The organism is Pseudomonas guineae (assembly GCF_900113745.1).
Classification (GTDB): domain Bacteria; phylum Pseudomonadota; class Gammaproteobacteria; order Pseudomonadales; family Pseudomonadaceae; genus Aquipseudomonas; species Aquipseudomonas guineae.
The window spans coordinates 280595-335870 of record NZ_FOQL01000004.1 but is presented as its reverse complement, the minus strand read 5'-3'; the positions used below and the strand labels follow the sequence as shown (position 1 = coordinate 335870).

The 55276-nt window shown below is 59.6% G+C and carries 57 protein-coding genes and 1 other RNA gene (2 of these 58 cut by a window edge); 32 read left to right on the top strand and 26 right to left on the bottom strand.

Features of this window, described 5'->3' with window-relative positions; genetic code table 11:
* On the top strand, positions 1-17 hold the 3' portion of the coding sequence (locus tag BMZ32_RS15830) for a 1-acyl-sn-glycerol-3-phosphate acyltransferase (protein WP_090243696.1). Its footprint begins 1147 nt before the window's first position; only the last 17 of its 1164 coding nucleotides appear in the window; its start codon lies beyond the left edge, outside the window; the stop codon is at positions 15-17.
* Between the two features lie 63 nt (positions 18-80).
* Here the strand turns inward: BMZ32_RS15830 and BMZ32_RS15825 are convergent, their stop codons facing one another.
* Positions 81-368, bottom strand: coding sequence for a hypothetical protein (locus tag BMZ32_RS15825; RefSeq protein ID WP_090243694.1), 288 nt, complete (start codon positions 366-368; stop codon positions 81-83).
* 269 nt (positions 369-637) lie between these two features.
* On the opposite strand from BMZ32_RS15825, the gene BMZ32_RS15820 reads away from it, so the two are divergent.
* Entirely contained in the window at positions 638-838 is a 201-nt protein-coding gene (locus BMZ32_RS15820) for a hypothetical protein (RefSeq protein ID WP_090243692.1), read from the top strand.
* Positions 839-922: 84 nt separating this feature from the next.
* On the opposite strand, the gene BMZ32_RS15815 is transcribed toward BMZ32_RS15820, so the two are convergent.
* Positions 923-1507 carry a YajG family lipoprotein gene (locus BMZ32_RS15815; protein ID WP_090243690.1) on the bottom strand — a complete coding sequence of 195 codons (585 nt, stop codon included), beginning with the start codon at positions 1505-1507 and terminating at the stop codon, positions 923-925.
* Positions 1508-1679: 172 nt separating this feature from the next.
* Here BMZ32_RS15815 and BMZ32_RS15810 point away from each other — a divergent pair, with 172 nt between their 5' ends.
* Positions 1680-1913: a hypothetical protein gene (locus BMZ32_RS15810; protein ID WP_090243688.1), complete on the top strand. Its 234-nt coding sequence runs from the start codon at positions 1680-1682 to the stop codon at positions 1911-1913.
* 452 nt (positions 1914-2365) lie between these two features.
* On the top strand, positions 2366-3868 hold the full coding sequence (gene mqo, locus BMZ32_RS15805) for a malate dehydrogenase (quinone) (RefSeq protein ID WP_090243687.1): 1503 nt from the start codon (positions 2366-2368) through the stop codon (positions 3866-3868).
* A 70-nt stretch (positions 3869-3938) separates the two neighbouring features.
* Here the strand turns inward: mqo and BMZ32_RS15800 are convergent, their stop codons facing one another.
* The 3 genes from BMZ32_RS15800 to BMZ32_RS15790 form a co-directional block, all read right to left on the bottom strand.
* Positions 3939-4301, bottom strand: a complete 363-nt coding sequence (locus tag BMZ32_RS15800) for a PilZ domain-containing protein (protein WP_090243686.1) — start codon at positions 4299-4301, stop codon at positions 3939-3941.
* Positions 4302-4361: 60 nt separating this feature from the next.
* Positions 4362-4784: a DUF4124 domain-containing protein gene (locus tag BMZ32_RS15795; protein WP_090243684.1), complete on the bottom strand. Its 423-nt coding sequence runs from the start codon at positions 4782-4784 to the stop codon at positions 4362-4364.
* Between the two features lie 67 nt (positions 4785-4851).
* Positions 4852-5226, bottom strand: a complete 375-nt coding sequence (locus BMZ32_RS15790; protein ID WP_090243682.1) for a tetratricopeptide repeat protein — start codon at positions 5224-5226, stop codon at positions 4852-4854.
* Positions 5227-5398: 172 nt separating this feature from the next.
* On the opposite strand from BMZ32_RS15790, the gene pyk reads away from it, so the two are divergent.
* A complete protein-coding gene (gene pyk / locus BMZ32_RS15785; protein ID WP_090243680.1) occupies positions 5399-6850 on the top strand; it encodes a pyruvate kinase in 1452 nt (483 codons plus the stop codon).
* A gap of 60 nt (positions 6851-6910) precedes the next feature.
* Here the strand turns inward: pyk and BMZ32_RS15780 are convergent, their stop codons facing one another.
* Genes BMZ32_RS15780 through BMZ32_RS15770 form a run of 3 tightly spaced genes read right to left on the bottom strand, consistent with a single transcriptional unit; the run spans position 6911 to position 9792 of the window.
* Positions 6911-7684: an enoyl-CoA hydratase gene (locus BMZ32_RS15780; protein ID WP_090243678.1), complete on the bottom strand. Its 774-nt coding sequence runs from the start codon at positions 7682-7684 to the stop codon at positions 6911-6913.
* A 46-nt stretch (positions 7685-7730) separates the two neighbouring features.
* On the bottom strand, positions 7731-8672 hold the full coding sequence (locus tag BMZ32_RS15775) for an iron-sulfur-binding ferredoxin reductase (RefSeq protein ID WP_090243676.1): 942 nt from the start codon (positions 8670-8672) through the stop codon (positions 7731-7733).
* On the bottom strand, positions 8665-9792 hold the full coding sequence (locus BMZ32_RS15770) for a GGDEF domain-containing protein (RefSeq protein ID WP_090243673.1): 1128 nt from the start codon (positions 9790-9792) through the stop codon (positions 8665-8667). The genes BMZ32_RS15775 and BMZ32_RS15770 overlap by 8 nt, the downstream gene beginning before the upstream one ends.
* Before the next feature lie 262 nt (positions 9793-10054).
* Here BMZ32_RS15770 and BMZ32_RS15765 point away from each other — a divergent pair, with 262 nt between their 5' ends.
* Positions 10055-11578 (top strand): fumarate hydratase, encoded by a 1524-nt coding sequence (locus BMZ32_RS15765; RefSeq protein WP_090243671.1) that lies wholly within the window; start codon positions 10055-10057, stop codon positions 11576-11578.
* Positions 11579-11634: 56 nt separating this feature from the next.
* Here the strand turns inward: BMZ32_RS15765 and BMZ32_RS15760 are convergent, their stop codons facing one another.
* From BMZ32_RS15760 to BMZ32_RS15750, 4 genes are read right to left on the bottom strand one after another with little or no spacing between them, the layout of a single operon-like run.
* Positions 11635-12003 carry a hypothetical protein gene (locus tag BMZ32_RS15760; RefSeq protein WP_208598733.1) on the bottom strand — a complete coding sequence of 123 codons (369 nt, stop codon included), beginning with the start codon at positions 12001-12003 and terminating at the stop codon, positions 11635-11637.
* Positions 12004-12016: 13 nt separating this feature from the next.
* Positions 12017-12160 carry a hypothetical protein gene (locus BMZ32_RS19470; RefSeq protein WP_167376769.1) on the bottom strand — a complete coding sequence of 48 codons (144 nt, stop codon included), beginning with the start codon at positions 12158-12160 and terminating at the stop codon, positions 12017-12019.
* A 3-nt stretch (positions 12161-12163) separates the two neighbouring features.
* Positions 12164-12907 carry a phosphatase PAP2 family protein gene (locus tag BMZ32_RS15755; protein ID WP_090243668.1) on the bottom strand — a complete coding sequence of 248 codons (744 nt, stop codon included), beginning with the start codon at positions 12905-12907 and terminating at the stop codon, positions 12164-12166.
* Between the two features lie 51 nt (positions 12908-12958).
* Positions 12959-14917, bottom strand: a complete 1959-nt coding sequence (locus BMZ32_RS15750; RefSeq protein ID WP_090243665.1) for an LTA synthase family protein — start codon at positions 14915-14917, stop codon at positions 12959-12961.
* A 106-nt stretch (positions 14918-15023) separates the two neighbouring features.
* Between BMZ32_RS15750 and BMZ32_RS15745 the strand changes: the two genes are divergently transcribed.
* The 7 genes from BMZ32_RS15745 to BMZ32_RS15715 all read left to right on the top strand — a co-directional run bounded on the left by BMZ32_RS15745 (position 15024) and on the right by BMZ32_RS15715 (position 21502).
* Positions 15024-15707: a response regulator transcription factor gene (locus BMZ32_RS15745; protein ID WP_090243663.1), complete on the top strand. Its 684-nt coding sequence runs from the start codon at positions 15024-15026 to the stop codon at positions 15705-15707.
* Complete coding sequence (locus BMZ32_RS15740; RefSeq protein ID WP_090243661.1) at positions 15697-16989, top strand: sensor histidine kinase; 1293 nt, start codon at positions 15697-15699, stop codon at positions 16987-16989. Before BMZ32_RS15745 ends, BMZ32_RS15740 begins: the two co-directional genes overlap by 11 nt.
* Positions 16990-17137: 148 nt before the next feature.
* A complete protein-coding gene (locus tag BMZ32_RS15735) occupies positions 17138-17533 on the top strand; it encodes a diacylglycerol kinase (protein ID WP_090243658.1) in 396 nt (131 codons plus the stop codon).
* Between the two features lie 286 nt (positions 17534-17819).
* Positions 17820-18467, top strand: a complete 648-nt coding sequence (locus tag BMZ32_RS15730) for a TIGR04211 family SH3 domain-containing protein (RefSeq protein WP_090243655.1) — start codon at positions 17820-17822, stop codon at positions 18465-18467.
* A 337-nt stretch (positions 18468-18804) separates the two neighbouring features.
* Positions 18805-19791, top strand: a complete 987-nt coding sequence (locus BMZ32_RS15725) for a GGDEF domain-containing protein (protein WP_208598732.1) — start codon at positions 18805-18807, stop codon at positions 19789-19791.
* 397 nt (positions 19792-20188) lie between these two features.
* Positions 20189-20551, top strand: coding sequence for a PA2779 family protein (locus BMZ32_RS15720; RefSeq protein ID WP_423815448.1), 363 nt, complete (start codon positions 20189-20191; stop codon positions 20549-20551).
* Between the two features lie 81 nt (positions 20552-20632).
* Positions 20633-21502: a PA2778 family cysteine peptidase gene (locus BMZ32_RS15715; RefSeq protein ID WP_167376768.1), complete on the top strand. Its 870-nt coding sequence runs from the start codon at positions 20633-20635 to the stop codon at positions 21500-21502.
* A 36-nt stretch (positions 21503-21538) separates the two neighbouring features.
* On the opposite strand, the gene BMZ32_RS15710 is transcribed toward BMZ32_RS15715, so the two are convergent.
* A complete protein-coding gene (locus BMZ32_RS15710; protein WP_090243649.1) occupies positions 21539-21880 on the bottom strand; it encodes an FKBP-type peptidyl-prolyl cis-trans isomerase in 342 nt (113 codons plus the stop codon).
* 225 nt (positions 21881-22105) lie between these two features.
* Here BMZ32_RS15710 and BMZ32_RS15705 point away from each other — a divergent pair, with 225 nt between their 5' ends.
* A complete protein-coding gene (locus tag BMZ32_RS15705) occupies positions 22106-23122 on the top strand; it encodes a DUF4917 family protein (protein ID WP_090243648.1) in 1017 nt (338 codons plus the stop codon).
* A gap of 178 nt (positions 23123-23300) precedes the next feature.
* Positions 23301-24080, top strand: coding sequence for a substrate-binding periplasmic protein (locus tag BMZ32_RS15700; protein ID WP_090243645.1), 780 nt, complete (start codon positions 23301-23303; stop codon positions 24078-24080).
* Between the two features lie 81 nt (positions 24081-24161).
* Here BMZ32_RS15700 and BMZ32_RS15695 read toward each other — a convergent pair whose 3' ends face one another.
* The 3 genes from BMZ32_RS15695 to BMZ32_RS15685 form a co-directional block, all read right to left on the bottom strand.
* Positions 24162-24464: a ribbon-helix-helix domain-containing protein gene (locus tag BMZ32_RS15695; protein ID WP_090243644.1), complete on the bottom strand. Its 303-nt coding sequence runs from the start codon at positions 24462-24464 to the stop codon at positions 24162-24164.
* Between the two features lie 56 nt (positions 24465-24520).
* The gene (locus tag BMZ32_RS15690) at positions 24521-25102 is read right to left on the bottom strand and encodes a DJ-1/PfpI family protein (RefSeq protein ID WP_090243642.1); all 582 of its coding nucleotides are present in this window, start codon (positions 25100-25102) and stop codon (positions 24521-24523) included.
* Between the two features lie 152 nt (positions 25103-25254).
* A complete protein-coding gene (locus BMZ32_RS15685) occupies positions 25255-25668 on the bottom strand; it encodes a hypothetical protein (protein ID WP_090243640.1) in 414 nt (137 codons plus the stop codon).
* A 209-nt stretch (positions 25669-25877) separates the two neighbouring features.
* On the opposite strand from BMZ32_RS15685, the gene BMZ32_RS15680 reads away from it, so the two are divergent.
* The 7 genes from BMZ32_RS15680 (at position 25878) to BMZ32_RS15650 (ending at position 32553) form a co-directional block, all read left to right on the top strand.
* The gene (locus tag BMZ32_RS15680; RefSeq protein ID WP_090243638.1) at positions 25878-26567 is read left to right on the top strand and encodes a thermostable hemolysin; all 690 of its coding nucleotides are present in this window, start codon (positions 25878-25880) and stop codon (positions 26565-26567) included.
* Positions 26551-28035 carry an AMP-binding protein gene (locus BMZ32_RS15675; protein ID WP_090243637.1) on the top strand — a complete coding sequence of 495 codons (1485 nt, stop codon included), beginning with the start codon at positions 26551-26553 and terminating at the stop codon, positions 28033-28035. Before BMZ32_RS15680 ends, BMZ32_RS15675 begins: the two co-directional genes overlap by 17 nt.
* The gene (locus BMZ32_RS15670) at positions 28035-28688 is read left to right on the top strand and encodes an iron-containing redox enzyme family protein (protein ID WP_090243635.1); all 654 of its coding nucleotides are present in this window, start codon (positions 28035-28037) and stop codon (positions 28686-28688) included. The genes BMZ32_RS15675 and BMZ32_RS15670 overlap by 1 nt, the downstream gene beginning before the upstream one ends.
* 8 nt (positions 28689-28696) lie before the next feature.
* Positions 28697-29488, top strand: coding sequence for an SDR family oxidoreductase (locus tag BMZ32_RS15665; protein ID WP_090243633.1), 792 nt, complete (start codon positions 28697-28699; stop codon positions 29486-29488).
* A gap of 9 nt (positions 29489-29497) precedes the next feature.
* Positions 29498-30148, top strand: coding sequence for a TRAP transporter TatT component family protein (locus BMZ32_RS15660; protein WP_090243631.1), 651 nt, complete (start codon positions 29498-29500; stop codon positions 30146-30148).
* Positions 30149-30430: 282 nt separating this feature from the next.
* Positions 30431-31090 carry a response regulator gene (locus BMZ32_RS15655; protein ID WP_090243629.1) on the top strand — a complete coding sequence of 220 codons (660 nt, stop codon included), beginning with the start codon at positions 30431-30433 and terminating at the stop codon, positions 31088-31090.
* Positions 31090-32553, top strand: a complete 1464-nt coding sequence (locus BMZ32_RS15650) for an ATP-binding protein (RefSeq protein ID WP_090243627.1) — start codon at positions 31090-31092, stop codon at positions 32551-32553. Before BMZ32_RS15655 ends, BMZ32_RS15650 begins: the two co-directional genes overlap by 1 nt.
* Here the strand turns inward: BMZ32_RS15650 and BMZ32_RS15645 are convergent.
* The gene (locus tag BMZ32_RS15645; RefSeq protein WP_090243625.1) at positions 32550-33326 is read right to left on the bottom strand and encodes an FCD domain-containing protein; all 777 of its coding nucleotides are present in this window, start codon (positions 33324-33326) and stop codon (positions 32550-32552) included. The genes BMZ32_RS15650 and BMZ32_RS15645 overlap by 4 nt on opposite strands.
* Positions 33327-33650: 324 nt before the next feature.
* On the opposite strand from BMZ32_RS15645, the gene BMZ32_RS15640 reads away from it, so the two are divergent.
* The 5 genes from BMZ32_RS15640 to BMZ32_RS15620 all read left to right on the top strand — a co-directional run bounded on the left by BMZ32_RS15640 (position 33651) and on the right by BMZ32_RS15620 (position 40244).
* On the top strand, positions 33651-35345 hold the full coding sequence (locus tag BMZ32_RS15640) for an L-lactate permease (RefSeq protein WP_090243623.1): 1695 nt from the start codon (positions 33651-33653) through the stop codon (positions 35343-35345).
* A 66-nt stretch (positions 35346-35411) separates the two neighbouring features.
* Positions 35412-36566: an FMN-dependent L-lactate dehydrogenase LldD gene (gene lldD, locus BMZ32_RS15635; protein WP_090243621.1), complete on the top strand. Its 1155-nt coding sequence runs from the start codon at positions 35412-35414 to the stop codon at positions 36564-36566.
* Positions 36567-36579: 13 nt separating this feature from the next.
* Positions 36580-39387 (top strand): FAD-binding and (Fe-S)-binding domain-containing protein, encoded by a 2808-nt coding sequence (locus tag BMZ32_RS15630; RefSeq protein ID WP_090243619.1) that lies wholly within the window; start codon positions 36580-36582, stop codon positions 39385-39387.
* Positions 39388-39603: 216 nt separating this feature from the next.
* On the top strand, positions 39604-39867 hold the full coding sequence (locus BMZ32_RS15625) for a hypothetical protein (RefSeq protein WP_090243617.1): 264 nt from the start codon (positions 39604-39606) through the stop codon (positions 39865-39867).
* 131 nt (positions 39868-39998) lie between these two features.
* Positions 39999-40244: a hypothetical protein gene (locus BMZ32_RS15620; protein ID WP_090243615.1), complete on the top strand. Its 246-nt coding sequence runs from the start codon at positions 39999-40001 to the stop codon at positions 40242-40244.
* Positions 40245-40372: 128 nt separating this feature from the next.
* Here BMZ32_RS15620 and BMZ32_RS15615 read toward each other — a convergent pair whose 3' ends face one another.
* Complete coding sequence (locus tag BMZ32_RS15615) at positions 40373-42916, bottom strand: ATP-binding protein (RefSeq protein ID WP_090243613.1); 2544 nt, start codon at positions 42914-42916, stop codon at positions 40373-40375.
* A gap of 146 nt (positions 42917-43062) precedes the next feature.
* On the opposite strand from BMZ32_RS15615, the gene ssrA reads away from it, so the two are divergent.
* Positions 43063-43450, top strand: a transfer-messenger RNA (tmRNA) gene (gene ssrA, locus BMZ32_RS15610).
* Positions 43451-43509: 59 nt separating this feature from the next.
* On the opposite strand, the gene BMZ32_RS15605 is transcribed toward ssrA, so the two are convergent.
* Positions 43510-44340, bottom strand: coding sequence for a tyrosine-type recombinase/integrase (locus BMZ32_RS15605; protein ID WP_090243611.1), 831 nt, complete (start codon positions 44338-44340; stop codon positions 43510-43512).
* Between the two features lie 82 nt (positions 44341-44422).
* Here BMZ32_RS15605 and BMZ32_RS15600 point away from each other — a divergent pair, with 82 nt between their 5' ends.
* The 4 genes from BMZ32_RS15600 (at position 44423) to BMZ32_RS15585 (ending at position 48391) form a co-directional block, all read left to right on the top strand.
* Positions 44423-45580 carry an iron-containing alcohol dehydrogenase gene (locus BMZ32_RS15600; RefSeq protein WP_090243610.1) on the top strand — a complete coding sequence of 386 codons (1158 nt, stop codon included), beginning with the start codon at positions 44423-44425 and terminating at the stop codon, positions 45578-45580.
* Between the two features lie 76 nt (positions 45581-45656).
* On the top strand, positions 45657-46334 hold the full coding sequence (locus tag BMZ32_RS15595) for a type 1 glutamine amidotransferase domain-containing protein (RefSeq protein ID WP_090243608.1): 678 nt from the start codon (positions 45657-45659) through the stop codon (positions 46332-46334).
* A gap of 90 nt (positions 46335-46424) precedes the next feature.
* Entirely contained in the window at positions 46425-47549 is a 1125-nt protein-coding gene (locus BMZ32_RS15590) for an alkene reductase (protein ID WP_090243606.1), read from the top strand.
* Between the two features lie 242 nt (positions 47550-47791).
* A complete protein-coding gene (locus BMZ32_RS15585; protein ID WP_090243604.1) occupies positions 47792-48391 on the top strand; it encodes a nucleotidyltransferase family protein in 600 nt (199 codons plus the stop codon).
* On the opposite strand, the gene BMZ32_RS15580 is transcribed toward BMZ32_RS15585, so the two are convergent.
* The 7 genes from BMZ32_RS15580 to BMZ32_RS15545 form a co-directional block, all read right to left on the bottom strand.
* The gene (locus tag BMZ32_RS15580; RefSeq protein WP_090243602.1) at positions 48369-49337 is read right to left on the bottom strand and encodes a GTP 3',8-cyclase MoaA; all 969 of its coding nucleotides are present in this window, start codon (positions 49335-49337) and stop codon (positions 48369-48371) included. The genes BMZ32_RS15585 and BMZ32_RS15580 overlap by 23 nt on opposite strands.
* On the bottom strand, positions 49334-49672 hold the full coding sequence (locus BMZ32_RS15575; protein WP_004574290.1) for a putative quinol monooxygenase: 339 nt from the start codon (positions 49670-49672) through the stop codon (positions 49334-49336). The genes BMZ32_RS15580 and BMZ32_RS15575 overlap by 4 nt, the downstream gene beginning before the upstream one ends.
* A 28-nt stretch (positions 49673-49700) precedes the next feature.
* Complete coding sequence (locus tag BMZ32_RS15570) at positions 49701-50900, bottom strand: XdhC family protein (RefSeq protein ID WP_090243600.1); 1200 nt, start codon at positions 50898-50900, stop codon at positions 49701-49703.
* A gap of 13 nt (positions 50901-50913) precedes the next feature.
* Positions 50914-52134, bottom strand: coding sequence for a cytochrome c (locus tag BMZ32_RS15565; protein WP_090243598.1), 1221 nt, complete (start codon positions 52132-52134; stop codon positions 50914-50916).
* A gap of 10 nt (positions 52135-52144) precedes the next feature.
* The gene (locus tag BMZ32_RS15560) at positions 52145-54337 is read right to left on the bottom strand and encodes a xanthine dehydrogenase family protein molybdopterin-binding subunit (RefSeq protein ID WP_090243596.1); all 2193 of its coding nucleotides are present in this window, start codon (positions 54335-54337) and stop codon (positions 52145-52147) included.
* 1 nt (position 54338) lies between these two features.
* Positions 54339-54800, bottom strand: a complete 462-nt coding sequence (locus tag BMZ32_RS15555) for a (2Fe-2S)-binding protein (RefSeq protein WP_090243594.1) — start codon at positions 54798-54800, stop codon at positions 54339-54341.
* 459 nt (positions 54801-55259) lie between these two features.
* A protein-coding gene (locus tag BMZ32_RS15545; RefSeq protein ID WP_090243591.1) for an NADP-dependent oxidoreductase crosses the window boundary here: on the bottom strand, positions 55260-55276 show its end. The gene runs 1018 nt beyond the window's last position; the window shows 17 of its 1035 coding nt (coding positions 1019-1035); its start codon lies off the right edge, out of view; the stop codon is at positions 55260-55262.

Here is a 55276-nt window from a genome sequence, read left to right as displayed (position 1 = left end):
CCGGCCTGCCTCTTTGACGCGGTGACCCGCCATAAAAAACGGCAGCCAATGGCTGCCGTTTTTTATGGGCTGAACCTGAACTACAGCTGGGTACTGAGCCAGGACAGCAGCAATGCCGATGCCTGGCAGGCATAGCCAAACCGATAGAAGAAGCGGTTTAGGCGCAGTGTCGGCTCATCCTCGGTATAGGCCTGCTGCGCCAACTCGCTTAGCACGTTACCGGCCAACATCCGCCCCAGCGCGCGCTGCTCACGCAGGCGGGTAGCCAGCAACAACCAGGAGCCGGCCATGGCAAAAAACAGCGCCAACCCATTCAGCCACTGCCCAGGCTGACTTTCGATCAACCACCAAAGCGCTTGCAACGACATGTTCGACCTCAACTTCTTAATGGCATGCGAGCACTGTCGCGCCTGACCATCAGCACACCCAATACAGCATCAGGCAGTCCAAATACGGGCGCGGAGTCTACCGAAGGATGTCGCTCTCGCGGCTCGATTCCGACGAATCGCAGCTACCGTGAGCAACGGGTCGAAACACTGGCACATGCCTGATTTAGGGTTTAACGCTCGTCTCAACGCCTTGCTCAAAAGGTTTCGCGCGCGCAGACAGACCCTGATTAGCCATGGAGAATTGCACCATGCTGCATGCCCACCCCCAAGACCGCGACGACCTGATCGACTCGCTGGATGATGTTGAAGCCGTCACCGATGGATTGTCATTCAACGTGCACGACGAGCACTGGCTGATGTACTGCGCCATCGGCGGCCATGAACACTCCGCCCTACCTGATATCGACACACGCACAGGCCTGCCAGCGTTTTACAGCGAAGCCGCCTGAAGCGCGGCCGTTCGCTGCAGGCGAGAAATCGCAAACAGAAAAAAGCCCGGAAAAGTCCGGGCTTTTTTATTACGCCAACAGCGCTTACTGCGCGAGCACCTGACCGATGGTCGGATCCTTGAATGCGCGGGTGAGTGCATCGCTCAACACATCGCTAACCAGCTTGGTGTTGGTGGCCTGATTCGGCGCCATGCCGAAACGCTGATTCAACGACGCCCCGTAACGGCCGCTGTAGCGACGGCTACTGTTCTGCACATCAACCCGGAAAGTCGCGGTCATGTCCGCTTCAGTCACATACAAACCTTCCTTAGGCGACTGATACTTGAGCTCGGCTAGGGTCAGAGTCAGCTGCGGCGCGTTGTAGGCATTCGCGCTCGGGGTGAAACCAAGCAGGCGCACAGCCGCTTCAGCCTGAGCCTGCAGCTTGGGCAGTACATCCTGACCAGTCACGCTGATGGCGCTGGTTTCCGGATACAGGCCGCCGCGAGTCCCCAGCACAGGCGAAGGACGCCCATCAGCCACTCGCACCACAACCGGCTGGCCTTGGCCAACGGCGGTCAATGGGCTATTGAGCTTAGGTTGTGGGCTGAGTTGTTGCGGGCTGTGGGCACAACCCACCAGAGTAAGGCTGGCAACAGCCACCAGACCAAACAGCAGACGATGCAGCATGCTCAACTCTCCATAGAAATAAGGGGCAGACGTGGCGCAGTATACCCAGCGCGATAAAGGCCTGACAGCGCTGGTTGTTATGACGCACAAGCGTGTAACAGGTTCCCGTAACGCTCTTGTCATGCGCTTCAGGCATAAGACTTTAGTCTTCTCTGCTCGTGAGTGAATCGCCATGTTCGACCTGCGTAGCCTGCTCGCCCCGCGCCGTCCGATGCGCACGTTCGCGCTACTCAACGCGCAGGGCATTTGCACCGCACTGCGCCAGTCAGCCCAAGCCCCACAAGGCTCTGGCTGGGTTGAAGTGCAACACAGCTGCTTGAGCTGGCTTGGTCAGCAGCTGCCAAACGACGCCAGGACCATACAGTTCACGCCACACCCGCGCGCCCAGCAAACGCTGGCAGCCTGACCAGCGAAAGAAGAAAAGTCACACCAGGCGATCAATTTTCCTGCTTTGCCCTTATAATCGCGCCCCGAATATAAGGACGCCTCCTGTTCGGGCCTTGCCGTAACGCTGATGCATCATTCATCGGCCGCGCCCCAGAGAGTCGCCCACTTCACGCTGTCCTCTAGCTAGCGCTTTTCCCAACTGTGAAACGCCATGCAGCTTCTGCAAAGGTCGCTTTACGTCGGTGAAAAGCTGGCCAAAGCAGACGTGTTTTGAGGTTCACGACTCCAAAAGAGCGTGAAAAAACGGTTTGGAAAACTTCACAAGAGTGTGGCGAAAATGAATGATCTCGCGGTTGGCATCTGCACCCAGAAGCCTGCTTCCTTCAACCCTGAATGTCTCACAGACTGCTGATTACCTGTTTATTCTGGCTGATTAACGTCTATTGAGTGCTGGTTTGCGGAGAAGTGGTAATGGCGCAAAACGAATACGAAACAATGGATGTGGTGCTGGTTGGTGCAGGCATCATGAGTGCGACCCTGGCCGTCCTGCTTAAAGAACTCGACCCAGCAATCAAGCTGGAAGTGCTCGATATGATGAGCGCCGCGTCGAGCGAAAGCTCTTACCCATGGAATAACGCGGGCACTGGCCATGCGGCCCTGTGTGAGCTGAATTACACGCCGGAAGCTGAAGACGGTTCGATCGACATCAAAAAGTCGGTGTCCATCAATGCTCAGTTCGAGGAATCCAAGCAGTTCTGGGCTTACCTGGTCGAGAAAGGTCGCTTTGGCTCGCCCAAGTCGTTTATCAGCCCGGTCCCGCACTTAAGCTTCGTGCGTGGTCAGAAAGGCATCGACTTCCTGAAGAAGCGCTTTGCCGCACTGACCGCTCATCACGCCTTCAGCGAAATGGAATACAGCGAAGACCGCGCCACCATGGCCGAATGGATGCCGCTGATGCTGCCGGGCCGCGACCCGAACGAGCCCATCGCCGCCACCCGCGTGATGGCCGGTACCGACGTTAACTTCGGTGCATTGACCCTGCACCTGCTCGACCACCTCCGTCAGCAGAACGAAGCCAAAGTCACCTGTAGCCAAAAAGTCGTTGGCCTCAAGCGCAGCGGTCAAGGCTGGCGCGTCAGCGTCAAGGACCTGCAAAACGGCAGCACCCGGGAAATCCAAGCCAAGTTCGTCTTCCTCGGTGCCGGCGGCGCGGCGCTGCCGCTGCTGCAGATGTCCGACATACCCGAAGGCAAAGGCTTTGGCGGCTTCCCCGTCAGCGGTCAGTGGTTGCGCTGCGACAATCCGGAAATCGTCAAACAGCACCAGGCCAAGGTCTACAGCCAGGCGGCCGTCGGTTCGCCACCGATGTCGGTCCCGCACCTGGATACCCGCGTAGTCGAGGGCAAGACCTCGCTGCTGTTCGGCCCTTACGCCGGCTTCACCACCAAGTTCCTTAAGCGTGGTTCGTTCCTCGACCTGCCGCTGTCGATCCGTTTCAACAACATCGGCCCCATGTTGGCCGTGGCGCGCGACAACTTCGACCTGACCCGCTACCTGATCAAGGAAGTGCTGCAGTCCGAAGAGAAGCGCCTGGAAACTCTGCGCGGCTTCTACCCAGAAGCCAAAGCCGAAGACTGGCGCATTGAGATCGCCGGCCAACGCGTGCAGATCATCAAGAAGCATGCGAAAAACGGTGGCATCCTGCAGTTCGGTACCGAACTGGTGGCCGCACAAGACGGTTCTCTGGCCGCCCTGCTGGGCGCATCGCCAGGTGCTTCGGTAACCGTCTCGATCATGCTTGACCTGATCCAGCGCTGCTTCGGCGAGCAGGTGAAATCAGAGCAATGGCGCACCAAGCTGAACGAGATATTCCCGGCCATGGCTGACGTTTTGGCCAGCGATGCCGAGCGCTACCGCGAAGTGCAGTCGCGTTCCGATGCCTTGCTGCAACTGGAACAAAGCGTTAGCGCTTGAGCTGCCTGGGCATAAAAAACCGCCTCTAGGGGCGGTTTTTTATGCCTCGGATAAACAGTGTCCACGTCATTCAGGCTGATGTAGCCAGCGGTCTGAAACTAAAATAATGGCGCAGCGCATCGACCATCTCAACATAGTCGGCGGGCGGCGCCACCAGCGCAAAACCCGAATCATAGTAGCCAGGGGTGACATCCTCACGGGACCATTGGCAGGTGGCCGAGAAATCAATGTGGTGCGGAGCATCATGCCCTGGAATTTTCAAACGCATATCAAAGCGCGCGCCCACCAGCAGGGGCAACTGACTGATCAGCAGCAGGCCGTCCAATGAGACGTTACCGATATAGCCCATGGGCTTGTCGGTGATGCGGTTGAACACCTTCAGGTAATACGGCAACTGATGGCGTTCGATACTGCGCTGAGCAGGTGCTGACATAGTGGCACATCGCTATAAATGGCCATTGAGTATGGCCCCACTACTGCACTTAAACCAGTTTCAGGAACAGCGCTCAGCCACCCGGCTTTGCAATTGCTGACGAGCGGTATCGATCTGCTTATCGCTGTAATAACTGCGCTGACCATCGGCCTCATCCCGATAGTAGCTACGCCCCTCAGGAATAGAGGCCAGACGCTTATGCAGTTCGCGGCACTCCTGGGCACGCTTGACCTGCCGCTCGGTCGCAACTGCCGAGGCCTGCGCCTGCTCTTCACGGCGGGCATCGTAAAACCGACTGGTACGTTCTTCCCTCTCACGGGTCAATTGGTCACGTTCAACCACCTGCGGTTTTACTTCAACCTTTTCCGCTCCAGCCACCGCAGGGCGCTGGCCGAAATGCACCTGCCCATTGGCATCCGTCCAACGATAAATTTCCGCAGCGGCCAAACCCGGCAGCAACAATAAGCACAACAAGACGCGCATGGATTCCCTCCCGAAAAACTCAGCTTACTGCCGAGATCAGCGTTCTGTCAGCACTGATGACCAGCGGTCAAGGCTTGACCGGGTTAACCTTAACCGCCACACCAACGCCTTCATGTCCAAGCTGGCGCAAGGTGTCCATACGCGCGCGGGCGCGGTAGGCATATTCGCTGGCCGGATATTGGCTGGTGATGAACTGGTAGGTCTGCATGGCATCGACAAACAATGCCTGACGCTCCAAGCACTGGCCACGCAGCAGAGAAATTTCTGGCTGCATATAACGCCGCGAACGGCTGTTACGCTCGGCCTTGGACAACGACAAAATGGCCGCTTCACACTCACCGCGATCGTAAGCCTCGTAGGCACTATTTAGATGGTGGTCGAACGAGTAGCGGTTGCAGCCGGCCAGCCCCACTAGCAACAAAACAATCAACAGTATGCGCATAAGCCTCTCCTCCGATGTGCAGTGTATCGACTGCCTGAGGAAATTCTGCAGGACCATATACCGCAATAACTCATGCCGCATCACGTGGCCGCCAGAGGTAGTGCAGCGGAACAATGACTACAGGGTTGCGGCATAGTAGCCTCGTCTGCAGTTGCCACTCAGGAGTCTGTGCATGACCGTTCGCCGCACCAAAATCGTCGCCACCCTCGGCCCATCGAGCAACAGCCCCGAGGTTCTTGAACAACTGATCATCGCCGGCCTGGATGTTGCCCGTCTGAACTTCTCCCATGGCTCGCCTGACGAGCACAAGGCTCGCGCTAAGCTGGTGCGCGAACTGGCCGCCAAGCACGGTCGCCACGTGGCCCTGCTGGGCGATCTGCAAGGCCCGAAAATCCGTATCGCCAAATTCGCCAACAAGCGCATTGAGCTGAAACTTGGTGACCGCTTCACGTTCTCAACCAGCCATCCGTTGACTGCCGGCACCCAAGACATCGTCGGCATCGACTACCCGGATCTGGTCAAGGATTGCGGCGTTGGTGACGAGCTGCTGCTCGACGACGGCCGTGTGGTGATGCGCGTAGAAAGTGCCACAGCCGATGCCCTGCACTGCGAAGTGATCATCGGTGGTCCGCTGTCCGACCATAAAGGTATCAACCGTCGCGGCGGCGGCTTGACCGCACCGGCGCTGACCGAGAAAGACAAAGCCGACATCAAACTGGCCGCCGAGATGGAGCTGGATTACCTGGCAGTGTCCTTCCCGCGCGATGCCGACGACATGCACTACGCACGCAAACTGCGTGACGAAGCCGGCGGCACCGCCTGGCTGGTGGCGAAAATCGAGCGCGCCGAAGCGGTGGCCGATGACGAAACCCTCGATGGCTTGATCCGCGCCAGTGACGCGGTGATGGTTGCCCGTGGCGACCTGGGCGTGGAAATCGGTGATGCCGAGCTGTGCGGCATTCAGAAGAAAATCATTCTGCACGCGCGCCGCCACAACAAGGCGGTAATCACGGCGACGCAGATGATGGAGTCGATGATCCAGAACCCGATGCCGACCCGTGCGGAAGTCTCCGACGTGGCTAACGCCGTGCTCGACTACACCGATGCGGTGATGCTCTCGGCGGAAAGCGCCGCCGGCGCCTACCCGCTGGAAGCGGTGCAAGCCATGGCGCGCATCTGCCTGGGCGCGGAAAAACACCCAACCAGCAAGAAGTCCAGCCATCGCATAGGCACCGAGTTCGAGCGTTGCGACGAAAGCATCGCCTTAGCAGCCATGTACACGGCCAATCACTTCCCTGGCGTAAAAGCGATCATTGCCCTCACTGAAAGTGGCTACACCCCGCTGATCATGTCGCGCATCCGCTCTTCGGTGCCGATCTTCGCCTTCTCTCCGCACCGTGAAACCCAGGCCCGTGCGGCGATGTTCCGCGGCGTCTACACCGTGCCGTTCGACCCCGCCGCCCTGCAACCGGCCGAAGTCAGCCAGGCCGCAGTGGACGAGCTGCTCAAGCGTGGCGTGGTGCAGGCTGGTGACTGGGTGATACTGACCAAGGGCGACAGTTACCACACCATCGGCGGCACCAACACCATGAAACTGCTGCATGTGGGTGAAGCGCTGGTTTAACTGCTGCGCTGCAATGCAAAAGGCCGCTCAGTGAGCGGCCTTTTTGTTTGCCTCAATGCCTCAGGCGAACGTGCTGAAATCCGGCGTGCGCCGCTGCATAAAAGCGGTCAGCGCTTCGATGGCTTCGGGCGAGCGCAGGCGTTGACCGAACAGCGCGCCCTCCTCCTCGATCACCCGGCGCAGTTGCTCGCGATCCGGCGCGCGCATCAGGCGTTTGCTGTCCGCCACTGCAGCGGGCGCCAGTTGCTGAAAGCGCAGGGCCATTTCGCGGGCCTTGGCCAAGATTTCAGCGCCGTCCGTCAGTGCCTGGTTGGCAATCCCCCAGGCGGCGGCCTGCTCACCGGTAAAACTCTCTCCCAGCAACAACAGCTCAGCGGCCCGAGCGTGGCCGAGCAAGCGAGGCAGAATCAGGCTGGAGCCGTACTCAGGGCAAAGCCCCAGGTTAACGAAAGGCATTTTCAGCTTGGCCCCACGGCCGACATACACCAGATCGCAGTGCAGCAGCATCGTGGTGCCGATGCCCACGGCCGGGCCGTTGACGGCAGCCACCACCGGCTTGCTGAACTCGAACAACGCCTGCATAAACTGGAACACTTCACTGTTCAGCCCGCTAGGCGGTGCCTTGATGAAATCGGCGACATCATTGCCGCTGGTGAAGCAACTTTCACCGCCGGTAATCAGGACCGCGCGTACGCTTTTATCCTGATCGGCCTGCGCCAGCACTTCCGCCATACCGCTGTACATAGCCCGAGTCAGCGCGTTCTTTTTATCGGGGCGGTGCATGCGCAAGGTCAGCACCCCTTGTTCACGCTCAACCAGCAGATGCTCACTCATTATTGTTCCTCACGGCAGGCCTCCCGCATGCAGGCAACCTTAATGGCTAGCGCGCATGCGGCAAAAAAACGTCAGCGAAGGTTTGGTTACGCGGCAAACCCGCCAGATAGAGGCGACGCGCAAAGGTTTCGACGCTGTCAGGGTGGCCGCAGAGTAAAGCGATGGTTTGCCGCGAAACAAGGCGCAGTTCGGCCAAAGCAGCCGGCAACTCGGCCGCCACCATTAGTTCAACCTGCACCTGGGGGTGACTGGACGCCAGGGCCCGCAAGGGCTCAGCCAGGTAATGCCCCGCCTGATCATGGGCCAGATGAATAACCCGGATAAGCCCTTGATGCTGCTCGCGCAGCGCCTCACGCAGCACCGCGTACAACGGCGCCAAGCCGGTGCCCGCGGCCAGCAACCACAGCGGCCGGGCTTGCCATTCGGGGTCATAGTGCAGGGCTGCGCCGCGTAACTCGCCCAGCCGTAGGTTGTCGCCGGGCTGAAACGCGCGCGCCGCTGTGGCAAACGCGCCGCCCTGACGACAATCAATATGAAACTCCAGCCAGGTATCAACGCCAGGGATACTCGCCAATGAATAAGGTCGAGCAATACCGTCTTCGGTCCAGAGCTGCAGATGCTGGCCGGCGCTGTAACGCAACGGCTGCGGTGGAGTCAGGCGTAAACGCAGCACATCCGCACTCAGCCAGTCACAGCTGTAGATGGTCGCCGGCAGCCCATCACGCAGCGGGTTGAACACTTCAACCTGTATGTCATCACGTATTTGGCACTGGCAGGCCAGACGCCAGCCCTGCTCTCGCTGCGCACCAGCCAGTGCTTCCGGTTTTGCGTCGAGTACATCACCACGTACACAACGCACCAGACAAGCATGGCAACTGCCCGCCCGACAGCTGTAAGGCACGGCAATACCCGCCGCTAAGAGGCTGTCTAACAAATTACTGGCGCTAGCGACTTGAAGGCAGTGTTCAGCGACCCGTAACTCAGGCATCCACCTGCTCCCAGGTCGCCGCGCAGCGGTTTCGCCCTTCACGTTTAGCTTGGTAGAGGGCCTGATCGGCACGCTGCAGAGCATCATCAAGGTCATCGTGAACGCCAAGCAGGGTCATGCCGATAGAGACGCTCAGCCCCTCCAGCTTCACGCCCAGCGGCTCGGCGTGGCTGAACGCCTCGCGTAAGCGCTCACAACATGCACTGAACTGATCGGCTTCGGTATTGGGTAGTAGCAAAACAAATTCCTCACCGCCATAGCGGGCCAGCACATCACCCTCGCGCAGACAGGCGCGGGCTACGACGGCAAACGTCTGCAGCACGCGATCGCCGGCGGCGTGACCGTGCATATCATTGATTCGCTTGAAATGGTCGAGATCCAGCAACGCCAGACCGTGCTGACGCCCACTTCGCAAGCCTTCCAGCTCACGACTAGCCAAGCGCAAGAAGTGCCGACGATTGTAGAGCCCGGTCAACTCGTCAGTCGCTGCCAGGTCTTCCAGCTGACGCATCATGCCACGCAGGGTGTCCTGATGCGCTTGCAAAGCGAAGCGGCGTTTGCGCATACGTTGACGCAGCGCCTGGGCGTAACTGGCGAATAGGCACAGCCAAACCAGTACCACAGACAGCACGCATGCCTGCATCAGCGCCATACGCGGCGCACGCAACTGCAGGGTATAGGCCTCATATAAGTTCAACCCGGCAAAACCCAAAAAGGCCACCAGTGCGCAACGGGCAAAGACCTTGGGCGGCAGCTGAAACACACCGAACAGCAAAATCAGCATGTAAATCACCAACAGGCTGCCGCGTCCCTCGCTGAATAGCGAAAGCAGCGCTGTCAGCCACACCAATGCCACCAGCACCTGGAGTTCCGTCAGGCTGGGATCGGCGAAGCGCAGATTGAAGCGGGATAGAAACAGCCCGAGAAAGAGTATTTGGCTTAACGCGGCCAAGGCGGCGATGCTCAGAACGGCTAACGGCGGCGCATTAAACAACCCGGTAAATGCGCCAACTCCGCACAACAGCCCGGTCAAAGCGTACGTCGCCGCCGCCATACTAAAACGCTTCAGCAGCAGTCTTTGCAGGCTGCTCCGAGTACCCGATTGACTGCTTGGGTTCATGGTGTTTATGGGCTCCTTCCCATACTGGCATCTAGCCGCCACTCTACCCCTGCGATTACACAATGCCTAGTCAATTAGTCGGCGTCATTAACCGATCAACGACCATGGTCGCGACCTACAAGGTGTCCGCCTAGTGCCGTGCGCGCTATACTGCCGCGCCTTTTTATCTTGTCCTCTGGCCCTGATAAACCTGCGCCGGGCATGCCCCAGCGCTCTTCGAAGTTCCTGCCCTACTCCATCTATAGCAAAGGGAGCGCACAGCATGACCGTGATCAAGCAAGACGACCTGATTCAAAGCGTCGCCGACGCCCTGCAGTTCATTTCCTATTACCACCCCGTAGATTTCATCCAGGCCATGCACGAGGCCTACCTGAAAGAAGAATCCCCGGCTGCGCGCGACGCCATGGCGCAGATCCTGATCAACTCGCGCATGTGTGCCACCGGCCACCGGCCGATCTGCCAGGACACTGGCATCGTCACCGTGTTTATCAAGGTGGGGATGGATGTGCGCTGGGACGGCGCGACCATGAGCGTCGATGACATGATCAACGAAGGCGTACGCCGCGCTTACAACTTGCCGGAAAACGTCCTGCGCGCCTCGATCCTGGCCGACCCAGCTGGCGCTCGGAAGAACACCAAAGACAACACCCCAGCTGTGATCCATTACTCCGTGGTGCCCGGTGACACGTTGTCGGTAGACGTCGCGGCCAAAGGCGGCGGTTCCGAGAACAAGTCGAAGATGGCCATGCTCAACCCGTCCGATTCGATCGTCGACTGGGTGCTCAAGACCGTGCCAGAAATGGGTGCTGGCTGGTGCCCGCCTGGCATGCTCGGCATCGGTATCGGCGGTACAGCCGAGAAAGCGGCGGTCATGGCCAAAGAAGTGCTGATGGAGCACATCGACATCCACGAACTGCAAGCACGTGGCCCTTCGAACAGAATCGAGGAGATCCGCCTCGAACTGTTCGAGAAGGTCAACCAGCTGGGCATTGGTGCCCAGGGCCTGGGTGGCCTGACCACCGTGCTCGACGTCAAGATCATGGATTACCCGACCCACGCCGCCAGCTTGCCGGTGTGCATGATCCCCAACTGCGCCGCCACCCGTCACGCCCACTTCGTGCTCGACGGCTCCGGCCCGGCCGAACTGGAAGCGCCGGACCTTTCCGCTTACCCGGAAATCGTCTGGGAAGCCGGCCCGAGTGCGCGCCGCGTTAACCTCGACACCCTCACCCCGGAAGACGTACAGAGCTGGAAGCCGGGCGAGACCGTGTTGCTCAACGGCAAGATGCTCACCGGCCGCGACGCCGCGCACAAGCGCATGGTCGAGATGCTCAACAAAGGCGAACAGTTACCGGTTGACTTGAAAGGTCGCTTTATCTATTACGTCGGCCCGGTTGATCCGGTCGGTGACGAAGTGGTCGGCCCTGCTGGCCCAACCACCGCCACGCGGATGGACAAGTTCACTCGGCAGATCCTCGAAAGCACTGGCCTGCTCGGCATGATCGGTAAATCCGAGCGCGGCCCGATTGCTATCGAGGCGATCAAGGACCACAAAGCCGTGTACCTGATGGCTGTTGGCGGTGCAGCTTACCTGGTCTCGCAAGCGATCAAGAAGTCCACCGTATTGGCCTTCCCGGAAATGGGCATGGAAGCGATCTACGAGTTCGAAGTGAAAGACATGCCGGTTACTGTGGCGGTCGACACCAAGGGCGAGTCGGTGCACATCACCGGCCCGGCGATCTGGAACAAGAAGATCCACGACAGCCTGGCGGTCGAGATCAAGTAAACGTTGTAGCGTTACCACAAACCCGGCCGAGTGCCGGGTTTGTTGTTTTTGCAGCCTTATCTGCGCCGCAATGCCTGGGCCATCGCCTGGTCAACATGCGTGCGCCATTCGCGGTCGCGCCAATCGTCGTCAAATTGCTCGCGCGTAAACTCGCTTTGCAGGCGCGCCTGGCATTGGCGAAAACCATCGTCCCAACCTTGCGCATAGAGTGGCGCTGCCAGGTAACGCGGCACATCCTTGCGGAAATCATCGAGGCCACCGGCGGCCTGACGACCACTGCTGCAACCCGCCTCAAAACCATCGACAAAGACCGGCGGGTACCCCTCGGCCTGCAGCAACTCACGAGTACTTTGGCAACCGCCAAGCAACAGCGCAAACACGCCACATGCGGACAGCTTCACCCAAGCGATAGGGGCAGTGTTCATGCGCATACAGGCCTCAAGCGACCTGGGGAGCCAGGCACAGTTGCTGATTCAGAAGCGGATCTGCACTCCAGGCCATGCTGTATGGCAGCACCACCAGGGCGAGCGTAAACAGCAGCGCGGCAACAGCGAGGCGACAGACGTAGATAACAGTTGGCATGGTCTAGCCCTCAAGCGGTTTAAGTTCAGCCTGTTCGGCGCGCTGAGCGGATGGCGCGCGATAGAGCACCCAGCGATAACAGAGCAAGCAGATCGTCCAGTCGAAGAGCAGCGTCCACAGGTTGTGCGAGAGAAAATGCGCGCCCTGCATCATCCGCCCCAAGGAAAACACTGCGCCCAGCCCTAGGGCGAAGACCAACGCGGCGCGCGCCATGCGCGGACGTTTGTCACGCAACAGAAAAAACAGCGCCAGCAGCGAGAACCCCGATGAGGCATGGCCACCCGGCCAGCAACGGCCAGGCTTGTCCGTCGGCGCACGCGCGCTGAGCAATGGGCTAAAGCTCTCCGCTCCACCAAACTCGGTCAGGCTCCAGGGACACTGCACGGCCGTAAATGCTTTGAGAGGCGTGACAATGCTGGTCGACAATCCCAGCGCCAGCACCAGATAGCCCAGCGACCTACGCCATACCCTGAACTGCGTAGGTAACAGGCTGATGACAAAACCGATAATGGCCAAGCCAGCAAAACCGATGACCAGCTGCTTAGCGCGGTCATGCAGGATGTCTTCTAGCCAGAAGCTGTGTTTACCAATAAAGCCCTGGTCCGGCTGGTAGAACAGGTGTTCGATGGCGAAGTCCAGACCGCTGGGGTCACATATCAGCAACAACGCCATCAACGCTAAAGGAATGCCCAAGCCCAGGCGAAAATTAAAATAGCGCGAGGCTGTAACAGAGCGATCGGCCGTCATAACAGCACTCCCAACAAGGCACTGCCGAGCAGTACCTGAAAAGTTTGAGGGTTAACGCTTGCTCAGTTGCGCGTTAGGCAACAGTGCAGGTCGCCAGGCAATCAGATGCTTCTGGAAGGCATAGCTCGCGCCCTGGTAATAGGCGATGTTGCGTCGCTGCAGAGCATCGGTGGCGTTCACTCTCACCTCATGGCTCAGGCCCAGGGCATCATCATGGCGGCGCATGTTTTTCCGCGGGCTGAGGATGGCCAGGCTGCTGCCATCGAACAGCCCCAGATGCTGGTAGTTACCCAACAGCGCACGCCCTGGCGCCCGGTCATCGCGCAGCACATTGCGGCCGAAGAAGGTCGACACATAGTCGATGTTCAGCAGGCCCAGTAGCGTGGGCGCCAGGTCGATCTGGCTGACCAGCTCAGTGAACTCACGCGGCTGGATGTGCCCAGGGGCATAGATGAACAGCGGAATGTGGTAATTGGCCACCGGCAGGTCTTCTTTGCCGGCGCTGCCAGCCGTGTGATCCGCGACAAAGATAAACACTGTTTGGTTGAACCAAGGTTTTTTCCGCGCCTGAGCGAGGAACTGACCAATCGCATAGTCGGTGTACTTCACCGCACCTTCGCGACCATCACCGGAGGGGATGTCGATACGCCCTTCTGGGTAGGTGTACGGCCGGTGGTTGGAGGTGGTCATCAACTGTAGAAAGAAGGGTTCGCCGGCAGCGTGGTCGGCATCGGCGACTTTTAGCGTCTGCTTATAAATGTCCTCGTCGGACATGCCCCAGGCGTTCTGGAACACCATATCCGCCTCGGCCACGCTGCTTTGGTCAACGATGCGATAGCCATTGCCGCCAAAGAAGGCATTCATATTGTCGAAGTAGCCACGCCCACCGTAGATAAACACGCTGTCATAGCCTTGTGCGCTGAACTGCTGGCCCAGGCTGCCGTAGCCGGATTCACGGCCGATACGCTTGACGATGGAACGCCCCGGTGTTGGCGGAATCGACAGCGTAATTGCCTCCAGGCCGCGGTCGGTGCGGGTGCCGGTGGCGTAGAAATTACTGAAGCTCAGGCTCTGCTTACGCAACTGGTCGAGGTTGGGAGTCAAGCCGCGGCTGTCACCGAAGCTGCCCAGGTACTTGGCACTGAGGCTTTCGATGGTCACCAGCACCACGTTCAAATGCTGAGGCTGGCCGGGATTATCGATCAACCGGCGAATATCTTGCGGGTCACTACCTATAAAACGCGCATTGGGCTCACTGACTTCGCTGCGTAGCAAGCTGGCCACATCAGGCTTGGCCAGCGTGGCGTAAAACTGCGGGTAATCCAGCTCGTTATTACGGAACGCGGCAAAGAACTGGAACGGCCCATTACTCGCCAGCTCACGCTGGTAGGCGTTGCCATCGGTGCCGCGCGGCGCGTCTTGACCAATCAGCGCGCTGCTCAACCCGGCCAACAAAAAAACACCCAACACACTGAGCAGTGCCGGCGCAGGCCGCAGGCGTGGTGCATCCAGCGCAGCCAACACCGTCTTACGCAACAATGTAGTCGTGGCAATGGCGACTATCGCCAGCAGCGCCAGCAGCGGGTAAATCGGGTAGGACTCAAGAATGTTGTTGATCACTTCCTCGGAGTACACCAAGTAATCCACGGCAATAAAGTTAAAGCGCACGCCGAACTCATCCCAAAACAACCACTCCGCCACGGCGGTAAATAGCATGACAAACAGGCTGACCCCGACCACCGTCAGCAAAAAGCGCTTATGCCAGCGCTGTTGCCACAGGCGGCGCGGGCATAGCAACAAGTACAGAGACAGCGGCAGGCTGGCATACAGCAGAAAGCTCAGGTCATAGACCAGCCCCACCCCATACAAACTGAGTAACTGCCCGGCACTGACCTGGGCATCAGCCAGGTGCGTAGCCAGCAACACACTGCGGGTCAGCAGAAACACCGCCAACCAAGCCAGGACGATGATCGACAGGTAACGAAGTTGCGCGAAGTGGAGCTGAGGCATCGTATGATCCCGTTTGGATGAGCGTGCCGCAGTGTGGAATGACCGCTGTGAGGCGCTTGTCAAAACGATGTGAAAAAATCGTCAACACCGAAAGGAATAACAGCCCATGCGTATTCTGGTCATCGAAGATAACCGCGATATTTTGGCCAACATCCTCGACTACCTGCAGCTCAAAGGCTTCGCCGTTGATTGTGCGCAGGACGGTTTGAGTGGTCTGCACCTGGCCAGCACTGGCCACTATGACCTCATCGTGCTGGACATCATGCTGCCCGGGATTGACGGCTATCAGGTGTGCAAGCGCCTGCGCGAGGATGGCCACAATGAAGTACCGATCCTGATGTTGACGGCCCGCGACGCCCTGGATGACCGCTTACAGGGGCTGAATGTTGGCGCTGACGATTACCTGATCAAACCCTTTGCCCTGTCCGAACTGGTCGCGCGGATCGAAGCCATCCTGCGCCGCAGCCAAGGCAGCCGTAAGCGCCAGCTAAAAGTCGCTGACCTGCTTTATGACCTCGACACGTTGCATGTCAGCCGCGCGGGACAACCGCTCAAGCTCAACCCCATTGGCCTTAAGTTATTGGCCGTACTGATGCAGAAAAGCCCGGCGGTGATCCGTCGTGAAGCGCTGGAAGAAGCGCTCTGGGGCGATGACAGCCCTGACAGCGACAGCCTGCGCAGCCACATCCATCAACTGCGTCAGGTTCTCGACAAACCCTTCCCCTCCCCCCTGCTACACACCTTGCACGGCGTCGGCTATCGCCTGGCGGAGCATACTAATGGCGTCTAAGCAGCCGTTTGCCAGGCGCATTCTGATTGCCTTTGTACTGATGACGATGGTGGTCAGCGGGGTTTTCTCCCTGAGTATCGTGGCCGTGGTGCACGTTATTGAAGAACACCTGGTGTCCGAGGAGCTCAACCGTGAGTTGAACACCGTGCTGCATGAAGACCTCAAACATGGCAACCGCCCACGCCTGGACTCAAGCACACGCTTTTTTGCCTCCAACCTGCCGGAGTATGCAATTCCTGCGCAGTATTTAGGGCTGCCGGAGGGCTTCAATGAAGTGGTCGAGAATGACAAAGCCTTCTACGTCTACATGCAGGAAATTAACGGCAATGCCTACCAACTGGTGCAAGAGCAGCATGAGTTCGAGGCCCGTGAACAAGCCTTGTTCAACGTTGTGCTCGCCGGCTTTCTGCTGACAGTGCTGGGCGCCTGGGCGCTGGGCCTGGTGATGGCGCGTAAGGTCATGGCCCCCGTCAGCCGACTGGCGCAACAGGTGCGCCATCGCGATCAACTGCATACCCTGGCACCGCCCCTGGCGCCGGATTATCCCGATGATGAAGTGGGTCAATTGGCCGCCGCCTTCGACAGCACCCTGGGCCAGGTGCGTCAGTCATTAGAGCGTGAACGCCTGTTCACCAGCGATGTCAGCCATGAGCTGCGTACCCCGCTGATGGTCATTGCTACCTCTTGCGAACTGCTCGCAGAAGCCACGCTTTCACCCCGTGAACGCCAACAGCTGGAGCGCATCGCCAGGGCCAGTGAGGAAATGCGCGAGCTGGTGCAGACCTTTCTGCAGCTGGCCAGGAGTAAGGCTAATGAGACAGCGTTTATCGCCGACTGCAGCCTCGCCCGTGTCGCTGCCGAACAGATCGAGCGCTGGGAGCCCATGTTCAACGACAAAGGGTTGACCTTCCAGTACCAGCAAGACGGCAGCGATGACGGCCTGTACAACGCCACCTTTCTCAGCACGGTCATGGTCAACCTGTTGCGCAATGCCCTGCACTACACCGAGCACGGCTTTGTCCGTCTGGTGCTAGATAACGGTGGCTTTCGCGTCGAGGACAGCGGCGCAGGTATCCCTCTGGAGCAGCACGAGGAGATTTTCCAGCCCTTCGTGCGCGGCGCCCAGGCCCGCGGCGAAGGTCTGGGACTGGGGCTGTCATTGGTCAAGCGGATCTGCGCCAAGCAAGGTTGGACAATCTCAGTACACAGCCAACCGACGGGCGGCACCTGCTTTAGCGTGACGTTTAAGCCGGACCCTGACGAAATTTTCACAGTGCCTTAACGCGCTGTTGATACCTGCCTGTTTAGTGTGGCGAGCGTTCCCCCTCAACCGGACGCTCAGCCATGCGTGCTCTACCTACCCCCGATTGCCTGCGCCCATTGGGTAACCCACAGCGCCCTAAACAGCTGCTCACATTGGAGTTGCCACTATGAGCGGCAAACCCTCTGCAGAAATGCATGACGCCCTTTCACTCAAAGGCCGTACCGGGCTGCGGCGCATTCTCGACGCCGGCGGCTATTCGCTGATGGGTCTCCAGGCGGCCTACCGTGGCGAGGCCGCATTCCGCCAGTTACTGCTGCTCAATGTGCTGTTACTGCCGCTGGCGTGCCTGGTCGACGTCACCCGCAGTGAGCGCTTACTGCTGATGCTCGTACCGCTGCTGTCACTGATCGTCGAGCTGCTCAACTCCGCCATCGAAGCCACAGTCGACCGCATCTCCCTGAGCATCCACCCACTGTCCAAACAAGCTAAGGACATGGGCAGTGCCGCGCAATTTATCGCCCTGTTGATGATCGGGCTGACCTGGGCCCTGATTCTGATATGAGCTGAACCGCCGCCAGGTAAGGCGGTTGGCACAGGCCATCCGCCTAGCCTGAAGCGGCCAACCCTATGCCCGGACATCGCACCGCCCCGCACCGAGTGAACTCTGCACGCGTGCTCAGTGTCTGTGTGCTGTCGGCCCCGCGGGTGGCCTGCATGGCTATTTGCCCACCAGCAACGGCGCTGCAGCACACCACCCTGATCGCGTATCTGTTTATGGCAATTCGCCGGGCCGGCGTCTATCGCACCCGCTTACAGGGTTTCGCTCATCGCCATATGAAGATTGCCCCATGTCGCCATCCCGTCATTTTGCCTCACGCTTTACCCCCCTCCTGATGTTCAGTGCTTGTCTGCTGGCAAGCGCCACCACGCACGCCGAAGAAACAACCCGGACCACTCGCTGGGTCAGCGACAGCCTCAATACCTATGTCCGCAGTGGCCCAACCGACGGCTACCGTATCGTCGGCACGCTGACCTCCGGGCAAAAAGTTACGCTACTGCGCAGCGACGGCGATTACAGCCAGGTGCGTGGCGACAGCGGTAATGCGGTATGGATTGCCAGCCGCGACCTGCAGGAAGTACCCGGCCAGGCCGAGCGCCTGCCGCAACTTGAGCAGAAAGTAACCGAGCTGAGTGCCGAATTGGACGGCATCAACGACACGTGGAAAACCCGCGTGCAGGGCATGCAGGAAACCCTGGATTCACGCAAAACCCTGATCGACGAGCTGCAAACCGCCCGTTCTGCGCTAGACAGCGAACTGAGTCAGGCCAACGCCGACGCACGCGAATTGCAAGCGCAACTGGGCGAGGAAAACCAGCAGGTGCTGATGCGCTATATGGTTTATGGCGGCGGTATCGCCGGGATCGGTTTGGCTGCTGGGCTGATCCTGCCGACCCTGCTGCGGGTAAGACGCAAGCGTAATGATCAGTGGGTCTAATGGGCTGAAATCCACTACCGGTGGGTGAGCACCTTCACCCACCCGCCTTTCTGTAACCCACGGGTATAATCGCTCACCGAATGCACGGCCCTAGGGGCCAAATCAAGCTACCAAAACGGCGGTTTTGCGGTCCCTAACGTACGTTTGGCACTGACAAGATCACCCGGGACGATTCACACTGCACGTCAAACAGCGCCTCAGCTGCCTGTCATCAGGCAGGCAATCTAATAAAAACCGGGACTCATAACCGGAACGTGAGGGAACAGCCTAAATGCTAGGGATGCGTTCAAATAACCCGCACAAGCGCAACGCTCGCCCCGAGTTTTGGCAGCTTTCCATGCGTTGCTGTCAGTTAGCTGGCTGCGTCGATGTCACTTTTCTGTTTATTTTCATCCTGCTGGGCTCACCCATTCTGGCCTGGATAAACGTGCTCAGCGTGGCCATGTATGCCTACGCCTACCGCGCGTTCAAGCAGCGACGTAACCGCCTGGCGATTCTACTGATCCGCACTGAAGTACTGGTACACGCAGGACTTGGGACCGTGTTGATTGGCTGGGACAGTGGCTTTCACTATTTCTTACTCATGTTCATCCCCGCCTTGTTCGTGACCATGCGCGCGCGCAGCGCCTGGGTCCTCGCGGCGGGCCTGTGGGCCTACTACGTTGGGCTGGATGTGCTGATGTGGTACATCGAACCTCTGCAGCCCATCTCCTCTAGCGCCCTACTCGGTGTGCATGTTTTCAATTTGACCGTAGTGTTCTTCATGTTCAGCTATCTGGCGCTGTTCTATGTGAGCACCGTAACCCGCGCCCACAAGAGCCTGGCGCGGATGGCAACGACAGACTCATTGACCGGCCTGTTCAACCGCAGGCACATGATTGCGCTGACCGAAAAGGAACTGGCGCGACACCATCGCTGCCCCAGCAACCTCACCTTATTGCTGATGGACATTGATCACTTCAAACAGATCAATGATCAATACGGCCACGATATGGGTGACCGGGTGCTGGCGGCGGTAAGCCAATCACTCAAAGATTCAATGCGTGAGCAGGACTTTATTGGCCGCTGGGGCGGCGAAGAGTTTCTTGCGGTATTGCCGGAAACCGATTTTGAACAGGCGGCAGTGAGCGCAGAGCGCATACGCAAGGCTATCGAAGGCCTGGTAATTGACTGTGACGGCAATACAGTCCAGGTGACGCTGTCCATAGGCATCAGCCAGTATCGTGCTGAAGAGCCACTCAGCAACGCCATTGCACGAGCGGATTACGCGCTTTACGCCGGTAAGTCCGCTGGACGCAACAGAGTAGAAGTGGCGCAGTGTTGATCGGCTGCATACGATGCAGCCCTGAGTGAAGGCAACCGCTGCGCCAGGCTCGAAAAACACCGTAGCACCCTCATCCAATCATCCCGCTTCAGAACGTCCAATCGCAGGGTTACGCAGGCCCGCTTGCAATGCGCTTTGCTAGGCGCAGCAAACTCATGCGTGCGCAGATTTTTCTGGCGCCTAGCGCTGCCTGGTCAGGCATCACAGCAGCCGCTTAAATTGAGCCGGACATATGTACGTTAGCGAACAGCGGCGGGCCGCCGGCGCAGACTATGTTGCGTAGTAAGTGCTAGGCATCCTGGCATGGGTGGAATGGCTGCTCGCGGTCATTTTAAGACAACATGCAGGAGTAAAACCTATGACGTTAATAAGAACCGTCAAACCCATTATCTCGATCATGCTCAGCGCTGTTTTCATGCTGACCACAATCAGCAGCGTGTCCGCACGCACATCGATGGTGGGGACCCATGAAGTGATCGCCGAGCAGCAGGTGAGCGTTGACCGTGAATCGCTAAAACAAATGCTTGGCGACCAAGACGTACAAAACAAGCTGGCCACCATGGGCGTTTCCCCTGAGCAGGTGGAACAGCGCATCAACAGCCTGACCCCAAGCGAGCTGGCCAGCTTTAACAGCCAATTGAACACAGCGCCAAGCGGTGCCGGCGTGGTGGGCATCATAGTGTTGTTCTTGCTGGTGTTCATCCTCACCGATGCACTGTGCGTGACCAACATCTTCAACTTCGTTCACTGCGTGCGCTAATCCGCCGTGGGTCATGTACGTCTGCTGCTCCTCACAGGCTTGATGCTCTTGCTGTGCGCCTGTGCAGGGCAGTCGACGTATATGCCCGCTCAGTCGGTGCTCCAGCAGTTGCCGAGCACGACCTATGTCGAGCAGGTGAGTTTCTACCCCCAGGACGACTATCAGTGTGGCCCGGCTTCTTTGGCGATGCTTCTCAGCCAACGCGGCTTCGCCGACACGCCAGATAGCCTCAAGGGCCGCGTTTACCTTCCGCAACGCCAAGGCAGCTTGCAGGTTGAGATGGTCGCCGCCGCGCGTGAGCACGGCCTGCTGGTTTACCCCCTGAATAAATCGCTACTCGCGCTGTTACGTGAAGTGGCGGCCGGCAATGCCGTTTTGGTGATGCAGAACCTGGGCTTTAACTGGATGCCGCAATGGCACTATGCAGTGGTCGTGGGCTACGACCTGAATACCCAGGAAATCATCGTGCACAGCGGCACCCAAAAAGCTCAGCGCGAGCCGTTCAGCCTGTTCATGCGTCTGTGGAACAGAAGCGAGCGCTGGGCGGTCATCGCCCTACCCGCGGATCAACTACCGGCCAGCGCTGAACCACTGGCCTATCTGCGTGCGGCCAGCGACCTGGAGCAGAGCAGGCAGTTGGACGCCGCCAAACGCGCTTACACCACAGCCTTGCATACCTGGCCTGAGCAAGCCGCCGGGCGTTTTGGCTTAGGTAATGTGGCCTGGGCGCAAAACCAACCTGAGCAGGCTGTGGCGCAGTTCCGCACGTTAGTCAGCGACTTTCCGACGCTCAAGGCGGGCTGGAATAACTTGGCGGTGGCGCTTACAGCAGTCGGTTGCACCCAGGCGGCCCGCCAAGCAGAAGCCTGTGCCAACGGAATGCAGGTACAAACGGCCCCACCGCTACCCAAGACTGATCCGCTCAGTTGCGAGATCCCCGCCTGCCCGTAAGCGCTATTGCTGACACAGAGTCACAAACAGCGGCTCTCACTCATCGCGCGTCAGCACTTCCAGCAGCTCAATTTCGAAGATCAGATTGGAATTCGGCTTGATATGCGCGCCGAACTCACGCTCGCCATAAGCCAGATGTGCGGGCACGAACAGTTTGCGCTTACCGCCGACCTTCATACCCATCATGCCGATGTCCCAACCCTTGATCACTCGGCCGCTGCCAATCACGCATTGGAAAGCCTTGCCGCGATCATAGGATGAGTCGAACTTGCGGCCATCTTCCAAATAGCCATCGTATTGCGTGGTGATCAGTGCACCTTTGACCACTTCTTTACCGTCACCCAGCTGAATATCTTCGATCAATAATTCGTTGTTCATTGCGCTCTCTCTTGTCCACACATGGCAGGTCTAAAACATAACAGCAGACTCACCCTTACCAGACCACTGCCGGGCCTGATCAGTCACGCATGCCTCAGTTCCAGCATAGCCAAAGCCCTCGCATGGCCAAGCGGCAAAGCTAAACGAAGGGTGCTCAGGCACATGCACCGCTCGTGCTAAAGTCGCGTCCTGCACAACCACGACCCAAGGCGACAAGTAGCGATTATGCAAATCCCGGCACTTACTGGCGAACTGGAAGACTGGAGCACCCTGAACAGCAGCATCGGTTTTCCCGAGTTGTTGATTGGTAACGGCGCGAGCCTCGCGGTATGGCGCAAGTTCGCTTACTTGTCGCTGTTTGACGAAGCCCAGACCACCCAGAACCGCCCGCTCAGCCCCACCGAGCTGAGCGTGTTCCGTGCGCTGGACACCAGTAACTTCGAGCAGGTGCTCAGCGCACTGAAGAACAGCATCCGGGTCAATGCCGCCTTGACCATCAACTCGTCGTCGCCACGTCATCGCTACTTCGCCATCAAGGAAGCGCTGATCCACGCCGTGCGCTCGGTGCACATTCCCTGGAGTCAGATGCAAGCATCCAGTCTGATGCATATCAACAGCGCGCTTAGCCAGTACCAAACGGTCTATTCAGGTAATTACGACCTGCTCAACTACTGGGCGGTGATGCAGGCACCCGACGCGTTTGAACCGCTATTCCGTGGCCCGGACTCGACCTTTGACCTCGGCAACAATGCCCGCCAGAGTAGCGCCACACGCATGCTCTACCTGCACGGCGGCATGCACCTGGTGAAGAATATCGATGGCAGCACACGCATGCTGAACTCGTCAGAGAGCACCCTGCTGGCCAGTTTTGCCATCAATCAGTTGGGTGATATCCCGCTGTTCGTCAACGAAGGCAGCAGCGCGGACAAGCTCAAAGCCATTCGCAGTTCCGACTATCTATCGTTCTGCTACAGCCAGCTATCGCAGCCCAAAGAAACCTTGTGCATCTTCGGCCATAACCTCGCGGCGCAGGATCAGCACTTGGTTAAGGCCTTGCTGCAAGCGGGGATGAAAACCCTGGCTATATCGATATACCCGCACAACCCACTGTTTATCCAACAACAGAAACAGCACTACGCCAGCCTGTTCGCGGGGCAGGACGTGGAACTGCGTTTCTTCGATGCACTGAGTCACCCGCTGGGCCACCGGAACTTACGCGTAGCCATCACTCCAACGCAGTGAGCGCGCTATTTAACGATTAATGCACTGCGTTCATCGCAGTGCATTACACCTAGAGCTATTGCCTTGGTCGTCCGCTCGCCCTCAGTGAACTGGATGGAGTTCGGATGATGCCGCGCTAGATATCTTGCAAGCAGCGCTAGGTTAGACTCACCCGCAAGAACACCGTCGAGTCGCGAAAGTGCCAAGCCATTCCACCCTTCTTCGCTATGCACACCTAACCGGCCTAGCCTGCCTCGGCGCGCTGCTAGCGGGCTGGACGGCGGCGCCCGCAAGCGCACAAACACTGTTCCGGGTCGGTGTGCAGGAGATCGATTACTTCCCAATCTACGCCGCCACCGCACCGGACTACCAATTCCGTGGCTATGCCCGTGAGGTTCTGGACTTGTTCGCCCGCCAGGAAGACATTCAGCTGGCCTATGTCCCGCTTCCGGTGCGCCGCTTGATCCGCGAATACCGCCAGGGACGTCTGGACTTGGTGTTGCCCGATAACCCGCACTGGGATGTCGCGGCAAAAGCCGGCATGAATATCAGCTATTCGCAGCCCTTGCTGGTATTTCAAGACGCCATACTGGTGCAGCCTCAGCACCTTGGCCAACCCTTGGATAGCTTTCGTACCCTGGGGTTTATCCACGGCTTTACCCCGTGGAAACTTCAGGCTGATATCGCGGCCGGGCGAGTGCACATTAAAGAAGCGCCAAGCCCGGAAAGCCTGATTCGCATGACCTTGCTCGGCTATATCGACGGCGCCAATATGGGACGTCAGGTAGCGCGCTACCATCTACGCAGGCTGGGTATGCCGCACGCCCTGGTGGTAGAGCCCCGGCTGCTGGAACTCAAGGACAGCTACTACCATCTCTCGAGCAACCACCATCCCGCACTCATCGCCCGCTTCGATGCCTTCCTGTTACGCGAGAAAACTGCCATCGACGCGCTGCTGGCCAAGTACGACTTGCAATAACAGCGCCGTAGGCATGCGCGTACCTTTTGCACCCACCAGCCAGCGCCAATTTGGCATACGGCATAGCCCCGGCGCGGGCAGTTACTGGCTGATCGCGCGCACCACACTCAACCCGGCCGGCACACGCCGCTGACTGAGGTAGCGGGTGCAGCTGACGCGCAGGAACGAGGCGAAATTCACCACTTCACCGCGGTAGTCCATAACCTCGTCATACAGCTTGGTAATCAGCTGATTGGTGGTCATGCCATCGACTTCGGCGATCTCGCGCAGGATGTCCCAGAACTGGTTTTCCAGACGCAGGGTGGTAACCACGCCGCGAATGCGCAGCGAACGAGCGCGGGACTCGTAGAGAATCGGGTCGGCTTTAACGTAAAGCTCGCACATAGCAGCTCCCCTCGTTGAATGCTGGGGCCACGTAGGCCCCAGGTACGGCTTAGCGTTTATAGCGTGATCTGAGTGCCCAGCACTTTCAAAAACGCGGCCAACCAGTTCGGGTGCGCCGGCCAGGCCGGAGCAGTGACCAGGTTACCTTGGACGTGGGCCTGATCCACGGCGATGTCGATGTACTGCCCACCGGCCATTGTCACGTCCGGGCCACAGGCTGGATAGGCACTGCATTCGCGCCCTTTCAAAATACCGGCCGCTGCCAGCAACTGCGCACCGTGGCAAACCGCTGCAATCGGCTTACCGGCCTTATCGAATGCCTGCACCAGCGCCACAACTTGAGGATTCAAGCGCAGGTACTCAGGCGAACGACCACCGGGAACCACGAGGGCATCGTAGTCTTCAGCTTTAACTTGGGCGAAGTCGAAATTCAGAGCGAAGTTATGCCCCGGCTTTTCGCTGTAGGTTTGCTCGCCTTCAAAATCGTGGATGGCGGTGCGTACGCTCTGCCCGGCGGTCTTGTCTGGGCACACGGCATGCACCTGATGACCGACCATCAGCAGCGCCTGAAACGGCACCATCACTTCGTAGTCTTCGACGTAGTCGCCGACCAGCATGAGAATCTTTTTCGCGGCCATGTGCTTGCTCCCTGTATTGATTGAGAAGCACAGAGTGTTGTCCCGATCAGCCCGGCGTGGGTAATAACCCGGTACTACAGGGCAAATCTTGGACAGACGGCGGCGAAATAAAAACGCTGAGCCACCTAAAGCAACTCAGCGTCTGGGGGTTGTTACTCCAGCACTTCCTCATCACGCAGCAGCACATAGGTGCAGCCCGTGTCGTCTTCCAGGTAGTCGTGCACATAGAACATCACGACTTCACCCTCACCAGGCTGGGCGGCCACATAGTCACCGATATCCACGCTGAAATGGCTCTTGGAGCCTGGCTTGGCTTCGCACTCGATGCGCGCATTGACGAATAACTCAGGTGCGCTGTCGCCAAAATACTCTTCACGCTCTGCCGCATCCCAATCAGCGGGTGCCTCAAACGGGCCGCAGAACAGCACCTTGGCATCGCCCAAATCCACTTCCTCCGCTTCCGGGTCCTGTTCATCCGCGCGATAGACGGTGCAGTCCTGCGTTTCAGGGTTTTCCAGGATGGCCAGACGGGCCGCCAGTTGTTGCTCAGTATCTATAGGGGGCATAACTATCTCCGAGCGTTTGGCGTTAAAGGTCAGGGCAAATTGAGCCGGTGGTCACGCCACAGGCAGCCTTCGCAGGCTATGGGCTGGAGTGCTTGCAGTGCAAGCAATGAAATGCCTGTAGCCGCCTGCGCAGAATATTTATCGCCTTAATTTAGCGTTAAGACTGCGGGCAGAAACTCACACCCAAGTTCTCAGATGAGGTTCCTTCCATGGAGCTGCCTTGGGTGTATCAAGATACTGCACTTGCACAGATAGGCCGTGAGCAACCGCTCAGCCTCTACCTGGCCAACAGCGCAAGCCCACGCCGGGCCGGCATTGAAGCCTTTATCGGCGAGCGCTTCGCGGCTCAGCATCAGGCACATATCCGCCATTTCATGCCCTGCCTGCTGAGCCTGGAAGACAGCAGCGGACAACTGCTCGGCGCCGTGGGCTTGCGCAGCGCCGGCAATGACCCGTTGTTTCTTGAGCGTTATTTGGAGCAACCGGCAGAGCAGGTGATTGCCACCAAGAAAGTGGCCAATGCTCCGCAGCGCACGCAACTGGTGGAAGTCGGCAACCTCGCAGCCGGCAGCCCCGGCGCCGCCCGTCTGCTGATTGTGGCGCTGACCGACCTGCTGGTGGCACTGGGTTACCGCTGGGTGACCTTCACCGGCACCCTGGCGCTGCTCAACAGCTTCCAACGTTTGGGACTGACACCCGTAGCGCTGGGCCCTGCCAACCCTGACTGCCTGGGCGATGAACAGGCCGACTGGGGCACCTATTACGACAACCAGCCGCACGTGATGGCCGGTGACATCTATGCCGGGCATCAGCGCCTGCTGCAGCTGGGCGCCTACCCACGCCTGGCCCACCAAGCCTTTTATGCCCTGGAGGACATGCCCAATGTGGCCTGCCGCTAAACCGCTGTTCGAGCACCTGGCCGCCCTCGGTAACGCCAGCGCCTTGCGTGAAGGCAGCCGAAGCCTGAGTTATGCCCAGTTATTGGCCGAGGTCGACGTCCGCAGCCAACACCTGCAACAGCTCGGCGCCCGACGCATTGCCCTGGCGCTGGATAACGGCATTGACTGGGTACTCTGGGACTTGGCCACCCTGCATGCTGGGCTGGTGTGCGTGCCCGTACCGGGGTTCTTCTCCACCAATCAGCAGGTGCATGTACTCGACAGCGCCAGCATCGACTGCCTGATCGGCCCGGAAAACACGCTATATAGCGCGCTGGGTTTCAGTGCGAGTGCAACAGCGAGCGCAGCCGGTGTGCTGCAACGGCCGCGCGCGCTGGTCAGCGAATTACCCGTCGGCACCTGCAAGGTCACTTACACCTCTGGCACCACCGGTCAGCCTAAAGGCGTGTGCCTGGATGTGGCGACACAACTGGCCGTGGCCCACAGCCTGGTGCGGGCCAGCGCCAGCTGTCAGGTTGAACGCCACCTGTGCGTACTGCCGCTGGCCACACTGCTGGAGAACATCGCCGGCATTTACGCCCCGCTGCTGGCCGGCGCGCAGATCGAGTTGATGCCTATGGCGCAAGTCGGCCTGCTGGGTGCCAGCCAATTTGACCTGCCGCGCTTTCTGACGGCGCTGGGTCAGGCGCAACCCAACAGCCTGATCCTGCTGCCGCAGCTGCTGCTGGCGCTAGTCAGCGCCGCCGAACGCGGCCTGCCCTTACCGGACTCACTGCACTTTATTGCGGTCGGCGGCGGCCGCGTGTCCAGCCAACTGCTGCAACGTGCCGATGCGCTGGGCTTGCCGATCTTCGAAGGCTATGGCCTGTCGGAGTGTGCGTCAGTGGTGTGCCTGAACACCCCTGAGCAGCGCCGTATCGGCACCGTTGGTCAACCATTGCCACACTTGCAGGTACGTCTCGGCGCCGACCAGGAAGTGCAGATCAAAGGCCCGCGTCTGCTCGGTTATCTGGGCGAACCGGTAACCGATGAAGAATGGCTGGGCACCGGTGACCTCGGCCATTTCGAGGGGCCTTTTCTGGTGCTGCACGGGCGCAAGAAACACCAGTTCATCACCGCCTTTGGCCGCAACGTCAACCCAGAGTGGGTCGAGGCCGAGCTGGTGCAACAACTGCCCATTGCCCAAGCCTGGCTGCACGGCGAAGCCCTACCCGGCAACGTCGCCGTACTGGTGCCGCGCTTCGAGACGACCAGCGACAGCCAACTGGCCGAAGCCGTGGCTGCCGCCAATCAATCACTGCCTGACTACGCCCGCGTGCACCACTGGCTGCGCGCCGAGCACCCTTTCAGCAGCAGCAACGAGCTGGCCACCAGCAATGGTCGCCTGCGCCGCAACGCTTTATTCGCCCACTACCAGAACGCCATCGAACAGCTGATGGCCGACCAAACCTGCTATGGAGATGCTTGATGAGCTTCTATGAATCCCTGCTTGAACAAACCAGTGCTGAACGCAACTACCTGCTCAGCGCACCGATCATTGCCCAGGCCATGGCCGGCACCGTCAGCCTGAACAGCTACGTCGCTTTTCTCACCGAGGCCTACCACCACGTCAAACACACCGTGCCCTTGCTGATGACCTGCGGCGGTCGCCTGCCGGAAAGGCTGGAATGGCTACGCGACGCCATTGCCGAATACATCGACGAAGAAAAAGGCCACCAGGAATGGGTCCTCAATGACATCGCCGCCTGCGGTGCGGACAAGGAAGCCGTGCGCAACGGCCTGCCGCATATGTCGACCGAGTTGATGGTCAGCTACGTCTACGACCGCATCGCCCGGCACAACCCGGTGAGCTTCTTCGGCATGGTCAACGTACTGGAAGGCACCAGCATCGCCCTGGCCACCCAAGTGGCGGGGGTAATTCAGGACAAACTGCAATTACCGAACAAAGCCTTCAGCTACCTCAGCTCCCACGGCAGCCTCGACTTGGAGCACATCGAGTTCTTTAAAAAGCTGATGAATCAGCTGGACAACGATGACGATAAAGCTGCCGTGGTGCACACCGCCAAAGTGGTTTACCGACTCTATGGCGACGTATTCCGCAGCTTGCCGTTAAGCGCATAGGAGCCTTGATGAAACTCAATGAATGCCGTGCCGTAATTACCGGCGCCAGCGGCGGGATCGGCCAGGCGCTGGTCGCAGCCTTGCTGGAAGAAGGCGCGCAACTGCTGCTAGTCGGCCGCCAAACCGACGCCTTACAGATGCTTGCAAATGCGCACACAAGCAAGGTCCAAGTGGTACAGGCCGATATCCGCGAGCGCAGCGGCCGTGAAGCCGTGGTTGCTGCCGCGCAGCGCTTCGGCGGCATCAACACGCTGATCAACGCCGCCGGGGTCAATCACTTCGGCTTACTCGAGCAGCATGATGAAACGGCCATCGCTGATCTGATCGGCCTCAACGTCACCGCCACGCTGCAACTGACCCATCGCCTGCTGCCCATGCTGCGCCAGCAGGGCCGTGCGCTGGTGGTTAATCTCGGCTCGACATTTGGCTCCATCGGCTACCCCGGTTTTAGCGCGTATTGCGCCAGCAAATTCGCCCTACGCGGTTTCTCCGAAGCCCTGCGCCGTGAGCTGGCGGACACTCAGGTGAAGGTTCTCTACTTCGCCCCGCGTGCGACGCAAACCAGCATGAACGCCGCCAACGTGGTGGCCATGAATGACGAGTTGAACGTGGCCATGGATGACCCGCACAGCGTGGCCTTGCAACTGCTGGCCGCCATCCGCCGCGAGGAAGAGGAACGCTACCTCGGCTGGCCGGAAAAACTCTTCGTACGCCTCAACAGCTTGCTGCCGCGAGTGGTCGACCAAGCCCTGCGCAAGCAACTACCAATTATTCAGCGATTTGCCCGCAGCAAACCCTAAGGAGCCTGTATGAACCGTATCCGTAACGCCGCCTGCGCCCTGCTCTGCTTCGCCAGCCTGCCCGCCTTCGCGTTAAGCGAACAAGGCCAGACGCAACTGCAAAACCTGCAAGACCGCTGGGCAGAGATCAATTATCAGGTGCCTAAAGAGCAGCGCGAAAAAGCCTTTGCCAGCCTCAGCGAACACGCGCAAAAAGCCGTCAGCGCCGAGCCAGACGCCGCTGAGCTGCATATCTGGAACGGCATCATCCTCAGCACCTACGCGGGTGCCAAGGGCGGCCTGGGCGCACTCGGCTTGGTCAAGGAGGCCAAAGCCAGCCTGGAACAAGGCCTGGCCCTGGACCCCAAAGCGCTGTCCGGCTCGGCCTACACCAGCCTCGGCAGCCTGTATTACCAAGTGCCCGGCTGGCCAATCGGCTTTGGTGATGATGAAAAAGCCGAAGCCATGCTCAAGCAGGCCCTGGCCATCAATCCGGATGGCATCGACCCCAACTACTTCTATGCCGACTATCTAGCCCGCGCCAAGCGCTATGCCGAAGCCAAAGCGGCCTTGGAAAAAGCCCTGCAATCTCCGCCGCGGCCTAATCGCCAATCCGCAGACGCTGGGCGAAAACAGGATATTCAGGCGCTGCTGAGCAAGGTCAACGCCGAACTGGAGTAATCTCCCCCACGCGAACCTGAATAGAAAAAACAGGGATTTCTGCAGGTGCAGGCTGCTGTTGTAGGGTGGGTTAGTAGCGCAGAGGCAGAGTGTCAAAACAACTGCGCAATGTGTGCGCCACGTAACCCACCACGCGATAATCGACCGACCTCTTATGGGCCTGGCGGGTTACGGCGCAACTGACGACTCATTAGTCGTTAACTCGTGTCCGTGCGCCTAACCCACCCTACGAATAACTGCACCTCAGCCATAACCCTATTTATAAAAATCAGGAACACCTTCATGCGCATTCTGCTGGTCGAAGATGACAAAGCCCTTGGCGAAGGGATTCGCACCGCGCTCAAACCCGAGGGGTATACCGTCGACTGGGTGCAGGATGGCAGCAGTGCACTGCATGCGCTGACCAGCGAGAGTTTCGAACTGGCCATCCTCGACCTTGGCCTGCCGCGCATGGACGGTCTGCAAGTACTCAAGCATCTACGTGCTGCCGCCAACCCGGTGCCGGTACTGGTACTGACCGCTCGCGACTCCACCAGCGACCGTATCGCCGGGCTGGATGCCGGCGCTGATGATTACCTGGTCAAACCCTTCGATGTGGCCGAGCTCAAAGCGCGCCTGCGCGCCTTGCTGCGGCGCAGTTTCAACCGTCCACAACCGGCACTGGAATACCGCGGTATCAGCCTTGACCCGGTCAGCCAGGCCATCACTTATCAGGGCCAGGCGGTCAACCTGCCACGCAAGGAATTCCTTCTACTGCACGAACTGCTGGCTCAGCCGGGCCGGGTGATGACCCGCGACAAACTGCAGCAGGCGCTCTATGGCTGGGATGAAGAGCTGGAGAGCAATGCCCTGGAAGTGCATGTGCATCACCTGCGCAAAAAATTCTTTCCCGAGCTGATCCGCACCGTACGCGGCGTCGGCTACTTAGTGGATAAAGCCTGATGCGCTCAATCCGCGCGCGCACGCTGCTGTTGGTACTCGGCCTACTCAGCCTGTCGATGACCCTGATTTCCTATAACAGCTACCGGGATGCCCAGCATGAAATCGAGGAGCTTTTCGACGCGCAGCTGGCACAAACCGCGCGCCTGCTGGCCGGTTTAGTTGGCCAGAACATGTCGCAAAGCGAGCGCACGACCCTGCAGAGCGCATTGAACCTGGCCCTGCAAAACCGTCAGAACAGTGATGATAAAGAGGCACGCGCAGGGCATGCCTACGAAAGTAAACTGGCGTTTCAGGTCCTCGATGAACAGGGTGGCACAGTGCTGCAATCGGCGAGCGCTCCCACCGGGGCATTGGCCAAGATGGTTGAGAGCTTTCATCAGAACGCTGCCGGCGCACACACCCCTCTCACCACAGAACCGCTGTCGAGTCTGGCGGAGCGCTTGGTTGGCTATCACACCGTCGCGCTGGAAGATTATCACTGGCGTTTATTTATGCTTCACGACCGCGCAGACCACCATTTAATCCTGATCGCCGAGCGCGAGGACGTGCGCGGCGAACTGGCGACGAAAATTGCCCTGCGCAGCCTGCTGCCTGATCTGATCGGCCTGCCGCTGCTGGCCTTACTGGTGTGGCTGGCGATTGGCTGGGGCTTGCGGCCGTTGCAGCGCATGGCCGAACTGATTAAATCGCGCGCGCCCGACAACCTCGCACCGCTGATCCTGGAGCCCTTGCCCATCGAACTAGAGCCCATGGGCGCCGCGCTCAACCGTTTGCTGATGCAGGTCAACCAACTGCTGGATCAGGAAAAACGCTTTATTGCTGACGCCGCCCACGAACTGCGCACGCCGCTGGCGGTGCTGCGCATTCATGCGCAAAACGCCCTAGACGCTCCCGATCCGCAGGACCGCAACGAGGCGTTGCGCCAACTGGGCGGTGGCGTCGAACGCGCAACCCGGGTGGTGGCGCAACTGCTTACCCTGGCGCGGTTGGACCCTAATGTGGTGCAACTGGCGATGCGCGAACTGGACTTACTCGGCTACGTGCGCAATGAGCTGGCAGAACTGATCCCGCTGGCTCTTGATCGTCAGCAAGAACTCAACCTCGATGCACTTGAGCCGGCGGATTATCAGCTGCTCGCCGACGGCCCAAGCCTGGGCACCCTGCTACAGAATTTAATCAGCAATGCCGTGCAATACACCCCACATGGCGGACACATTCAGGTGCAACTAGAAGCGCAGGCAGACGCCATCATCCTGCGCGTACAGGACAGCGGCCCCGGAGTGGCCGAGGCGCAGCGGGAAAAACTCTTCGAACGTTTCTATCGACTCGGCGATGGCCAGGGTGCCGGCCTCGGCCTGTCCATCGTCAGCCGCGTGGTGGAACTGCACCGTGGCAGCATCAGCCTGGGTGACTCACCGCTGGGCGGTCTTGAAGTAGCGGTGCGCCTGCCGCGCAGCCGCTAACGCGGTGTGCTGCCCCCGCGACGCAGGGCACGCTGTTCGCGGCTGACCTGCTGTTGCACGTCAGCCAGCACTTCCTGCACATAATCGATGTGCCGGTTGGAGAGTGTGCGTGCCTCTTCGGCGCGACCTTCGATAATTGCTTGGTACAACCCGCGGTGCTGTTCGATCAGCATGTCGCGGGTTTCATCGCGCTGGGCATACATGCCGCCAATGTTGGTGACCACGTTGCGCTTGAGCAGGTCGAACAGGCCGCGAATGGTGTGCAGCAACACCGCGTTATGGCTGGCCTCAGCAATCGCCAGATGAAAGCGCGCATCGGCGGCGCCCTCCTCGGCGCGGGTCACCTTGCCACTGCGGCTATAGCAATCCTGCAGCGCGACGAAGGCCTCGCTGAGACGCTGGCGGTCCAGTTCAGTGGCACGCTGGGCGGCGTAGAACGCACAAGAGCCTTCCAGGGTGTGACGAAACTCCAGCAGGTCACGCTGCGCTTCGGGGTTGCTTTCCAGCAGATGCAGCAGCGGATCACTGAAGGTCGAGCCCAGGGTTTGCGCAACAAAATTGCCACCACCATGGCGGCTGACCAGCAAGCCCTTGGCGGCGAGCTTTTGAATCGCTTCGCGCAGCGATGGCCGTGAAACACCGAACTGCTCGGCCAACACCCGCTCGGCTGGCAGACGCTCACCGACCTTGAGAGTGCCCTCGAGGATCATGGTTTCCAGTTGGCTAACGATATCGTCCGACAAACGGCGCTGGCGCACTGACCCTACTTCCATATCCCGCACTCCACTGGTTTGACCACCCGCCAAGAACTCTTTAGCCCGCCGCCGGCAAGCCTATAGCGGGCTTATCGGGCTCGCAAGCCGGGCATACATGACCAAAGTCGTAAGCGAGCTCATTGACAGGCCGGAGCCTGCACTTTTACCCTGACCACGCAACATTGTAAATTGGTATTACCAATTAAACACATTAGAACAATTCAAAGAACCCAACGAGGTCCTCTTATGCCGGCTCCACTGCCATTGCTCATCGCTGCGCTGCATTCACATGCGCACCCGCATTCACCCATGCGCACCGCGCTGCGATAAGGAGGAGCCGCTATGTCGACTGGTCTTCTTGCACTCCTGGCGTTTTCCCCCATCTTGCTGGCCGCTATTTTGCTGATCGGCCTGCGCTGGCCGGCCAAACATGCCATGCCGCTGGTCTATTTGCTCACCGCAGGCGTCGGCCTGTTCGCTTGGGACATGAGCGTTAACCGCGTGCTGGCCTCCACCGTGCAAGGGCTGCTGATCACCCTCGGGCTGCTGTGGATAATCTTCGGCGCGATTTTGCTGCTCAACACGCTCAAGCACTCCGGTGGTATCACCGCGATTCGTGCAGGTTTCGCTACCATCAGCCCGGACCGGCGCATTCAGGCGATCATCATTGCCTGGCTGTTTGGCTGCTTTATTGAAGGCGCGTCCGGCTTCGGTACGCCCGCTGCCATCGCTGCACCACTGCTGGTGGCCATCGGCTTCCCGGCTATGGCAGCGGTGCTGATGGGCATGCTGGTGCAAAGCACGCCGGTGTCGTTCGGGGCGGTGGGTACGCCGATCATAGTCGGGGTCAACACCGGTTTGGACTCGGCCACTATCAGTGCACAACTGCTGGAACAAGGCTCGTCATGGGCGCAGTTTATGCAGCTGATCACCAGTGAAGTGGCGATTATCCACGCCATCGTCGGCACCGTGATGCCGCTGGTGATGGTGCTGATGCTGACCCGTTTCTTCGGCAGCAAAAAAAGCTGGAAAGCCGGCTTTGAAGTGCTGCCGTTTGCGCTGTTTGCCGGCCTGGCCTTCACCATCCCCTACGCACTGACCGGGGTATTCCTCGGCCCAGAATTCCCGTCGTTAGGCGGTGGTTTGATTGGCCTGGCGATTGTCACTAGCGCCGCACGCATGGGTTTTTTGCTACCGAAAACCACCTGGGATTTCGCCCCGGCGGACAAATGGCCGGCTGAATGGCTGGGCAGCGTGGAGATGAAACTCGACCAATTGACCGCTAAACCAATGAGCGCTCTGCGCGCTTGGCTGCCCTATGTACTGGTCGGCGCACTGCTGGTCATCAGCCGAATCTTCCCTGAGGTAAGTGCCGCACTGAAAAGCGTGATGCTGAACTTTCCCGACCTGCTCGGTGAAACCGGAATCAGCGCCAACTTCCAGCCGCTGTATTTGCCTGGCGGGATTCTGGTGGCCGTGGTGCTCGCCACGTTCTTCCTGCATGGCATGAAACTGCGCGCCCTCGGTTCAGCGGTCAAAGAGTCGTCTGGGGTGCTGCTCAGCGCCGGCTTCGTGTTGCTGTTTACCGTGCCAATGGTACGCATTCTGATCAACTCCGGGGTCAATGCCGGAGAGCTGTCGAGCATGCCGATCCTGATGGCACGCTGGGTCGCCGACAGCGTGGGCGGCATCTACCCGCTGCTGGCCCCGAGCGTAGGTGCGCTAGGGGCGTTTATTGCCGGCTCCAACACGGTGAGCAACATGATGTTCAGCCAGTTCCAGTTTGGCGTAGCCAACAGCTTGGGTATCTCCAGCGCGCTGATTGTTGCCGTGCAAGCCATCGGTGCTGCAGCAGGCAACATGGTCGCCATCCATAACGTGGTCGCCGCCTCAGCGACAGTCGGCCTGCTCGGCCGTGAAGGCAATATTCTGCGCAAGACGGTCTGGCCTACCCTTTACTACGTGCTGTTCACTGGCCTGATCGCCCTGTTTGCGGTGTACGTACTGGGTATCAGCGATCCGCTGATGGCAGGCTAATAACTGGCAGGGGCTCTAACCGAGCCCCTGCCGTTGCAGTAACCCTTTTTGCTCCGTGGTGACTTCATGATCATTTCTGCCTCCACCGACTACCGCGCCGCCGCCCAACGCCGCCTACCGCCGTTTTTGTTCCACTACCTCGACGGCGGCGCGTATGCCGAGCACACGCTCAAGCGTAACGTCTCCGACCTGGCGGATATCGCCCTGCGCCAGCGCGTGCTGCGCAACATGTCGCAGCTGAGCTTGGAAACTCGCTTGTTCAATGAAACCCTGAGCATGCCGGTGGTGCTGGCCCCGGTTGGCCTGACGGGCATGTTCGCCCGCCGTGGTGAGGTACAGGCCGCCAGGGCCGCTGCTGCCAAGGGTATCCCCTTTACCCTGTCCACCGTCTCGGTATGTCCAATTGAGGAGGTCGCCCCGGCCATCGATCGGCCGATGTGGTTTCAGCTGTACGTGCTGAAAGACCGCGGCTTTATGAAAAACGCCCTGGAACGCGCCAAAGCGGCGGGCGTGACCACCCTGGTGTTCACCGTCGATATGCCGGTGCCCGGCGCCCGCTACCGCGATGCTCACTCAGGCATGAGCGGCCCGAATGCGCCGCTGCGGCGCATGCTACAAGCCGTCACCCATCCGCGCTGGGCTGTGGATGTCGGCCTGCTCGGCCGGCCCCATGACTTGGGCAATATCTCCACCTATCGCGGCAACCCCACCGGCCTGGCCGACTACATCGGCTGGCTGGGCAATAACTTCGACCCCTCGATCAGCTGGAAGGACCTGGAATGGATTCGTGAGTTCTGGGACGGCCCGATGGTCATCAAGGGCATCCTCGACCCGCAAGATGCCAAGGATGCGGTGAGCTTCGGTGCCGACGGCATCGTCGTCTCCAACCACGGCGGCCGCCAGCTCGACGGCGTGCTGTCCAGCGCCCGCGCCATGCCGGCGATTGCCGACGCGGTGAAAGGCGATTTAGCCATTCTGACCGACTCGGGCATTCGCTCCGGGTTAGACGTGGTGCGCATGATCGCCCTAGGCGCAGACACCGTGATGCTCGGCCGCGCCTTTGTCTACGCCCTGGCTGTTGACGGCGAAGCCGGCGTAAGCAACCTGCTGGAGTTGATTGAAAAAGAAATGCGCGTGGCCATGGTGCTGACCGGGGCCAAATCGATCAGCGAGATCAGCGCTGATTCCTTGGTGCGCGAACTGCACCACGCTGCATCCTGACACCGGAGCCCGCATGAGCCTGCCTGCCACTTTTATATCCGCCGTCGAACACCTGGTTCCGGGTGACCGTCGTTTCGATGACCCGCTGTCGACACTGGCCTTCGGCACCGATGCCAGCTTCTATCGGCTGATCCCCAAGCTGGTGGTGCGCGTCGAAGCCGAACTAGAAGTAGTTGAGCTGCTCAAGCTGGCAGGCGCCCATCAGGTGCCAGTGACCTTCCGCGCCGCCGGCACCAGCCTGTCCGGGCAGGCCATCAGCGATTCCGTGCTGATCGTCTTGGGCGATAACTGGAACGGCCGGGAGATTCGTGGCGAAGGCACGCAGATTCGCCTGCAACCCGGAGTTATCGGTGCCCAGGCGAATGCCGTGCTGGCACCGTTTCAGCGAAAAATCGGCCCCGACCCAGCATCGATCAATGCCTGCAAAATCGGCGGCATCGTCGCCAACAACGCCAGCGGCATGTGCTGCGGCACCGCGCAGAATACCTATCACACCCTGGCCGGCATCCGCTTGGTACTGGCCGATGGCACGGTGCTCGACAGCGAAGACCCACTCAGCGTCACGCGCTTTTTCGCCACCCACGCCGACCTGCTCGCGCAACTGGGCGAGCTGGGCAAACAGACCCGCGCCAACAGCGCGCTGGCCGCGAAAATTCGCCACAAGTACCGGCTGAAAAACACCACCGGGCTGTCGCTCAACGCCTTGGTGGATTTCGACCAGCCGCTGGATATCCTTAGCCATTTAATGGTCGGCTCCGAAGGCACCCTGGGCTTTATCAGTGCGGTGACCTACAACACCGTGCCCGATCATCCGCACAAGGCCAGCGCCCTGCTGGTGTTCCCCGATGTAGAAAGCTGCTGCCGTGCGGTGACCGTGCTCAAGCAACAGCCGGTGTCCGCTGTCGAACTGCTGGATCGCCGCAGCCTGCGCTCGGTACAGGACAAACCCGGCATGCCGGAATGGGTCAAGGGCCTGTCCAACAGCGCCTGCGCCCTGCTGATCGAATCGCGCGCGGCCAGCCAGAGCCTGCTGCACGAACAGCTGCAGCTGATCATGGCGTCCATCGCCGATTTCCCCCTGGAAAAGCAGGTGGATTTCAGCGAAGACCCAGCCGTTTACAACCTGCTATGGAAGATCCGCAAGGACACCTTCCCCGCCGTCGGTGCAGTGCGCCAGACTGGCACAACGGTGATCATCGAAGACGTGACCTTCCCCATCGAACAGCTCGCCGAAGGCGTCAACCGCCTGCTCACGCTGTTCGATAAACATGGCTATGACGAGGCGATCATTTTCGGTCATGCCCTGGAAGGCAACCTGCACTTTGTGTTCACTCAGGGCTTTGATAGCGAGGCAGAGAAAACCCGCTACTCAGCCTTTATGGACGACGTCACGCAACTGGTAGCCGTTGAGTTCGGCGGTTCGTTGAAAGCTGAACACGGCACCGGGCGCAATATGGCGCCCTTCGTCGAGCTGGAATGGGGCCATGAGGCCTATCAGCTGATGTGGCAAATCAAACGCCTGCTGGACCCGCAAGGCATCCTTAACCCGGACGTGGTGCTATCGGATGACCCGCAAATTCACCTGAAACACCTCAAGCCGCTGCCGGCAGCCGACGCGATCATCGACAAGTGTATCGAATGCGGCTTCTGCGAGCCGGTCTGCCCATCCAAGGGCCTGACCCTGAGCCCGCGCCAGCGCATCGTGATCTGGCGCGATATCCAAGCAAAGCAACGCGCCGGTATCGACACCCGCGAGCTGGAAGCGGCTTATCAATACCAGGGCATCGACACCTGCGCCGCCACCGGGCTGTGCGCCCAGCGCTGCCCGGTGGGCATCAACACCGGCGATCTGGTGCGCCAGTTGCGCGGCCGTGATGCCAACAAGCAACGCAGCGCCGACTGGCTGGCGAACAACTTCCACCGCACCATGCAGGGCGCACGCGTCATGCTGCATGTGGCCAACGGCGCACGCCTGCTGATGGGCGCGCCGCTGCTCAGCCGCACCTCGGCCGCCATCAGCAAAGCCAGCCAGGGTCGCGTGCCGCAATGGTCCCCAGCCATGCCGCAACCGCTGCAGTGCTTGCAACTACCGGCGGCCATCGAAGACTCGCGCCCGCGAGTGGTTTACCTGGCGGCCTGCGTGTCCCGCGCCATGGGCCCAGCAGCCACCGATACCGAGCAAATGCCACTGCTCGACAAAACCCGCGCGCTGCTGGAAAAAGGCGGCTTCCAGGTGGTGTTCCCGGCTGAACTGGACAGCCTCTGCTGCGGCCAGCCGTTTGCCTCAAAAGGCTACAGCGAGCAGGCAGAGCGTAAGAAACAGGAACTGATCGACGCCTTGCTCAAAGCCAGCCGTGGCGGCCTTGACCCGATTTACTGCGACACCAGTCCGTGCACCCTGCGCCTGCTTGAGAATGGCCTGGATAGCCGACTCAAATTGCATGACCCGGTGAAATTTATCCGTGAGCAGTTGCTCGACCGCCTCGACATCCGCCCGCAAAAAAAACCCGTAGCGGTACATGTCACCTGCAGCACCCAACATCTGGGCGAGGCTCAAGGATTGATCGATATCGTCCGCCGTTGCACCAACGAGGTGGTCATCCCCGAAGGCATCCACTGCTGCGGCTTTGCCGGCGACAAGGGTTTTACCACCCCAGAACTAAACGACCACGCCCTGCGCAACCTGAAATCCGCCGTACAGCACTGCGAAGAAGGCATCAGCACCAGTCGCACCTGCGAAATCGGCCTGAGCCAGCATGGCGGTATCGATTATCACGGGCTTGTTTACCTGCTGGATCGAGTGAGCCAGCCAAGAGCCTGACTGGGCGATAGTCATTTCATATCCATGAACCGTTGCTGTTTCGGCAAACGCTCACTGTGGAGCCGAACCCAGCCGCGCTGAAAGTTGAACTAGCTTTACCCATCGACGGTCACTCTTAAGCCTGAATGATTTAGGTGGATAAATAACTCGTAGCATCAGAACCCTTATAAAGGCGCGAGATGCCGAGAGACTATCAACGATGAGAGGACTATCCAGATGAAGCGTATTGCCTTGTTTTTCTCCTTCGCCGTACTCGCCTCCCCAGCGTTTGCTGCCGAGGACTTGTGCACCGTGAAAATGAGCGAACTCAATGACAGCATGTTAGTAATCGAGAACCTCGGCTCGCCCCTCAAAGAACAAGTTGAAGAGCACAAAATGCAGGCCGATAACGCCAAAAAAATGGGCGACCTAGAAGCGTGTGCCACGCATGCAACCAAGGCCTTAAATCTGCTAAAAGAAACCGGCGGCGAAGCCAGCTAACTTCCGTTAAAACAGCCAATAAAAAGACCGGCACACGCCGGTCTTTTTATTGGCTGTTCAATGCATAGGTCGCACTTGTTTTTGGCGCTATATTTTCTACAGTGTATTCACACCCATAGAGGATAAATCCCATGCGCCGTATTGCCGCTTTTTTTGCCACCGCGTTACTCAGTACCTCACTCTGGGCCATGCATTGCCCAGCCGATATGGCCAAAATTGATGAAATGCTAAAAACCAACCCGCCGAGCGATGCCACAGTGCTGGCACAGGTGCAGCAACTTCGCAGCGAAGGTGAAGCCCTGCACAAGGCGGGCAACCACAGCGAGTCGGTCAAGGCACTGGGCGAAGCCCTGCAACTGCTCAACGCCAGCGAATAAACGCCTTAATTACTCAGCAGGCGGAGCACCTTCGGCAACACAGCCCAAGGCGCTCACGCTGACAAACTCACGAAGCGCGCCCTGAACTTGCGGCAGGCCGGGGGGCTCTTACCCACCACCTCAGCCTGCTATTTGGGCTGCACCGATATGTCCTCACTCACTGCATCCTGCTCGGTCGGAGCCGCCGCGCCTGGCAGGTCGATCCAGAAACGGCTGCCTATGTCGACACTGCTGCTGAAGCCCATCTCACCCGCCATCAAGGTGGCTAGCTCAAGACACAGCACCAAACCAATCCCGGTGCCGGGGATGCTGGAATTCTCTCGCCCCAAACGCTGGAAGGGCTGGAATAAACTGGCCTGCTGTTCAGCGCTAAGCCCCACGCCGCTATCCTCTACCCACAGGCGCACGCAGTCCGAGCGCACCTCATAACCCATCCAGATTAAGCCTTGCTGGCGGTTGTACTTGATCGCGTTGGACAGCAGGTTGAGTAGCACCTGGCGCACCCGGCGTATATCTGCCTGCACATACAGTCCCGCATCGGCTTGCGCCAGCACCTGCAACTGCAATTGCCGTTGCTGCACATCAGGCAGCACCAACTCAGCACAGCCACGCAGCAGCGCGCCCACTTCCACCGGCTGCAACTTGAGCTGCTGGTGGCGGCTCTCGATGCTCGACAGATCGAGAATATCGTCCACCAGTGACGTCAGGTGACGGCTAGCATTGACGATCTCACGGGCATAATCAGCCTCCTGCTTGGCCTCTGGCTTGTCTTGTGCCTCCAGCTCAATTAACTGAGCAAAGCCAAAGATGGCATTGAGTGGTGTGCGCAACTCGTGGCTCATACTCGACAGAAAACGGCTCTTGGCCTGGCTGGCGGCTTGCGCATCCAGGCTGGCACGGCGCAGGTCTTCCTGCACGTGCTTGAGCCGGGTGATATCGACATGGGTACCTGCCACACACATGGCACGACCATGGCTGTCACGCTCAAGCACCTTACCGCGACTGAGCAGCCAGACGTACTCGCCATGGGCATCTGCATAGCGGTATTCCGCCTCGAAACGGTCATCGCCGCTGCTGGAGAAGAGCTCGCGCAGGTGGCGAATGCGCTCCAGATCATTGGGATGTACGCGCTGATTGTACTCACTGATGCTCATGTTCGAGTGCGACAGACCGAAGCGTTTGAGGAAGCGCTCGCTAAGGGTGATGCTCATACTCTCAGCTTCAACTTGCCAGAGGTTCTCCGTGGTGTTCTCCAGCACCAACTGGAGAATCCGCTGCGCCTCCATACGCTGCACTTCACTGGCCTGTAACTGCTCGCCGGTATGTCGCACCGCTGCGGCCATGCTCAGCAACTCATTAATCTGGCTATTGGGCGCTTTAGGTTGATAGTTACCTTGGCCCAGCTCACCCATCATCCTGACAATGCCATCAATCGGTTGCACCAACTCCCCACTCAAGCGCCGCGAACGCAACCACATGAAGGCAAAGAACAACAGGTAAAACAACGCCAGGCCGATAATCAGCAGGTAACCGATGTGCAGGTAACGCTCAGCCAGCCGATTAGTCTCGCTAAAGATATCCGCTTCATCGACCACCAGCACCAGCTGCCAACCGGTCTGCGGGATCTCACTCCAGGCGATCAACTGCTTGCGCCCATCCAGCAAGACTTCCTGCACACCACCCTGCCTGGCTGCCATGGCCTTTAACAGTGGCTGCATGTCTGCACGTTTTGCCAGATTGAAGTCCTCGGGCTTGAGCACTTCCCGTCGCACCGCCTCGGCATAGGAATACTCTGTCAGTTCGCGCAGACCGAAATCCGCCTCACCGGCATTCGGCAACGCCATGATGTTGTGATCGCGGCTGACCAACATGGCATAGCCCTGCCAAGGCACATCCAGCTCACCGATCTCACCGAGCATCTGCCCGATAGTGATATCCAGCCCCACTACACCTTCAAGGAAATCACCACGATAAACCGGTGCTACCGCCGACAGCATCCACCCCATGCCGGCCGGGTCGAGATAAACCTCGGTCCAGGCTACCTTGCGCTCAGGATTGTGCTTCGCGTCTGCCAGGTAATAGAAGTTGTAATCGGGTATCACCATGTCATGGGGATACTGCTCGGGCGTCGCAAAGAAGGGATAGATGCGGTTGTAGCTGTCCCAAGTATTGAAATACGCCGCTGCCACCCTTGGGTTAGCCGCCTGGATCGAACGCATCAAGGGATCAAGCTGTGCCAGACGCAAGGCCTTGCCGTGATCCTGCTGTGCCAGCGGCGTACTGTTGGCATAAAAGGAAGCCGCACGCCCGTCATCACTGCGGCTGTAAAACACCCCGCTGTCGGTCAGCGCATGGCGCTGGCGCTCCAACGCATCGGGCTGAAACCCAAGGTTATCCAAGGCATTAAGCGCTGCATCACGAAATATCTGCACCTGCATTTCCACCGAACGCAAGCGGGCATTAATCACTTGGCCTTCGCGCACAGCAGCTGCCGATAAATCATCCAGCGCGCTCTGCTGCAAATGTTCGATCTGCGCATCGCGAATCGACGCATTACTCAACAGGTAAACCGTAATCAGCACCGACTCGACCAGAATCAGCGGAATCAACGCACTCTGCACAAAAACGCGCCAGATCCATTGACGTATAGGGTAACGCGGCGCGCGCGGCATACGAGGGTCTCATCCAAAAGACAAAGCAAATCTGCAGGTTACGATCATAGCCGGCAAACCCTTCAACGTCCGCTCGCTAATTACCGGGTCGACGCTGCGGAACCTTTGGCGTAGACTGCCGTCCTAGTACCAGCAACACAAGTTTTGGGGCCGATTAGGATTCGACGCCGGTAGTGAAACTTGAGGGGCATGCCGAGTTGGTAACAGAACTCGTAAATCCACTGTTGCAAAACTCTATAATTGCCAATGATGACAATTACGGTGCTCAACTAGCTGCGTAAGCAGCCTAGTCGCACTTCTGGTAGCTTCGGCTCCAGCAATCATTAGGGGATGTCTGTAAACCCGAAATGATTGTCATATAGAACAGAATCGTCGCCTAGTACGTTGTGGACGAAGCGCCTAAAACTTACACAACTCGCCCAAAGCACCCTGCCCGTCGGGCGGCCAAGGGTTAACTCAGTAGACACGGCTAAGCATGTAGAACCAACAGCGGAGCACTGGCGGACGGGGGTTCAAATCCCCCCGGCTCCACCAAATAGAAGCACTTAAAGCCCTGATTTTCCTCGGAATTTCGGGGCTTTTTGTTTCTGGCCTCATAGAGGTGTCGAAGAACTGTCGAAACTCGCCAGTGGCCCTAAACGCACGGCATCAAGCAGGTGATCCGGTGCCAAGTGTGCGTAGCGCATGGTCATGGCTAGGCTGGAGTGCCCTAGGATCTTTTGCAGGGTCAGGATGTTCCCGCCGTTCTGGATGAAGTGGCTGGCGAACGTGTGACGTAGACCATGGGCGGCCTGCCCTTTCGGAAGCCTGATAGTCGTCTTGGCCAAGGCTCGTCGAAATGAGGTGATAGCCGAGTTAGGTAGGCCATGCTGTTTCCAGTGGCGAACGATCCTAGCTTCTAGCCCTGGAGTGATCGGAACCGACCGAACCTTGCCGCTCTTCGTCCCGCTGAACGTGATCACCGCATTGCGTAGCCCTGTTGGCTTGAGCTTTTCGGCTTCTGACCAACGAGCACCGGTAGCCAGACAGATAAGCGTGATGATCTCAACATGAGGGTTATCGCAGGTGCGGCGGATGGTTTCCAAAAGCTCGGCAACCTGATCAGAGGTGAGCCAGGACAATTCACGCTTTGGGATCTTCAATTGCTTAACTAGGGCAACGGTTTGGCGTATGTGATGGAAATAAATACCTAAAGTCATAGCGAGGTCGCGAAAAAGTAAGTCATAGCCCACCTTGGTGCTGCCAACCCTCGAGGGTGAGTTGCCGATAAAGAAAACTGACAACAAGGTAGACGACTGGTCTATTTTTAAATATATTGCAGACCACAGGTTAAAGCCGCTCGACGAGTGCTCGAACCTGCCAATGCATAAGACTGCATCGTGCAAGACACTTGGCAAGCCGCACAGCACACCTAGCGCATTCATTTAACGTCGTGCCAAGCCACGAGAGCTAAAGCATCCTACTTTGCATAAAAAGTAGACGACTGGTCTATTAAGGATTAATCGCATGTTTAATTTCGATTTTTACAACCCTACCCGCATTGTCTTTGGCCACGACACGATCGGCCGCTTAGCGGATTTAGTGCCGGCTGACGCGCGCGTTTTAGTGCTTTTTGGCGGCCAAAGCGCTCGCAAAACCGGCACCCTGGCGCAAGTGCGTGAAGCGCTTGGCGCCCGGCACGTGCAGGAGTTCGATGGGATCGAACCGAACCCAAGCTATGAAACATTGATGCAGGCCGTGGCGCTGGTGCGTGAGCAACAGCTGGATTTCCTGCTCGCGGTGGGCGGCGGCTCAGTGATTGATGGCACCAAGTTTGTGGCGGCCGCGGTCGGCTACGACGGCGATGCCTGGGACATCCTCGAAACCCGCGGTGCAAAGATCCGTCACGCCCTGCCGTTCGGTAGCGTGCTGACGCTGCCTGCCACCGGCTCGGAAATGAACCACAGCGGCGTGGTCACGCGTCGGGCAACGCAAGACAAACTGCCGTTTCGCAGCGTGCATGTGTATCCGCAGTTCTCGATTCTCGATCCAACCAAGACCCAGACCCTGCCAGCTCGCCAACTGGCAAACGGCGTGGTCGACGCGTTCGTGCATGTGATGGAGCAGTACCTGACCTACCCGATCGACGCTCGCGTGCAGGACCGCTTCGCCGAAGGGTTGCTGCAGACCCTGATCGAGATAGGCACGCAGGTACTGGAGGAGTCCGCCGACTACAGCACCCGAGCCAACCTTATGTGGACGGCCACTTTGGCGCTCAATGGGCTGATCGGCGCGGGCGTGCCACAGGACTGGTCCACCCACATGATCGGCCATGAACTGACCGCACTGCACGGCATCGATCACGCACGCACGCTGGCCATCGTGCTGCCCGCGAACCTGGAAGTTCGCCGTGAAGCCAAACGCGCCAAGTTGCTGCAATACGCCGAGCGGGTTTGGCAGATCCGCCAGGGCGACGAAGAACAGCGGATTGACGCCGCCATCCAACAGACCCGGACGTTCTTCGAGAGCCTCGGCCTACCGACGCGCTTATCGGCCTACCAGCTTGGTGCTGACGCCATCGATGCGCTGATCAACCAGCTCGCCGCTCACCGCCTAACCGCCCTCGGCGAACACAACGACGTCAACTTAGACGTCAGCCGCCAGGTGCTTGAAGCAAGCCTCTAAGCTGCGCCGCTAGCGCTGCACACCCACGCTAGCGGCACATAAGCAAACAGCCACTTTTAACCGCAAGGTAAACCACATGAAAATCCTCCTCGTTCTGACTTCCCACGAGCAACTTGGCGACACGGGTGAGAAGACCGGTTTCTGGCTCGAAGAGCTAGCCGCGCCCTACTACGCCTTTATCGACGCCGGCGCGCAACTGACCCTGGCATCGCCCAAAGGCGGCCAGCCGCCGCTTGACCCAAAGAGCAACGAGCCCGACTTCCTGACCGATGCCACCCGCCGTTTCGAGACTGATTCAGTCGCCATGCACGTGCTGGTCAACACCTTAACGCTGAGCGACGTTTCCAGCGCCGAGTTTGATGCCGTGTTCTACCCCGGCGGCCATGGCCCGCTGTGGGACCTGGCCGAAGATGCCGCGTCCATCGCCTTGATCGAGCGCGCCATCGCCGCCGGCAAGCCGGTCGCCGCGGTTTGCCATGCGCCTGCGGTGCTGCGCCACGTCAAGGGCAGCGATGGCCAGCCATTGGTCGCGGGCAAAGCGGTCACCGGCTTCAGCAACAGCGAGGAGGAGGCTGTGGGCCTGACTCAGGTGGTGCCGTTCCTGGTCGAGGACATGCTCATGGCCCAGGGCGGTCATTACAGCAAGACCGCCGACTGGCAGGTGCATGTCGTCACCGACGGGCTGCTGATCACGGGCCAGAACCCGGCCTCCTCCGAAGCCACCGCCCACGCGCTGCTAAAACTGCTGGCCTAAGGCCGGCGTCACGCCTCTGCCGACGTCGGCAGAGGCGCACTTTTCGCCCGTGGCCGCTAGGTGGCGGCGGGCCTCACCAGGAATGTAAAAATGGATACAAGTCGCTTCTTTCAGTCGGTGCAACTCGGCCCGTATGTGCTCAACAACCGCATCGTCCTGCCGCCCCTGACTCGCTCGCGCAGCACCCAGCCGGGGAATATCGCCAACCCGCTGATGGCCACCTATTACCGGCAACGTGCCGGCGCAGGCTTTATGGTCACCGAAGGCACGCAGATCGAACCACGCGGCCAGGGCTATGCCTGGACGCCCGGCATTCACAGCCAGGCGCAAATCGACGGTTGGCGCAACGTCACCGACGCCGTGCATGCCGCCGGCAGCATCATTTTTGCCCAGCTCTGGCATGTCGGTCGAGTGTCGCACACCTCGCTGCAGCCCAATGGCGCCGCGCCGGTAGCGCCGTCGGCTATTGCCGCGACCAACGTCAAGGTGTTCATTGAAACCGACCCAGGTGCCGGCGCCCTGGCCGAGCCTTCAGTGCCCCGCGCCCTGAGCAATGCCGAGGTCAAAGAACTGGTGCAGCTTTACGCGCAGGCTGCTCGCAACGCCTTGAGCGCTGGCTTTGATGGCGTAGAAATCCACTGCGCCAATGGCTATTTAGTCAACCAGTTCATCTCCGCGCACAGCAACCAGCGCGACGATGAATATGGCGGTTCGCTGCACAACCGTTTGCGCTTCCTGCGCGAGATTGTTCAGGCCGTATCCGAGGTTGTCGGAGCCGACCGACTGGGCGTGCGCTTCGCGCCTTTGTTTGAAAGTACAGCAGAGGACCGGGTCTACTTGGGCCTGGTTGAAGAAGACCCGCACACCACCTACATCGAGGCCATCAAGGTGCTCGAAGAGGCTGGCATCGCCTACCTGTCGATTGCTGAGGCCGACTGGGACAATGCCCCGACGCTTCCCGATGACTTCCGCAGTGAAGTCCGGCAAACCTTTAGCGGCCGCATCATCTACGCCGGCCGCTACACCACAGAACGCGGAGCGCAAACCCTAGAGGCGGGTTTGGGCGATTTGATCGCCTTTGGCCGTCCGTTCATTGCCAACCCGGATTTGCCGCAGCGCATCGCCAATGGCTGGCCGCTCAATCCGGTCGACCCCAGCAGCATGTACGGTGGCACGGAGAAAGGCTATAGCGACTACCCCACCTACGCCGAATAACCCAGCGCCAGCGGCCGTCACGGTTTAATCCTGACGGTCGTTTTTTTAGGGCCATAAAAAGCGCCCGCACTTCTCTGACGACTGCGCCGTCGCGCAGAGTGGCTGACGCTTTTATCCACCTTTTGGATAATGGCGAGCCTCACGCGGCGACACGTCTGATCGTTGCCCAAGACCTGCCTTCAAGCCCACACTCACGCACGACGAGGATTGATAACCCGGCAGAGCATTAAGGACTTCTCAACATGAGCGAACTGCACAGCACCCCGGACTGTATCGGCCTGGTACTCGCCGCCGGCTACGGACAACGCTTCGGCAGCGACAAACGCCTGGCCAAGCTGGCAGACGGCAACAGCCTGCTGGCCACAATATTGCTGCGGGCGCAAGAAGCCTTCAGCGATGTTCGCGTCGTGCTAAAAGCCGAGGACGATGCCCAGGCCCTGGCTATTCCACCCGGCGTTCAGCTGGTACGTGCGGCCCACGCCAAACAGGGCATGGGCTCAAGCCTGGCTGCCGGCATCCAGAGCCTGGCACACTCGCAGGCCACTGCGGTGGCGGTGCTGCTTGGAGATATGCCGTGGATTTCTGTCGCCACCCTGCGGCAACTGCGAGCGCAGGCCCACGCTGAACATATCGTCGTGGCTTACTGCGAAGGCCAGCGCGGACACCCCGTGTTGTTCGGCCGGCGCTTTTGGCCGGAATTGATGCAACTGCAAGGGGACAATGGGGCCAAGGGTTTAATCGCCACCCATGCGCAGCAGGTGATTGAGGTGACGCTTGCTGACAGCGGCATTCTGCAGGACGTCGACAAGCCCGCTGACCTCAGCCCCCGAGCGTCTTCATAATCAGGGCGCTGCCGGTAAACGTAGCGTCTTGTTTATCCCCCAGCGCACGGCTGAGCAAGCCTGCCAGCTGCGGCTGTGCCTGTTCACTCGGCAGCGCCAACAGCTCACCCATAAAATGCCCGCGATTCGATGACAGGCACCCGTATAACCAACCCGTAGACGACAAACGCAGGCGGCTGCAGCTCCGACAAAACGGCACGCTTTCGTTGGCAATAATACCGAACGCCCCACTCTCGCCAACGCTATAGCGCAGCGCGGTGGAGTCAACCGGCGCCTCAGCCTGACTGAATTCATAATGCTCACCGATGAGCTCCAGCAGCTCGCGCTGACCGACAAACTGTGCGCGGAAAGCCTCTGCATGCTGGGCCAGATGGCCCATGCGCATGAGCTCGATAAAGCGCAATTCGTAACCCCGCTCCAAACAGAACGCCAACATGGGCATGACTTGATCGAGGTTGCTGCCACGCATCGGCACCATGTTGATCTTGATGCTCATGCCGGCTCGGCGCGCCTGCTCGATACCGCTGAGCACCGTCTGCAGGTCGCCGCCCTTGGCGATCGCGCGAAAGGCGCTCGGGTCGAGCGTATCGAGGGACACATTGAGCCGCTGGATGCCGGCGCTGCGCAGTAACGGCAGTTTGCCGGCCAGCAACTGGCCATTAGTAGTCAGGCTGATGTCCTGCAACGCCAATGCGCCTATCCCCTGGAGAAAAGGCTCCAGCCGGTCACTCAACAGCGGCTCGCCGCCGGTAATGCGCAGCTCCTCAACACCGGCAACATCCCTGAGCAACTCGACGGCACGCAGCATCGACGCGGCCGTCAGCTCATCGCGTGCGGCCACCAAGCGACGGCCATCGGCCACACAGTAGGTGCAGGCGTAATTGCATGCGGCAGTCAGGCTCAGACGAAGTTTGCGAAAACGCCGACCATGTCGATCAACAATCACCCGACAACGCCCGTACGGGGATCAATGGCGGGTTCGATGTCCTCCGCCAGCGCTTCAAGCACATAAACCTGACGATCGCTTAACAGCTCGCCCAAGGCATTGGCCATGGCCGTGTAATGTGGCATCTGCCGATGGCGCGCTATCGCCTCATGGCTGGCCCAGCGCTCGACGAAGACAAAACGCCCGGCCTGTTCAATACAGCGATTCAGGACGTAAGACAGGCAGCCGTCTTCGGCGCGCGATGGCTGCACACAGGCGCGCAGAATCTGCTCGACCTGCGACTCTTTGCCAGCCTTGGCTGTCAGTATCGCTACAACGCGTATGGCTTGACTCATGCTGATGGGTTCCTCGGTTGATAAATTGTTAACGCTGCACGGCCACCAGCCGACAACCTTCTGATGCAATATCCGTTTGATCCCGGCCAGCCATCAGCACAGGGTCGCTGTCATGGATGCTCGCAGATCTGAAGCGCAGGCTGCCGCCACTGCGGCCATTGAGCACCGCCTGAATTTCCGCGAGCATCGCCATGGCCACGCTTTCCGGAGTGTCGCCGCCCAGGTCCAGGCCAATCGGATAATGCAGATTCGCCAGCCCCGGCAGCTCGCCCTGATGCTCGTGAATGCCGGCCAACAGGCGCTCGGTGCGCTCGCGCGGGCCTAACTGGCCGACATAGCAGGGTTCACTGTGTAACGCGCCCTGTAGCCAATGCGCGTCTTGCACCAGGCTGTGCGTCATCACCGCCACCGCGGCCCCGCGCACCAGTTCGTGGTAAGCAAACGGCTGCTCAACATCGCCGACCAGTACCTGGTCAGCCTCGGCAAAACGCTCGGCTCGGGCGAAGTGCGCCCGGCCGTCGATCACCGTGACATGCCAGCCCAACAGCTTGGCCATGCGCACCAGCGGCTGGGCATCATGACCAGCACCAAACACCACCAGACGTCGCACAGGCGGTAAGTACTCCAGAAGCACATCGACCTCGCCCGAGCCATTCGGATAGAGGCAGCGGGATGACTTGCCGCGCACCAAGGTCTGTTGCAGGTCTGCGCGGATCTGTTCAGCCAGCCCCGAGTGCAGCAGCTCGCCCCTAGCATGCTGCCCAGGCACCAAGAACAGGCGCGCGCCTAAGCGTGGCGAAACGCCCGCCGGGCTGGCGATCACCGTGGCGATGGCCGCCGGTTGCTGGCTGTCACGCACGCTGAGCAAGGCATCAACCAAGGCGCAAGGGCCGCCGGCAGGCAGGCGCTCGAACAGCACATGCACCTTGCCGTTGCAGCCCAGGCCGAAACTCAGCGCTTCCTCGCTGGCCTCATCCGCCTCGGCGGTGCTGTAGCTGCGCAGCGCCGGCCCGGCTTCGGTCAGCCACCAGGCCTTTTTCGCCACTTCCGCCTCCAGGCAGCCTCCACTGATGGTGCCCTCGGGCCTGCCGAAGCGCGACACCAGCATGCGCGCACCGGGCCGCCGATACGCCGAGCCCTCGACCTTGACCACAGTCGCAAGCACCGCTTCGCGGCCAGCCTCGCGCTCGGCCAGGAGCGCATCCAGCAATGTGTTCAGGCCCGACATACGGCACCTCCGCTCAATGCAGGGACTCGGTCCGGCGCTTAGCCACAGCTGGCACCGATACCTGCGCACCACTGTCGCCAAAGCGCTGCAGCATGAAGCTGCTCAGCGCGGCCAGCTCTTGGTCGTTGTAAATGGTACCGAACGACGGCATAAGCCGGTCTACTGGCATGTCGGCCGATCCGTGTCCACTCAACAAGATGCCGAGCAAGTTGCTGGCGGCAGGGTCGTTGACCGTCTTCAGGCCCAACAGCATGGCCGTTTGACTCTGGCTGCCAGTGCCGTCCCAGCGGTGGCAACTGGCACACGCGCCGGCGAACAGCTTGTTGCCAAGGGCATTGCCGCTGCCCGGTTCAGCAAGCGTGACCTGCTGTGGGCGAGGCACGCCTTCAGTGCGCGGCGCTGACTCCTTGAGGAAGACGGCGATCGCCTGACGGTCAGCGTCGGTCAAATGGCGCAAGCTGTTCTCCACCACCTCGGCCATGGGTCCCGAGGACAAACCCAAGCCTGGCGCTGCGCCATCCTTCAAATAGCCTGCAAGCACGTCCGTGGGCCAAGCACCAATGCCGTGCACGGGGTCAGAGCTGATGTTGTAGGCGTTCCAGCCCTGAAGCAGGTTACCGGCCAGCGAGCGGTCGCTGCTGACCGCCTGAAACAGGTTGCGCGGCGAATGGCACTCGCCGCAGTGGCCCGGCCCTTCTACCAGGTATTTACCGCGATTCCACTCCTCTGAATGCTGGCTGTCCGCCTGGAACCGCTCGTCATCGAGGAACAGCAGATTCCAGAAAACCATGCCCCAACGCTGGTTGAACGGGAAGCTGATGTGGTTTTCCCGCTGCGCCTGTTCGACAGGCTCTAAGCTGGCGAGATAACCCTTGATAGCCAGAATGTCATCGCGTGACATCTTGCTGTAGGCGGTATAGGGAAACGCCGGGTAGTAGTGTTTACCATCGCGGCCCACACCCGTCTGCATCGCGCTGACGAATTCGTCATCGGTCCAGGCGCCGATACCGGTTTTTGTATCCGGGGTGATGTTGGGCGAAAACAGCGAACCGAATGGCAGCTTGAACTCGACGCCACCGGCGAAGGGTTCACCGCCGGGCACGGTATGGCAAGCCACGCAATTGGCGGCGCGCGTCAGGTATTCGCCCTTAGCGAGCGAATCGTCTTGCGCATAAGCCGCTTGCACCAGCAGAGCAGCGCTGGCGAGCAGCAGTAGGTTGCTTATTAATTTCATCAGTAACTCCTTAAACCGGGTAGTAGCCGAAACGGCTCAGCGGCAAGCGACGAATGCGCTGGCCCGATGCGGCGAACAGGGCGTTGACCAGGGCCGGGCCAATCAGTGCAGTGCCCGCCTCACCGACGCCACCCGGTGCTTCCAGACTCGGCATCAGGTGCACCTCCACCGCCGGCGCTTCGCTGATGCGCAGCTGCCGGTAGTTGTGGAAGTTGGTCTGCTGCACCTGGCCGTTTTCGATGAGGATTTCGTTGAATAACGAGGCGGACAGGCCGAACAAGGTGCCGCCCTCGATCTGCGCCTTAACCGAGGTCGGGTTAGTCGCGAAGCCACAATCCACCACACTGACCAGGCGCTTGATGCGCACGCCCAAGTCGCCCTGCATCTCCAGCTCAACCAGGCTCGCCACATAGCTGCCGAACACTGCACTGACCGCCACACCCCGGCCCTGACCAGCGGGCAACGGCTGGTTCCAGTCACACTTCTCGGCCAGCAAACGCAGCACCGCCTGGGCACGTGGTTGCTCCGCCATCAGTTCCAGGCGGTAGGCCACCGGGTCGGCCTTGGCGTTGTGCGCCAGCTCATCAATAAAACATTCCAGGGCATAGGTGCCGCGCAGCGGGCCCACGCCGCGCCACCAGGACACGGGCACGACGCTCGGCTCCTGGCGGATATAACGAACCTGCAAATGCGGCAAGCTGTAGATCGGGTCCACCGCCACTTCCACGGCATCACTATCCACGCCATTGGGCGGCAAGCTGCCGACATAACGGGCGAGAATCGAGGCGCCGGCGATGCGGTGCTCCCAACCCAGCGGCCGCCCCTGTTCGTCGAGGGCGGCCTGCATGCGGTCGGCGTACAGTGGCCGGTAGAGGTCGTGGGTCATGTCCTCTTCACGGCTCCAGATCAGCTTGATCGGGTAATCGACCTGGCGTGCGATGGCCACTGCTTGGGTGATGAAATCAAACTCCAGACGCCGGCCGAATGCGCCACCGATCAATTGGTTGTGCACTTGGATTTTTTCCACGGGCAACCCGGTGACTTGGGCGGCCGTCTGTTGGGCAAACACCGGCACTTGGGTGCCGACCCACAGCTCGCAGGCATCTTTGCGCACATGGGCCACACAACTCATGGGTTCAAGCGGCGAATGGGACAACAGCGCCTGCTCGTAAACCGCTTCAAACTGGCTGGCCGATTGCTGCTTGGCTTGCTCAATGTCGCCAGTGCGCTTGGCGACCACGCCATCACGGCTACTGGCGGCGAGCAGCTCTTGGTCCAACTGCGCTGAACCAATCGCGGCATGCGGGCCGAGGTCCCACTCGATTTTCAGCGCCTTGATGGCCTGCTGACAGGCCCAGAAGTTGCTCGCGGTGACGGCCACGGCATTGTCCAGGCGCACGATGTCGCGCACCCCAGGCACCCGTCGCGCCGCAGTATCATCAACGTTGAGCAGCCGCCCGCCATACACCGGACAGGTGATACTGGAGGCCACCAGCATACCGGGGATTTGCAGGTCGATGGTAAAGCGCGCCTTGCCGTTGACCTTCGCGGGCGTATCCAGACGCTGCGCGGGGGTGCCCAGCAACTTGAACTGCTCGGGGGTTTTCAGCGGCACTGCGTCGGGCAATGGCAGCGTCGCAGCCGCCTCGACCAAGTCGCCATAGGCCGCCTGCAGGCCATTGGGGCCAAACACCTGGCCGTTCTGCGCATGGCACAGGCTCGGCGCGACGCGCCATTGCAGAGCAGCCGCCTGGATCAACAGGATCCGCGCCGTAGCGCCCGCCCGACGCAGCGGCTCCCAGGTAACACGAGTAGAAGTCGAACCACCGGTTGCCTGAAACTGCATCAGGCTGTCGGTATACAGCGCCGAGTTCGGTGGTGCTTCCTGGATCACCACCTGATCCAGGGGCACTTCCAGCTCCTCGGCGACCATCATGGCAATACCGGTTTGCGCACCCTGGCCCATTTCAATTTTCGGCGAGATCACCGTGACCACGCCATCGGGGCCAACGCGGACAAAGGCACCGTAACCCTCCCCGGAGCGATCACCAAGCCGACCTGCCGCCGCCGCCTCGGCGGCTGCGCTTTTAGACACCAGTGGCGGTAGCCAGGTACTCAACACCAAGCCACCGAGGGCGATGCCGCTGCCCTGCAAGAGGCGGCGGCGAGACATATCAACAGTCGTTTCGTTAGGCTTTTTCATCTCACGCCTCCTCAACCTGGCCAACACTGTGAATGGCCGAGCGAATCCGGGTGTAGGTGGCGCAGCGACAAAGATTACCCGCCATGGCGGCATCAATCGCCTGATCGTCGGGCGCTGGCTGGCTCTGCAGCAGGGCAGTGGCGGCCATGATCTGCCCTGATTGGCAGTAACCGCATTGCACCACCTCATGCGCCAGCCAGGCCTGCTGTACGGCTTGGCCCACGGCCGTCTCACCGATGGCCTCAATGGTGGTGATCGAGCGGCCCACCACAGCGGAAATCGGCGTCACGCACGAACGGATCGGCTGACCATCGAGGTGCACGGTGCACACGCCACACTGGGCAATGCCACAACCATATTTTGTCCCCGTCAGGCCTAGCACATCGCGTAAGACCCACAGCAGAGGCATATCCGCTGCAACGTCAACCTGCTGCGACTGTCCGTTGATGATTAACGTTTGCATGTTATTTCCTCTGCTTAAAATGTTGATGCCGACAACCTTGGTTATCGTTTTGTCATATTTTTACGGCACGTGATGCTCACTGAAACGGCCTCACGCACTCACTGATTAATCTGCCTTAACCGAGCAACCAGCCACCCGGCCAGCGGAAAGGAGATGAGCTGAGTGAAAGGCACTAAAACCACCACCTCTACCAAGACCATGAGTGGAAAACTCAGATCACGGGTCAGCGGGGCCAACACACTCAGTACCAATAAGAGCGTAGGGTATAACCCCAGACAACCCACCAAAATACGCCACAGAGCGGCGTTTATTTGATGCGATCGCTTACTGCGTGTGCTCATAAGAATCTCTGCAGCCATGACTGCGCCTAATGGTCTGGGGTCTCAAAACAAAAAAGCCCTACCACCCAAGAACTTGAGATGGCAGAGCAATAACCTGTGTTATGCCAACAATAGGCAATCAGTCGTCACTTACAC

Coding starts and splice junctions, on each gene's coding strand:
- BMZ32_RS15825 (WP_090243694.1), bottom strand. CDS start 368: ATGTCGTTGCAAGCGCTTTGGTGGTTGATCGAAAGTCAGCCTGGGCAG.
- BMZ32_RS15820 (WP_090243692.1), top strand. CDS start 638: ATGCTGCATGCCCACCCCCAAGACCGCGACGACCTGATCGACTCGCTG.
- BMZ32_RS15815 (WP_090243690.1), bottom strand. CDS start 1,507: ATGCTGCATCGTCTGCTGTTTGGTCTGGTGGCTGTTGCCAGCCTTACT.
- BMZ32_RS15810 (WP_090243688.1), top strand. CDS start 1,680: ATGTTCGACCTGCGTAGCCTGCTCGCCCCGCGCCGTCCGATGCGCACG.
- mqo (WP_090243687.1), top strand. CDS start 2,366: ATGGCGCAAAACGAATACGAAACAATGGATGTGGTGCTGGTTGGTGCA.
- BMZ32_RS15800 (WP_090243686.1), bottom strand. CDS start 4,301: ATGTCAGCACCTGCTCAGCGCAGTATCGAACGCCATCAGTTGCCGTAT.
- BMZ32_RS15795 (WP_090243684.1), bottom strand. CDS start 4,784: ATGCGCGTCTTGTTGTGCTTATTGTTGCTGCCGGGTTTGGCCGCTGCG.
- BMZ32_RS15790 (WP_090243682.1), bottom strand. CDS start 5,226: ATGCGCATACTGTTGATTGTTTTGTTGCTAGTGGGGCTGGCCGGCTGC.
- pyk (WP_090243680.1), top strand. CDS start 5,399: ATGACCGTTCGCCGCACCAAAATCGTCGCCACCCTCGGCCCATCGAGC.
- BMZ32_RS15780 (WP_090243678.1), bottom strand. CDS start 7,684: ATGAGTGAGCATCTGCTGGTTGAGCGTGAACAAGGGGTGCTGACCTTG.
- BMZ32_RS15775 (WP_090243676.1), bottom strand. CDS start 8,672: ATGCCTGAGTTACGGGTCGCTGAACACTGCCTTCAAGTCGCTAGCGCC.
- BMZ32_RS15770 (WP_090243673.1), bottom strand. CDS start 9,792: ATGAACCCAAGCAGTCAATCGGGTACTCGGAGCAGCCTGCAAAGACTG.
- BMZ32_RS15765 (WP_090243671.1), top strand. CDS start 10,055: ATGACCGTGATCAAGCAAGACGACCTGATTCAAAGCGTCGCCGACGCC.
- BMZ32_RS15760 (WP_208598733.1), bottom strand. CDS start 12,003: ATGAACACTGCCCCTATCGCTTGGGTGAAGCTGTCCGCATGTGGCGTG.
- BMZ32_RS19470 (WP_167376769.1), bottom strand. CDS start 12,160: ATGCCAACTGTTATCTACGTCTGTCGCCTCGCTGTTGCCGCGCTGCTG.
- BMZ32_RS15755 (WP_090243668.1), bottom strand. CDS start 12,907: ATGACGGCCGATCGCTCTGTTACAGCCTCGCGCTATTTTAATTTTCGC.
- BMZ32_RS15750 (WP_090243665.1), bottom strand. CDS start 14,917: ATGCCTCAGCTCCACTTCGCGCAACTTCGTTACCTGTCGATCATCGTC.
- BMZ32_RS15745 (WP_090243663.1), top strand. CDS start 15,024: ATGCGTATTCTGGTCATCGAAGATAACCGCGATATTTTGGCCAACATC.
- BMZ32_RS15740 (WP_090243661.1), top strand. CDS start 15,697: ATGGCGTCTAAGCAGCCGTTTGCCAGGCGCATTCTGATTGCCTTTGTA.
- BMZ32_RS15735 (WP_090243658.1), top strand. CDS start 17,138: ATGAGCGGCAAACCCTCTGCAGAAATGCATGACGCCCTTTCACTCAAA.
- BMZ32_RS15730 (WP_090243655.1), top strand. CDS start 17,820: ATGTCGCCATCCCGTCATTTTGCCTCACGCTTTACCCCCCTCCTGATG.
- BMZ32_RS15725 (WP_208598732.1), top strand. CDS start 18,805: ATGCGTTGCTGTCAGTTAGCTGGCTGCGTCGATGTCACTTTTCTGTTT.
- BMZ32_RS15720 (WP_423815448.1), top strand. CDS start 20,189: ATGCTCAGCGCTGTTTTCATGCTGACCACAATCAGCAGCGTGTCCGCA.
- BMZ32_RS15715 (WP_167376768.1), top strand. CDS start 20,633: ATGCCCGCTCAGTCGGTGCTCCAGCAGTTGCCGAGCACGACCTATGTC.
- BMZ32_RS15710 (WP_090243649.1), bottom strand. CDS start 21,880: ATGAACAACGAATTATTGATCGAAGATATTCAGCTGGGTGACGGTAAA.
- BMZ32_RS15705 (WP_090243648.1), top strand. CDS start 22,106: ATGCAAATCCCGGCACTTACTGGCGAACTGGAAGACTGGAGCACCCTG.
- BMZ32_RS15695 (WP_090243644.1), bottom strand. CDS start 24,464: ATGTGCGAGCTTTACGTTAAAGCCGACCCGATTCTCTACGAGTCCCGC.
- BMZ32_RS15690 (WP_090243642.1), bottom strand. CDS start 25,102: ATGGCCGCGAAAAAGATTCTCATGCTGGTCGGCGACTACGTCGAAGAC.
- BMZ32_RS15685 (WP_090243640.1), bottom strand. CDS start 25,668: ATGCCCCCTATAGATACTGAGCAACAACTGGCGGCCCGTCTGGCCATC.
- BMZ32_RS15680 (WP_090243638.1), top strand. CDS start 25,878: ATGGAGCTGCCTTGGGTGTATCAAGATACTGCACTTGCACAGATAGGC.
- BMZ32_RS15675 (WP_090243637.1), top strand. CDS start 26,551: ATGTGGCCTGCCGCTAAACCGCTGTTCGAGCACCTGGCCGCCCTCGGT.
- BMZ32_RS15670 (WP_090243635.1), top strand. CDS start 28,035: ATGAGCTTCTATGAATCCCTGCTTGAACAAACCAGTGCTGAACGCAAC.
- BMZ32_RS15665 (WP_090243633.1), top strand. CDS start 28,697: ATGAAACTCAATGAATGCCGTGCCGTAATTACCGGCGCCAGCGGCGGG.
- BMZ32_RS15660 (WP_090243631.1), top strand. CDS start 29,498: ATGAACCGTATCCGTAACGCCGCCTGCGCCCTGCTCTGCTTCGCCAGC.
- BMZ32_RS15655 (WP_090243629.1), top strand. CDS start 30,431: ATGCGCATTCTGCTGGTCGAAGATGACAAAGCCCTTGGCGAAGGGATT.
- BMZ32_RS15650 (WP_090243627.1), top strand. CDS start 31,090: ATGCGCTCAATCCGCGCGCGCACGCTGCTGTTGGTACTCGGCCTACTC.
- BMZ32_RS15645 (WP_090243625.1), bottom strand. CDS start 33,326: ATGGAAGTAGGGTCAGTGCGCCAGCGCCGTTTGTCGGACGATATCGTT.
- BMZ32_RS15640 (WP_090243623.1), top strand. CDS start 33,651: ATGTCGACTGGTCTTCTTGCACTCCTGGCGTTTTCCCCCATCTTGCTG.
- lldD (WP_090243621.1), top strand. CDS start 35,412: ATGATCATTTCTGCCTCCACCGACTACCGCGCCGCCGCCCAACGCCGC.
- BMZ32_RS15630 (WP_090243619.1), top strand. CDS start 36,580: ATGAGCCTGCCTGCCACTTTTATATCCGCCGTCGAACACCTGGTTCCG.
- BMZ32_RS15625 (WP_090243617.1), top strand. CDS start 39,604: ATGAAGCGTATTGCCTTGTTTTTCTCCTTCGCCGTACTCGCCTCCCCA.
- BMZ32_RS15620 (WP_090243615.1), top strand. CDS start 39,999: ATGCGCCGTATTGCCGCTTTTTTTGCCACCGCGTTACTCAGTACCTCA.
- BMZ32_RS15615 (WP_090243613.1), bottom strand. CDS start 42,916: ATGCCGCGCGCGCCGCGTTACCCTATACGTCAATGGATCTGGCGCGTT.
- BMZ32_RS15605 (WP_090243611.1), bottom strand. CDS start 44,340: ATGAATGCGCTAGGTGTGCTGTGCGGCTTGCCAAGTGTCTTGCACGAT.
- BMZ32_RS15600 (WP_090243610.1), top strand. CDS start 44,423: ATGTTTAATTTCGATTTTTACAACCCTACCCGCATTGTCTTTGGCCAC.
- BMZ32_RS15595 (WP_090243608.1), top strand. CDS start 45,657: ATGAAAATCCTCCTCGTTCTGACTTCCCACGAGCAACTTGGCGACACG.
- BMZ32_RS15590 (WP_090243606.1), top strand. CDS start 46,425: ATGGATACAAGTCGCTTCTTTCAGTCGGTGCAACTCGGCCCGTATGTG.
- BMZ32_RS15585 (WP_090243604.1), top strand. CDS start 47,792: ATGAGCGAACTGCACAGCACCCCGGACTGTATCGGCCTGGTACTCGCC.
- BMZ32_RS15575 (WP_004574290.1), bottom strand. CDS start 49,672: ATGAGTCAAGCCATACGCGTTGTAGCGATACTGACAGCCAAGGCTGGC.
- BMZ32_RS15570 (WP_090243600.1), bottom strand. CDS start 50,900: ATGTCGGGCCTGAACACATTGCTGGATGCGCTCCTGGCCGAGCGCGAG.
- BMZ32_RS15565 (WP_090243598.1), bottom strand. CDS start 52,134: ATGAAATTAATAAGCAACCTACTGCTGCTCGCCAGCGCTGCTCTGCTG.
- BMZ32_RS15560 (WP_090243596.1), bottom strand. CDS start 54,337: ATGAAAAAGCCTAACGAAACGACTGTTGATATGTCTCGCCGCCGCCTC.
- BMZ32_RS15555 (WP_090243594.1), bottom strand. CDS start 54,800: ATGCAAACGTTAATCATCAACGGACAGTCGCAGCAGGTTGACGTTGCA.